General features: G+C 46.7%; 56 protein-coding genes and 1 pseudogene (2 of these 57 cut by a window edge). 23 read left to right on the plus strand and 34 right to left on the minus strand.

Going from position 1 to position 57,366, the window contains the following annotated elements; genetic code table 11:
• The 6 genes in view from TRQ7_RS07675 to TRQ7_RS07695 are tightly spaced (at most 9 nt apart) and all read right to left on the minus strand, a layout consistent with a single transcriptional unit that may run on beyond the window.
• On the minus strand, positions 1–1,133 hold the 5' portion of the coding sequence (locus TRQ7_RS07675; protein ID WP_041844363.1) for an ABC transporter ATP-binding protein. Its footprint begins 586 nt before the window's first position; the window shows 1,133 of its 1,719 coding nt (coding positions 1–1,133); the start codon lies at positions 1,131–1,133; its stop codon lies beyond the left edge, outside the window.
• 6 nt (positions 1,134–1,139) lie between these two features.
• Positions 1,140–1,856: an ATP-binding cassette domain-containing protein gene (locus tag TRQ7_RS07680; RefSeq protein WP_004083331.1), complete on the minus strand. Its 717-nt coding sequence runs from the start codon at positions 1,854–1,856 to the stop codon at positions 1,140–1,142.
• 9 nt (positions 1,857–1,865) lie between these two features.
• Positions 1,866–2,678 (minus strand): ABC transporter permease, encoded by an 813-nt coding sequence (locus TRQ7_RS07685; RefSeq protein WP_004083333.1) that lies wholly within the window; start codon positions 2,676–2,678, stop codon positions 1,866–1,868.
• A 7-nt stretch (positions 2,679–2,685) separates the two neighbouring features.
• Positions 2,686–2,871 (minus strand): hypothetical protein, encoded by a 186-nt coding sequence (locus TRQ7_RS09545; RefSeq protein WP_004083335.1) that lies wholly within the window; start codon positions 2,869–2,871, stop codon positions 2,686–2,688.
• Positions 2,840–4,183, minus strand: coding sequence for a radical SAM protein (locus TRQ7_RS07690; protein ID WP_236681695.1), 1,344 nt, complete (start codon positions 4,181–4,183; stop codon positions 2,840–2,842). Before TRQ7_RS07690 ends, TRQ7_RS09545 begins: the two co-directional genes overlap by 32 nt.
• A gap of 1 nt (position 4,184) precedes the next feature.
• Complete coding sequence (locus TRQ7_RS07695) at positions 4,185–5,513, minus strand: radical SAM protein (protein ID WP_011943909.1); 1,329 nt, start codon at positions 5,511–5,513, stop codon at positions 4,185–4,187.
• Positions 5,514–6,480: 967 nt separating this feature from the next.
• Between TRQ7_RS07695 and TRQ7_RS07705 the strand changes: the two genes are divergently transcribed.
• The 5 genes from TRQ7_RS07705 to TRQ7_RS09915 all read left to right on the plus strand — a co-directional run bounded on the left by TRQ7_RS07705 (position 6,481) and on the right by TRQ7_RS09915 (position 8,959).
• On the plus strand, positions 6,481–8,043 hold the full coding sequence (locus tag TRQ7_RS07705) for a hypothetical protein (protein ID WP_041844364.1): 1,563 nt from the start codon (positions 6,481–6,483) through the stop codon (positions 8,041–8,043).
• Positions 8,044–8,139: 96 nt separating this feature from the next.
• The gene (locus tag TRQ7_RS07710) at positions 8,140–8,358 is read left to right on the plus strand and encodes a type II toxin-antitoxin system HicB family antitoxin (RefSeq protein WP_004083352.1); all 219 of its coding nucleotides are present in this window, start codon (positions 8,140–8,142) and stop codon (positions 8,356–8,358) included.
• On the plus strand, positions 8,355–8,585 hold the full coding sequence (locus TRQ7_RS07715; protein WP_008195297.1) for a type II toxin-antitoxin system HicA family toxin: 231 nt from the start codon (positions 8,355–8,357) through the stop codon (positions 8,583–8,585). The genes TRQ7_RS07710 and TRQ7_RS07715 overlap by 4 nt, the downstream gene beginning before the upstream one ends.
• Before the next feature lie 22 nt (positions 8,586–8,607).
• A complete protein-coding gene (locus tag TRQ7_RS07720) occupies positions 8,608–8,820 on the plus strand; it encodes a hypothetical protein (RefSeq protein WP_004079908.1) in 213 nt (70 codons plus the stop codon).
• A complete protein-coding gene (locus tag TRQ7_RS09915) occupies positions 8,810–8,959 on the plus strand; it encodes a type II toxin-antitoxin system HicA family toxin (protein ID WP_081434644.1) in 150 nt (49 codons plus the stop codon). Before TRQ7_RS07720 ends, TRQ7_RS09915 begins: the two co-directional genes overlap by 11 nt.
• Positions 8,960–9,029: 70 nt before the next feature.
• Here the strand turns inward: TRQ7_RS09915 and TRQ7_RS07725 are convergent, their stop codons facing one another.
• The 8 genes from TRQ7_RS07725 to TRQ7_RS07760 form a co-directional block, all read right to left on the minus strand.
• Entirely contained in the window at positions 9,030–10,772 is a 1,743-nt protein-coding gene (locus TRQ7_RS07725) for an ABC transporter ATP-binding protein (RefSeq protein ID WP_004079909.1), read from the minus strand.
• A 280-nt stretch (positions 10,773–11,052) separates the two neighbouring features.
• Positions 11,053–11,424: a heme exporter protein CcmB gene (locus tag TRQ7_RS09800; RefSeq protein WP_236681763.1), complete on the minus strand. Its 372-nt coding sequence runs from the start codon at positions 11,422–11,424 to the stop codon at positions 11,053–11,055.
• Between the two features lie 183 nt (positions 11,425–11,607).
• A complete protein-coding gene (locus TRQ7_RS07735) occupies positions 11,608–12,042 on the minus strand; it encodes an ABC transporter permease (RefSeq protein WP_004079914.1) in 435 nt (144 codons plus the stop codon).
• A 217-nt stretch (positions 12,043–12,259) separates the two neighbouring features.
• On the minus strand, positions 12,260–13,066 hold the full coding sequence (locus tag TRQ7_RS07740) for an ABC transporter permease (RefSeq protein ID WP_004079915.1): 807 nt from the start codon (positions 13,064–13,066) through the stop codon (positions 12,260–12,262).
• Positions 13,060–13,821: an ABC transporter permease gene (locus tag TRQ7_RS07745; RefSeq protein WP_008195309.1), complete on the minus strand. Its 762-nt coding sequence runs from the start codon at positions 13,819–13,821 to the stop codon at positions 13,060–13,062. The genes TRQ7_RS07740 and TRQ7_RS07745 overlap by 7 nt, the downstream gene beginning before the upstream one ends.
• Positions 13,772–14,548 (minus strand): ABC transporter ATP-binding protein, encoded by a 777-nt coding sequence (locus tag TRQ7_RS07750; RefSeq protein WP_004079917.1) that lies wholly within the window; start codon positions 14,546–14,548, stop codon positions 13,772–13,774. Before TRQ7_RS07750 ends, TRQ7_RS07745 begins: the two co-directional genes overlap by 50 nt.
• Positions 14,545–15,873 carry a radical SAM protein gene (locus TRQ7_RS07755; protein ID WP_004079919.1) on the minus strand — a complete coding sequence of 443 codons (1,329 nt, stop codon included), beginning with the start codon at positions 15,871–15,873 and terminating at the stop codon, positions 14,545–14,547. The genes TRQ7_RS07750 and TRQ7_RS07755 overlap by 4 nt, the downstream gene beginning before the upstream one ends.
• Before the next feature lie 185 nt (positions 15,874–16,058).
• The gene (locus TRQ7_RS07760) at positions 16,059–16,298 is read right to left on the minus strand and encodes a hypothetical protein (RefSeq protein WP_004079921.1); all 240 of its coding nucleotides are present in this window, start codon (positions 16,296–16,298) and stop codon (positions 16,059–16,061) included.
• 367 nt (positions 16,299–16,665) lie between these two features.
• On the opposite strand from TRQ7_RS07760, the pseudogene TRQ7_RS07765 reads away from it, so the two are divergent.
• Positions 16,666–16,935, plus strand: a pseudogene (locus tag TRQ7_RS07765) (hypothetical protein); the annotation flags it as partial.
• Here the strand turns inward: TRQ7_RS07765 and TRQ7_RS07770 are convergent.
• Positions 16,926–17,783 (minus strand): aldo/keto reductase, encoded by an 858-nt coding sequence (locus TRQ7_RS07770; RefSeq protein WP_004079927.1) that lies wholly within the window; start codon positions 17,781–17,783, stop codon positions 16,926–16,928. The pseudogene TRQ7_RS07765 and the gene TRQ7_RS07770 overlap by 10 nt on opposite strands.
• Positions 17,784–17,895: 112 nt before the next feature.
• Here TRQ7_RS07770 and TRQ7_RS07775 point away from each other — a divergent pair, with 112 nt between their 5' ends.
• On the plus strand, positions 17,896–18,564 hold the full coding sequence (locus TRQ7_RS07775; protein ID WP_038053131.1) for a viroplasmin family protein: 669 nt from the start codon (positions 17,896–17,898) through the stop codon (positions 18,562–18,564).
• Entirely contained in the window at positions 18,561–18,716 is a 156-nt protein-coding gene (locus tag TRQ7_RS07780; protein WP_008195324.1) for a hypothetical protein, read from the plus strand. Before TRQ7_RS07775 ends, TRQ7_RS07780 begins: the two co-directional genes overlap by 4 nt.
• A 7-nt stretch (positions 18,717–18,723) precedes the next feature.
• On the opposite strand, the gene TRQ7_RS07785 is transcribed toward TRQ7_RS07780, so the two are convergent.
• Positions 18,724–19,455: an MBL fold metallo-hydrolase gene (locus TRQ7_RS07785; protein WP_008195326.1), complete on the minus strand. Its 732-nt coding sequence runs from the start codon at positions 19,453–19,455 to the stop codon at positions 18,724–18,726.
• The gene (locus TRQ7_RS07790; protein WP_041844365.1) at positions 19,452–21,536 is read right to left on the minus strand and encodes an RND family transporter; all 2,085 of its coding nucleotides are present in this window, start codon (positions 21,534–21,536) and stop codon (positions 19,452–19,454) included. Before TRQ7_RS07790 ends, TRQ7_RS07785 begins: the two co-directional genes overlap by 4 nt.
• A 51-nt stretch (positions 21,537–21,587) precedes the next feature.
• Between TRQ7_RS07790 and TRQ7_RS07795 the strand changes: the two genes are divergently transcribed.
• The gene (locus tag TRQ7_RS07795; RefSeq protein ID WP_041844366.1) at positions 21,588–22,211 is read left to right on the plus strand and encodes a class I SAM-dependent methyltransferase; all 624 of its coding nucleotides are present in this window, start codon (positions 21,588–21,590) and stop codon (positions 22,209–22,211) included.
• On the opposite strand, the gene TRQ7_RS07800 is transcribed toward TRQ7_RS07795, so the two are convergent.
• Positions 22,212–22,559, minus strand: a complete 348-nt coding sequence (locus TRQ7_RS07800) for a cupin domain-containing protein (RefSeq protein WP_041844367.1) — start codon at positions 22,557–22,559, stop codon at positions 22,212–22,214. It lies immediately after the preceding gene.
• A 171-nt stretch (positions 22,560–22,730) separates the two neighbouring features.
• On the opposite strand from TRQ7_RS07800, the gene metE reads away from it, so the two are divergent.
• Positions 22,731–24,938 carry a 5-methyltetrahydropteroyltriglutamate--homocysteine S-methyltransferase gene (metE, locus tag TRQ7_RS07805; RefSeq protein ID WP_041844368.1) on the plus strand — a complete coding sequence of 736 codons (2,208 nt, stop codon included), beginning with the start codon at positions 22,731–22,733 and terminating at the stop codon, positions 24,936–24,938.
• Positions 24,939–25,046: 108 nt separating this feature from the next.
• Here metE and TRQ7_RS07810 read toward each other — a convergent pair whose 3' ends face one another.
• Together TRQ7_RS07810 and TRQ7_RS07815 are read right to left on the minus strand one after the other, a co-directional pair.
• Positions 25,047–26,294 (minus strand): 6-phospho-beta-glucosidase, encoded by a 1,248-nt coding sequence (locus tag TRQ7_RS07810; RefSeq protein WP_041844369.1) that lies wholly within the window; start codon positions 26,292–26,294, stop codon positions 25,047–25,049.
• On the minus strand, positions 26,291–27,250 hold the full coding sequence (locus TRQ7_RS07815) for an N-acetylglucosamine kinase (protein WP_041844370.1): 960 nt from the start codon (positions 27,248–27,250) through the stop codon (positions 26,291–26,293). The genes TRQ7_RS07810 and TRQ7_RS07815 overlap by 4 nt, the downstream gene beginning before the upstream one ends.
• Before the next feature lie 44 nt (positions 27,251–27,294).
• On the opposite strand from TRQ7_RS07815, the gene TRQ7_RS07820 reads away from it, so the two are divergent.
• From TRQ7_RS07820 to TRQ7_RS07830, 3 genes are read left to right on the plus strand one after another with little or no spacing between them, the layout of a single operon-like run.
• Positions 27,295–27,669: a hypothetical protein gene (locus TRQ7_RS07820; RefSeq protein WP_041844371.1), complete on the plus strand. Its 375-nt coding sequence runs from the start codon at positions 27,295–27,297 to the stop codon at positions 27,667–27,669.
• A gap of 3 nt (positions 27,670–27,672) precedes the next feature.
• Positions 27,673–29,946, plus strand: coding sequence for an endonuclease MutS2 (mutS2, locus tag TRQ7_RS07825; RefSeq protein WP_041844372.1), 2,274 nt, complete (start codon positions 27,673–27,675; stop codon positions 29,944–29,946).
• Complete coding sequence (locus TRQ7_RS07830) at positions 29,943–31,934, plus strand: cell division protein FtsA (protein WP_015919770.1); 1,992 nt, start codon at positions 29,943–29,945, stop codon at positions 31,932–31,934. Before mutS2 ends, TRQ7_RS07830 begins: the two co-directional genes overlap by 4 nt.
• 14 nt (positions 31,935–31,948) lie before the next feature.
• On the opposite strand, the gene ugpC is transcribed toward TRQ7_RS07830, so the two are convergent.
• The 5 genes from ugpC to gatA form a co-directional block, all read right to left on the minus strand.
• The gene (gene ugpC / locus TRQ7_RS07835; protein WP_041844373.1) at positions 31,949–33,052 is read right to left on the minus strand and encodes a sn-glycerol-3-phosphate ABC transporter ATP-binding protein UgpC; all 1,104 of its coding nucleotides are present in this window, start codon (positions 33,050–33,052) and stop codon (positions 31,949–31,951) included.
• A gap of 2 nt (positions 33,053–33,054) precedes the next feature.
• Positions 33,055–33,318, minus strand: coding sequence for a type II toxin-antitoxin system Phd/YefM family antitoxin (locus tag TRQ7_RS07840; RefSeq protein ID WP_041844374.1), 264 nt, complete (start codon positions 33,316–33,318; stop codon positions 33,055–33,057).
• Positions 33,319–33,438: 120 nt separating this feature from the next.
• Entirely contained in the window at positions 33,439–34,173 is a 735-nt protein-coding gene (locus tag TRQ7_RS07845; protein ID WP_015919772.1) for a hypothetical protein, read from the minus strand.
• 4 nt (positions 34,174–34,177) lie between these two features.
• A complete protein-coding gene (gene gatB, locus TRQ7_RS07850; RefSeq protein ID WP_041844375.1) occupies positions 34,178–35,626 on the minus strand; it encodes an Asp-tRNA(Asn)/Glu-tRNA(Gln) amidotransferase subunit GatB in 1,449 nt (482 codons plus the stop codon).
• Complete coding sequence (gatA, locus tag TRQ7_RS07855; RefSeq protein WP_041844376.1) at positions 35,623–37,041, minus strand: Asp-tRNA(Asn)/Glu-tRNA(Gln) amidotransferase subunit GatA; 1,419 nt, start codon at positions 37,039–37,041, stop codon at positions 35,623–35,625. The genes gatB and gatA overlap by 4 nt, the downstream gene beginning before the upstream one ends.
• Before the next feature lie 214 nt (positions 37,042–37,255).
• On the opposite strand from gatA, the gene TRQ7_RS07860 reads away from it, so the two are divergent.
• Together TRQ7_RS07860 and TRQ7_RS07865 are read left to right on the plus strand one after the other, a co-directional pair.
• Complete coding sequence (locus tag TRQ7_RS07860) at positions 37,256–37,723, plus strand: type II secretion system protein (RefSeq protein ID WP_041844377.1); 468 nt, start codon at positions 37,256–37,258, stop codon at positions 37,721–37,723.
• A gap of 167 nt (positions 37,724–37,890) precedes the next feature.
• Positions 37,891–40,953, plus strand: a complete 3,063-nt coding sequence (locus tag TRQ7_RS07865; RefSeq protein WP_041844378.1) for an endo-1,4-beta-xylanase — start codon at positions 37,891–37,893, stop codon at positions 40,951–40,953.
• Between the two features lie 23 nt (positions 40,954–40,976).
• Here the strand turns inward: TRQ7_RS07865 and aar are convergent, their stop codons facing one another.
• The 6 genes from aar to TRQ7_RS07895 all read right to left on the minus strand — a co-directional run bounded on the left by aar (position 40,977) and on the right by TRQ7_RS07895 (position 46,427).
• On the minus strand, positions 40,977–42,152 hold the full coding sequence (aar, locus tag TRQ7_RS07870; RefSeq protein ID WP_236681697.1) for a bifunctional L-alanine/L-glutamate racemase: 1,176 nt from the start codon (positions 42,150–42,152) through the stop codon (positions 40,977–40,979).
• A 14-nt stretch (positions 42,153–42,166) separates the two neighbouring features.
• On the minus strand, positions 42,167–43,213 hold the full coding sequence (hydE, locus tag TRQ7_RS07875) for a [FeFe] hydrogenase H-cluster radical SAM maturase HydE (protein WP_041844380.1): 1,047 nt from the start codon (positions 43,211–43,213) through the stop codon (positions 42,167–42,169).
• A gap of 7 nt (positions 43,214–43,220) precedes the next feature.
• Positions 43,221–43,466: a hypothetical protein gene (locus TRQ7_RS07880; protein WP_041844381.1), complete on the minus strand. Its 246-nt coding sequence runs from the start codon at positions 43,464–43,466 to the stop codon at positions 43,221–43,223.
• Positions 43,453–44,868 (minus strand): [FeFe] hydrogenase H-cluster radical SAM maturase HydG, encoded by a 1,416-nt coding sequence (gene hydG, locus TRQ7_RS07885; RefSeq protein WP_038067757.1) that lies wholly within the window; start codon positions 44,866–44,868, stop codon positions 43,453–43,455. The genes TRQ7_RS07880 and hydG overlap by 14 nt, the downstream gene beginning before the upstream one ends.
• 5 nt (positions 44,869–44,873) lie before the next feature.
• The gene (locus tag TRQ7_RS07890; protein WP_038034365.1) at positions 44,874–45,122 is read right to left on the minus strand and encodes a TM1266 family iron-only hydrogenase system putative regulator; all 249 of its coding nucleotides are present in this window, start codon (positions 45,120–45,122) and stop codon (positions 44,874–44,876) included.
• 141 nt (positions 45,123–45,263) lie between these two features.
• Positions 45,264–46,427 (minus strand): ATP-binding protein, encoded by a 1,164-nt coding sequence (locus TRQ7_RS07895; RefSeq protein ID WP_012311188.1) that lies wholly within the window; start codon positions 46,425–46,427, stop codon positions 45,264–45,266.
• A 225-nt stretch (positions 46,428–46,652) separates the two neighbouring features.
• Here TRQ7_RS07895 and TRQ7_RS07900 point away from each other — a divergent pair, with 225 nt between their 5' ends.
• The 7 genes from TRQ7_RS07900 to TRQ7_RS07930 are packed head-to-tail and all read left to right on the plus strand — an operon-like array spanning position 46,653 to position 52,227.
• On the plus strand, positions 46,653–47,477 hold the full coding sequence (locus TRQ7_RS07900) for a phosphate ABC transporter substrate-binding protein PstS (protein WP_041844382.1): 825 nt from the start codon (positions 46,653–46,655) through the stop codon (positions 47,475–47,477).
• A 49-nt stretch (positions 47,478–47,526) separates the two neighbouring features.
• Positions 47,527–48,354 carry a phosphate ABC transporter permease subunit PstC gene (gene pstC / locus TRQ7_RS07905; RefSeq protein WP_041844383.1) on the plus strand — a complete coding sequence of 276 codons (828 nt, stop codon included), beginning with the start codon at positions 47,527–47,529 and terminating at the stop codon, positions 48,352–48,354.
• Positions 48,351–49,181, plus strand: coding sequence for a phosphate ABC transporter permease PstA (pstA, locus tag TRQ7_RS07910; protein WP_041844384.1), 831 nt, complete (start codon positions 48,351–48,353; stop codon positions 49,179–49,181). Before pstC ends, pstA begins: the two co-directional genes overlap by 4 nt.
• Entirely contained in the window at positions 49,165–49,920 is a 756-nt protein-coding gene (gene pstB / locus TRQ7_RS07915) for a phosphate ABC transporter ATP-binding protein PstB (protein WP_012311192.1), read from the plus strand. The genes pstA and pstB overlap by 17 nt, the downstream gene beginning before the upstream one ends.
• Before the next feature lie 13 nt (positions 49,921–49,933).
• The gene (gene phoU / locus TRQ7_RS07920) at positions 49,934–50,632 is read left to right on the plus strand and encodes a phosphate signaling complex protein PhoU (RefSeq protein ID WP_041844385.1); all 699 of its coding nucleotides are present in this window, start codon (positions 49,934–49,936) and stop codon (positions 50,630–50,632) included.
• On the plus strand, positions 50,607–51,287 hold the full coding sequence (locus TRQ7_RS07925; protein WP_015919784.1) for a response regulator transcription factor: 681 nt from the start codon (positions 50,607–50,609) through the stop codon (positions 51,285–51,287). The genes phoU and TRQ7_RS07925 overlap by 26 nt, the downstream gene beginning before the upstream one ends.
• Complete coding sequence (locus tag TRQ7_RS07930) at positions 51,268–52,227, plus strand: HAMP domain-containing sensor histidine kinase (RefSeq protein WP_015919785.1); 960 nt, start codon at positions 51,268–51,270, stop codon at positions 52,225–52,227. Before TRQ7_RS07925 ends, TRQ7_RS07930 begins: the two co-directional genes overlap by 20 nt.
• Here the strand turns inward: TRQ7_RS07930 and TRQ7_RS07935 are convergent.
• The 3 genes from TRQ7_RS07935 to aspC are packed head-to-tail and all read right to left on the minus strand — an operon-like array spanning position 52,220 to position 56,871.
• Complete coding sequence (locus TRQ7_RS07935; protein WP_038067760.1) at positions 52,220–54,028, minus strand: ATP-binding protein; 1,809 nt, start codon at positions 54,026–54,028, stop codon at positions 52,220–52,222. The two genes, TRQ7_RS07930 and TRQ7_RS07935, sit on opposite strands and share 8 nt — an antisense overlap.
• A gap of 1 nt (position 54,029) precedes the next feature.
• Positions 54,030–55,763 carry an ABC transporter ATP-binding protein gene (locus TRQ7_RS07940; protein ID WP_015919788.1) on the minus strand — a complete coding sequence of 578 codons (1,734 nt, stop codon included), beginning with the start codon at positions 55,761–55,763 and terminating at the stop codon, positions 54,030–54,032.
• Positions 55,738–56,871: an aspartate aminotransferase gene (aspC, locus tag TRQ7_RS07945; RefSeq protein ID WP_041844386.1), complete on the minus strand. Its 1,134-nt coding sequence runs from the start codon at positions 56,869–56,871 to the stop codon at positions 55,738–55,740. The genes TRQ7_RS07940 and aspC overlap by 26 nt, the downstream gene beginning before the upstream one ends.
• 96 nt (positions 56,872–56,967) lie before the next feature.
• Between aspC and TRQ7_RS07950 the strand changes: the two genes are divergently transcribed.
• On the plus strand, positions 56,968–57,366 hold the 5' portion of the coding sequence (locus tag TRQ7_RS07950) for an HAD family phosphatase (protein ID WP_038067763.1). Its footprint extends 252 nt past the window's final position; 399 of the gene's 651 nt are visible here — the first part of the coding sequence; its start codon is at positions 56,968–56,970; the stop codon falls past the right edge of the window.

The raw sequence follows: 57,366 nt of genomic DNA on the forward strand, positions 1-57,366 counted from the left end.
GTGCTCTTTCCTGCACCGGATCTTGCCACAATTGCGATCTTATCTCCAGAGTTTATCTCGAGGTTCAAACCAGTGAGAACAGGTGTTTCATCGTATTTGAAATGCACGTTTTTCAACTGCAATTTTTCGAACCTTTCAAGATCTATTCCGCCTGCTCTTTCAAAAGGCAGGGAAAACACTCTTGTGAAATTTTCCCAGTTAGGAAGTGTTGAGAAAAACATCGTCAGACCTGTGAGTGCCATTCTTACAATGTCGTACATCCAGTTCATGTAGGACTCAAAGGCCAGAAGGGTTCCAACACTTATCTCACTCTTCCAGAGAAGGTAAACACCGAAGGCAAGGACAATGGTACTCCCGGCCCATCTGTTCATCTCGATGTTCCTGTTCGAAAGTTCGTTTACCGTGCTGTGGATGATGCTTGCTCTGCTCCACTCTCTGGCACTTGAATCGAGGAAATCTCTGAGAAACAAAAGGCCAGAAAACTGTTTGAGAACCGGTGTTCCTTCCACCACTTCTCTGGATCTTTTCAAAAATCTCTGGTAGGCTTCCTGGTCTTTCTGAGATGTCCTGATGACTATCTTTTTCAGGATTGAAGTCGACACAAAAAACAAAGCGATGCTCACCAGAACCACAAGGGCAAGTTTCACGTTCAGGATGAACAGAAGCGAAAGAACAACAAGGAAAAATCCCAGATTAAAGAAAAACTGAAGCCTCGCAAGATAAATCCCCGAGGCCACCTTCGGAATATCCCTCATGAAGATCGAAAGATAATCACCGGTGTTCCTCGAGTTCAGAAAAGATAGTGGAAGTGTCAGGATTTTCGCATAAACCCCCTTTGATTCCTTAGCCCGTGATGCGTTCAGCAGGTGTTTCGCAACTGAGAAGTTCAGTCTGTACATGATGAAGGACTGAGACACAAGAACGACAAAATAAAGTATGGAAAACAGAGCGACTTCTTCTACAGAACCCCTGTAGAACGCACTGTCGATGGTCTTTTTTATGAGAAGTGGAGTGAGAACGTTGGTGGTTAAAAACAGGCTCTCCAGTAACAAGAAGATCGGATAGTACCTTTTGTATTTCCTCTCGAATTTTTTGATATCGTCTCTGACGTTACTTGCTGAGAAAAATTTCATAGCCTCTCAATCCCCCGGAAATGCCTGTATCTCTAAAATACCTCTCAACACTGCCGCCAAATCTTCCTTTTTTGGAGAAAATTCGAGAACTTTTTCGCCCTTTTTCAAAACGATCACCCTGTCTGCGATCTTTAGATCCTCCAGGTCATGACTTGCAAAGATGACGATTCTACCACTCTCTTTGAGTCTTTTCATGATCTCGTGTATCTTCAATCTCGTTCTGAGATCAACTCCACTGCACGGCTCATCGAAGATGTATATGCTCGCCTTTTTCATCAGGGCTCTTGCCACATCAACTCTTTTTTTGTACCCGGTGGAAAGTTCCATGTACCTCTTTTTCCTGCACTCCAGAAGACCCAGTTCCTTCATCACTCTTTCTGTTTCTCTCTTCAGCGTTTTTCCAAGAAGGTCGTTCAACATACCAAAAAACTTCAGATTCTCTTCCACACTCAACCTGTAGTAGAAGCTCCTCTCATACCCGGTTGATATGCTGACCTTTTCTACTGCAAAGGAAGGCTTTTCCACGATGTTCACACTGTCTATGAGAACCTTCCCTCTGTCAGGAATGAGAAAGGAGGCTATAACCTTCAAAAGCGTCGTCTTTCCAGAACCGTTCTCGCCGAAGACCGCCGTGATACTTCCTTCTTCCGCCTCAAAACTCACTTCCCTTAAAGCCTGTGTTTTCGGAGGGTATTTCTTCCAGACATCGATCACCTCTAGCACGTTTTCACCTCAGTACCAGCTCAGACTTCCTCTCAATCGGGCCTGATTGAAGGATCTTTTGAACGCAACGATTCCCGCTGATATCAATACTGTTCCTGTTGCTGCAAGAAGAACCAGTCCTTCCGACACACTGGAAAGGTGTTCGCCTCTCATGAGGACTCTTCGCAAAAGGTCTATGCCATAAGTGCTGGGAATGAGGTACGAAACAGGTCTTATCCAGTCTGGAAGAATTTCCACGGGAAAGTAGATACCAGAAAACAAGCCACTGAGTGTGGTGTAAAGCCACCCCACAGGATCTCCTCTTTTTGTGACGAGAACGATGGACGCAGAGAGAAGGCCAATACCCATGAGAGGAAGCATTACAGTGAAAAGAACAACCAGGGCTTCAAGAAAGTTCGGTGTGATATGAACCGAGAAGAGATAGACCAGTCCCAGAAAAATCAGTGTGATGTTCAGCGTGGTGAAAAAGAAGGAAGACACGAAACTGAAGAGAAAAAGCTGCCAGAGAGGTGTCTTTGAAAGAAGGATGTACTCGAGAGTTCCCATGCTCTGTTCTCTCTGTATGACACCTTTGAAGGTCATGAGGGCAAGATTCGTGTAAGACATGAAAACAGAACCAGTGATGAAGTACGCCAGGATGTCACCACCGTATCGCTCTATCAGGGGAAAGTAGTTCCCCTGTGCGATGAATTTTCCAATGAAACCGAACTGGACAATTCCCACAAAACCGGATAAGAGCCCGAGAACAAGCTGTGTTCTGTAAGAAAGCCAGATGAGGATATCTTTTCTAATGAAGTACAACGTTTTGATCAGAAGTTTCAAATGACCTTCACCACCAGAGGAAAATTCGCTTCCACCATGGAACATGATCACATTCGGTGTTGCAAAGGCCTACACAGTGACTGTTCGTACATTCATCACAGTTTCCCACTCTGTCTCCACATCGGTCTTTCAGACTATCGCAGAAACTCAGATAGACCTTTTCATCCACCACTGGATCGTTGAGAAATTCCATGAACGGCACTCCTCCTTTTGTAATCTGCAACTATCTTTATAAACTCATTTAAATTGTACCTCAACGGGATGCATGTGTGAGGCTTTTTTACCTTTGAGGATTTCAGGGTTCTATAAACCACCCTGTTGAAAGCACATCCACCCATACAGAAAGGAAGCACAAGGCATCTTCTGCATTCTTCGTCTTCAAGTGGGTCATACGTCAACCACTTCAAATACGATCCAGTGAATTCGACTCCGGTTTCTTTCAAAAAACCTGAACAGTTCTCCATACCAAGTTCTCCCCAACATTTGTACACTCTTCCATCCACATCGACCACGAAACTGTTCTTACACATGGCATCACATCTTGCAAAACGTGGTTTTTTGAAATATTCAAAAGGATACTCAGGAATTTTCTCCCTGATGTACCACCACAGCTTCGTTTCTATCTCCGCAAACTCTTCTGTGTTCAGTGCTGTGTCCTGAAAGCCTGTGGGATTTCCCTCAACGATCTCTATGGGCTGGAAATTGAACTCCACTCTCAACTTTTTCTCTGCTATCCTATCGATGAGTTTCTTCACATCTTCAATGTTCTCTCTAGACACGTTCACTCTGATCTGAACGAATAAGCCTTTGTTGACAGCACGAAAGATATTTTCGAAAATGGTGCTGAAAGTTGGAGCACCGTTTCTGGCTTTCCTGTACCGATCGTGGTACACCTCTGTACCGTCCAGTGTTATGTCCAGTGCCTTTATTCCTGCTTTCTGAAGATCATCTACCATCTTCTCCGTCAGAAGGTAGCCATTTGTCACGATGAAGGAATCGTACTTCACACCATATTTTTCGCAGAGTCTTTTCAGTTTGCTGCTCAGATTCACCACTGTTTCTTCCAGAAGCAAAGGTTCTCCCCCGTAGAAAGTAACGCTCAGCAGGTTTGGTTTTTGGTATTCTAATTTTCTTTCCACATCCAGGAGGAAGTTGCTTTGCACTTTTTCAGAAATGTAGGATCCTGAGGAAATATGAATTACCTTCTGATAACAGTAAACGCAATCGAAGTTGCAGGAGTGGGTTAAAACAATTGTGTATCTCAAAAATCTATCACTGTAGCGATACGTGTTGAAGCGAAATTTCAGAAACTCCAGTTCATCGAAGTTGTCATCAAGCAAAAACATTCCCCGTTTCAACTTTTCAACTTCCGCTTTCGAAAGTTCTGCCGAGGAAGGATCTTCCAGGGTCTTCAGTACCTTGTTGGTGTTTTTCCTATCTATCCACAGAAGGGCTTGAGAAAGCGTGTTGAACAAAAGTGTGCCATCGCTTTCATTTATTACCAAATTAAATCTCGAAGGCTTCATGTCTTTCGACCTGCCTTTCAAGGAGTTTTATCCTGTACCATTCCCTTGCGAATTTCTCCGGATCCTTTTTCTCTTCAGGGCATCCCGTTTTGCCATCGAACCTGGCACTTCTACATCCTCCCATGCACACAGGAAGGAGTTTGCACCTCATGCATTCTTCGCTTTCGAAAGCATCGAAAGAATGCCATCTGAGATATTTTTTCCTGTCGTATTCCAGTCCTCGGTTGGTCAATCTTCCTATCTCCATGCCTTTTCCCACTCTCACTGTGCATGGATACAACTCTCCCTGTGGACCTATCACAACAGAAGACACACAGTCGTACTCACAGTATCTGTTTTGCACAAGAACGGGAAGAAACACATTGAAGCCTCTTTTCGCAGCACTTTCGTAGAAATTGAGAATGTTCAGAGACTCCCGATCTCTGATCTCATAGACCTTCCTGAAAAAGAATTCCCTGCTGTTCGATCCAAAAATCCACCTGAAATATACCCTCGTTCTGTCTTTCGGAAATCGCTCCAGAACGTTCAGAAACTCTTCTACACGATGGAAGTTGTCAGGTCCCACATTCATTCTGAACGTGACCTGAAGTTTCTCCGTGACCCTGAAGAGATTCTCCAGATTTTCCACAATGGTGTCGAAAGTTCCCTTGCCACCTTTCAAAGGCCTGTATTTATTGTGAACATCTTCTGGGCCATCGATCGTTATTTGAACGTTTCTTATTTCGAGCCTGTCAAACCATTCCGCTTTTTCTTTGTCGAGAAGGTATCCATTCGTTGACATGGAGGAGTGAAAATCCACATTGTTTTCTCTGCATGCTTCTATCAGCGATGAGTTTACGAACTTCACCACGTCAAAACACAGGAGGGGTTCCCCGCCGAACCAGCCTACACTTATAGATCTTCTGGTTCGAATCAGCCTTTTCAGATATTCTACGATCCTTTCTGCCGTTTTCGCTGTCATCGAAGGTCCTGTTTTCGATTCATAGCAGTAGATACAATCAAAATTGCATGCCAGGGTGGGTATGATCGTGACCATAACCGAGGAAGAATCATAGCGGGTCATTCTGTTCATAAGTTTCAGATGCTCTATTTCGTCGAAGTCCTCATCAACGATATACCCACCGTAGATCAAATCTTTCTTTATGGAAAGCCATTCTTCAGGGATCTCTTCGTCTGGATCTTTGAGAATCTTCTCTGCAATTTCTGCTTTGCTTTTTTCCAGACGAGCGATCGCTCTGGTTAGAAAGTTCACAAACACAACGTAGTCGCCATCTCTGAAAATCACATTGTATCTTGAAGGTTTGAACACGAAAGATCCCCCTTAGTTTTTCGCCAAACAGCTGGTACAGTTCGCGTTTGGAGAACACACCAGACAACCAGCACACATGTCATCAAAACATCCAGAACAGTTCAAATCCCAGCAATCACAATTGGGATTTGTAGAACAGCAAAGAGGAGAAAGAGAGTTATCTGGGAAATTCAAAAATTCCATGTTATTACCCCCACGGTAAATATTTTTAGCACGCACAATCGTTGCATACTGTGTTTATGCAATCACAGTTACCGTTCTTATCACAACACATGATATCTCCAACTGGTTTAAAAACCTCTAATGGATCGTTCAGGAACTCCATAAGTTTTCACCCTCCTTCTTATGGCACAATACACAGTGTGCATAGAGCATTACAATCACATACCGCATTGCATGAAGGGTCACATATCCCATTACAATCCGGATTGAAACACTCAGAACAGTTCCCATTACTTTGACAACACTCCAGTCCAATCTTTCCTATAGTCGGATTATTTAAAAATTCCATGACTTACTCTCCTTTCCATTTTTTATTTTGCTTTAAATATCCTTTATTGATACTAATAATGCCCTTTAACTTCATTTAGTCAGATTGTAAGTAACAGCAAAAGGTTAAAAACTCTGATTTCCAGCAGTTGAACCTTTGAAAGTAACCTCACAAGTAGCTGCACTTTTGGGTGCAACCTGAACCTGTTCCGTAATCTCACTTTTCCAGGAATGCGTTTCGTTATCTGTCTTCACTTTGTCAGCGAAAATGATTGTAGACAGGAGAACGAGTATCAAAAAGATTATCATCAAAACCCTTCGCATTCTGATCACCTGTCATCACCTTATCAAACCTTATATGGTTTTCAAGTTTTGGCTGTTCCAAAATCCTCTTTAAAAGCACATTTTCAGCACCAGATTTCATGGGCTTTGAAACAATTTGGTTTTTTGAGGTATAACTATAACAGAGGGAGTAAAGATGAAAAGTATAGAAGGCCTGAAAGAGACATTCAAGTACGGTGCTTTTTCTCTTCCAGCAGTGAATTACATGCTACTCGAAGAAAACCTTCCAAAAGAGTGCAGAGAGGTTCTCTGTATACTGAAACTCGCTTGGAAAGGAAACTTCAAAGAAGCGATTCAGAAAACAGATAAAATTTTGAAAAGCTGCAAATCCGAAGCAGCGAAATATTTTCTTTTGGCGAACAAACTGGCATTTTTAAAATATACAGGCAAAGTAGATATGAATCTGTACAGGTACCTGAAAAGAAACCTTCCCAAGATGTCAAAATCAATAAGAGATACTGTGATCGTTACTTTAATAAACTTTGAAGCAAGCGGAATAAAGCCACTACGGAAGGTGAGGGTGTGGAAAAACGATTACAGAAAATCCACACTTTCCTTTTTATATCTTTCCCTGGCAAGAAGGGAAGCAGATTCTGGAAGACTCTCTGAGGCGGTACACGATTACATACAGGCCTACAGACTATCCAGGGAGGTTCCTCACCCAACCTGTATTGTTTCCTCCCTGAACGATCTTGCATGGGATATCAGGGAAAAACATCCAAAACTTGCCCATGCTCTTTCTCAAGGAGCCGTTTTCTGGCTAGGATACTACAGAGAGGAACCAGGAAATCTCTTTGGAGCCCTGGATACTCTGTTTGTTGTGGAAAAAGACATGGATTCACCGTCTATCCACAGCACTGCACATATCATCGTTTCGCTTCCCGTACCAGAAGATTATCTGTCTCTACTCAAAAAAGCGAAGAAATTTGTGTTGGACTACACAAGATCAACTTATCCGAACACAAGTCAGTTGAGAAGATATGTTGAAAAGGTCGCTTGGAAAGGAAAAACTCTCAGCTCCAAAGGTATCTCAGATATATTGAAAGGGAAAACAAAAATGATTCGTGCAGATACGATAAGAAAACTGTTGACATCTGGTGTTGATACAGGGGCACCTTTTCCTGTCTGGAACGAGTGGATAAAGATGGAGATTGAAAGAAAATACAGGGAGTCGTCAGAAAAGCTTAAAGAGCTCCCCTTTCATCAGAGACAAATCCTTTTTCTTACCACCTACATGGCTCTTCTTGATAGAGAGTTCCTTTCAAGGAAAGAAAAGCTCAAAAAGGCATATACACTCCTTGAAGATATTGAGTCGTTCGCTGATTTCATGGCAAAAGATCACCGGACCATGGAATTTGTTGTTTCAATGGTGAAGGCTCATCCTTTCATTGAAGGAAGAAAAGAAGCGCTGAAGAAAGCCCTTGAAAGGATGAAAAGAAAGAGACTGGAAAGATTCACGCTAAGGTACATCGAGATGAAAGAGCCTGACAGAAAACTCCTTGATAGATTTCTGAGGAATTATGGAAGGTACGATGGGGTGAGGTTTGGAATCAGGTTGAAAGGGCCGGATGTGGTGAGAGAGTTTGCAAGTAGGTACTCTCTCAAGGTTCAACCTCTGTTTGTTGCTTTCTGGTGCGAAGAGGACGGCAGAGCAAGAAGAAGACTGGAAAGAGTCTTGAAGCATATGGTCCTGAATTGAACCCGGAGTTCCAGCCTTAGAATCTCTTTCTCCTGCTATAATTTAATCGAAATTGCCATATCATTTGTCATGATGGAAAAATGAGGGGTGAAAAACGTGCGCAAAATTTTCACAGCTATCATTGAATACGATCCTGAAACAAAGCAATATGTTGGAATGGTTCCGGACGTTCCGGGTGTGCATACTGTAGGTAGTTCCTTAGAAGAAGTGAGAAGGAATTTAAAAGAGGTGCTTGAACTCGTATTGGAGGAAGCAGGAGATGAAATAAATCACCAGGAATTCGTGGCTCTTGAGATGATAGAGGTGGAAACTTGAGTTATCTTCCAATAGTTGATCCAAAAACTATGGAAAAGGTTTTACTGAAACTTGGATTTCAACGTGTTCGCCAAAAAGGAAGTCATGTGTTCTACAGGCACAGCAATGGCAGATATACGACCATCCCATTTCATGCAAGAGCCTTGCCCAAATCACTTATAAGAAAAATCATCCGTGAAGCGGGTATATCAGTGGAGGAATTCAAGAAAGTACTTGAGAATCTGTGATCTCCTCAGGGAGATTGGGAAGATGGAGACGCAAAAGGAGATAGTCTTCATCGCCGTGGAATCGGAGGACGGAGGATACATCGAAAAAACTGAGAGGTATTCGATATTCACGCAGGGAGATACCTGGGAAGAGCTCCTTGAGATGATAAAAGATGCGGTCAAATGCCATTTCGATGAGGGTGCTCCTAAGTACGTACATGCTCGCTTTGTGAAGGATGTGACGATTGCGGTATGAAACTACCGAGGGATGTATCTGCGGATCGTTTGATAAGTTAGAAGATCTAGAATATGAGGTTGTCAGACAACGAGGGAGTCACGTACGTCTCTCCTATAGAGGAAAACACTTCATAACCGTACCGGTTCACAAGATGTAGTTGCGTACCATGGAATCAGCATTGAACAACCCCCATCCCCCCTGGATTGGAAGGTTGTTGTAGATTGATTTCAGACATCTTTATCAGCGATCCTTTTCGATTCATTCACGTACGTTTCTATTATCCTTCTGAACGTTGTGTTGTTTTGCATCAACTCTTCGAACCCTCCGACAGACGAAACTTTTCCGTTTTCAAGGAAGATTATCTTACTCGCAACCCTTATGATATTCGGTTTGTGCGATATCATGATGGCTGTTTTTTCTTTCAAAAATTCAATCAATTTCTCCAGTAAGAATTTTTCTGTTATCGTGTCCAGGTTTGTGAGAGGTTCATCCAGAACAACAACTGGTTTGTCTGCATAGAAGAGTCTGGCAAGTTGTATCCTCTGTTTTTCTCCTCCTGAGACGAAACTTCCTCCTTCTCCAAGTTTTCTTCCTCTCAGATGTTCTATTCCAAGTTCTTTTATGATTCTTTCGAGTTTTTTCTCATCGTACTCTCTTCCAAGAACTATGTTGTTTTCCAGAGTGTCGTTGAATATACCGACGTTCTGAGAATAAAAAGCAACATGTTCGAAAACAGCCGAGGGCATTACCTGCTTCAGATCGTTTCCAAAGAGTTTCACCACACCTTCGTAGTTCTGTTCCAGGCCAAGCAGTATGTTCAGCAGAGTGGACTTTCCTTCTCCGGAAAGTCCCACTATGGCAGCAATTTCACGGGGTTGAATCGTGAAACTGACCTGCTTTAAAATGGGTTTTCCTGGCTCGAAGCCAAAAGTAACGTCTATCAGTTCATAAACAGGACTTCCGGGAACGGGTTTTATTTCACGTTTTTTGAAGGTCTCTTCAGCACGTTTTACCTCATCGAAGTAGTCAAGTACAGCATCGAGGTTCGCCGACACTCGTGTTATGACACGTGCCAGTTCTCTGAACATGTACAGAGGTGCCGTCACAAAAGAAAAGTATGTCCACAGTGCCCATATCGTTCCCACGGTCATCTTTCCGTCTATCACAAGGTATGCTCCGTAGGTGAGAATGAAGAGCCGTGTGAAATACTCCGGCAGGTTCACCATCAGTTTGTCGAATCTTGAGCGGGGAAGTTCTGCCTTCAAAACGGTGTCTGCCACCTGCTGATACATCGTCTCGCACTCTTTCTGACGTTTCTTTTGAGCTTCTCCGGCAAGTACTTCGTGGATGTTTTCAAACGTCTCGGTGATGAAACCTGTTACACGACGTAGAATTTCATACATCTGTGCGTACGGCCGTTCGGTTACTCTGCCGATGATGTTCAGATAAATACCGACTATCACAGCGTTTGCCACAAACAGGCCAAAAAAGGCTTTGTTCCATACGAAGACGGTTGCCAGTATGAATACACTACGTATTATCACCAGAACGTTCTGAAAAAATCCGTAATCCAGCAGGAAAAATGCGTCGTTGAGTTGATGGTTTATCAGAGTGGCATAGTAGGCAGAGCCCTGTTGTTTTAGCTTTTGCCAGGGAAAGAAAAACGACTGGCTGAAAATGCGACTGGACAGATCTGCTACGGCTCTGTACTTTGCTTTCAGGTAGATCTGGTCTCCAGCGTACGTAAGAACGAAAGACAGTGCATAGAGAAATCCAAGAAGGTAGATCGTGTTTAACCTCAGTTCCAGTCCGGCCAGCCCATCGATGACATCTCTCACAAGAAGAGGGATGAAGAAATCGAACACGACCGAAGACGTTGCAAGAAAGCCACCTATAACTATGAGCACCAGAAAACGCTTTCGAATCAGAGAGTAAAAGCGAAGAATTTTCTGGATACTCCTGAGATTCATGACTTTCCCTCCCTGGTGTTCTGGAAGATTTTTCAGAAAGGCCTTCCCATCACCAATGTTCGCTAATACATATCGATGTTTCCGTACTTTCTTGCTGCAAATTCAATCAACCGCAGTGTGAAATAGGCCAAAACGAGGTATGCAAGACCTACTGATGCTTCCCAGGCACTTGAAATCCAGGCCTTCATTTTAAATCCTTGCAGAGTGTATATTATGCTTTCGACCGAACGCGAAAGCGGCAAAAGCTGTGAAAGCCATCTGAAAAACACGGGCAGTCTTTCTACAGGAAAACTTGCACGCTTAAGATGAAAACCATCATCTCTGCAACACCAAGGAGCATGTTGATATCTCTCATCAGCAGTCCAAGAGCTGCCACCGTCATTCCGAAACTGCTCAGAGCCAGTACACCTATCGTCATATGGGCAAAAAGGCTCGCAGTAATGGAGGGATCGAGTTTTAAAAAGCAAAATGAAACAGCCAGTCCCAGAATCACCGTGGTCAGTGCATCGATTATGTGAAAAGGCATCTTTTTTAGCATTACTTTGAATTTCGATGAAGGCGAAACAACGAAGAAAATCAACGATCCCTGATCTCGCTCGGAGAAAAATATTATGCCGAGCCCTTTAAAAACGCTTATTGAAGACAGAGCCATGATATTTGCTATTATGAAAGCTCTCGCATCGTGCAGCGTTTTATATCCATATGCAAGAAGTGTTGAGTAAAAGAGCAGCCGAAAAATCGGATTGATGATCTTTTCAGCGGCATAGGCTTTCCAGTTCAGCCACAGGGAAACCCCTTTGTACGAAATCCAAAAATGTCTGAGCAGCCTCACTTCTCAAACCAGCTCCCCTTCCGCTCTGCTTTTTCTTTCTATCTTTTTGAAAAGAACATGTCCTAAAAGAAAGTAAAAAAGCGTGAGTAAAAGTGCGTTGAAAATCAAATCCTTTCCAGCACTGCCAACTTCAAAGGAATCTCTCATCAGCGTAACTGACCAGCTTATGGGAAGGAAACTGGAAATCACTCGAATCCATTTTGGAAGAATGTCTATCGGAAAGAGCATTCCCGAGATGAAATACACCGGATACTGGATCGTTGACATCCATGAAAAGGCGTTCTTTGAGAGTGTCAAAAGCGTTGCAAAAACGAAAGAGGTGGAAATGAAGGAAAGGACCAGTATCAGAAACGAACAGGCAAACATCACGGGATTCGAAATGGCAAACTCCAACTTCAAGACAAAATAAGAATAAGCCACAACCACGGCGGCTTCCATCTAATTCCCCCGCTTCAATCAATATCAGCGGATTCTGATAATGCAGAAATTTTTGCAAAGTAGCAGCCTCTGGCACTCTTTTCCAGAAAGATTGCGACCACCAACACTGCCACCAAACCACCCGCTTGCACGAGACCTATTTTCATTTGATAAATTCCCACGGTGATTGCTACTTATCCACTGTTGAACAATATAGCAATGGGACGTGAAAGAATCATCAAAAACCCTGCAACCCATTTTTCCTTCCTTTGGTTTGAAGTACCTTAAAAGAAATGGTGCCAAAAGCTAAGTACAGTAAAGATAAAACAATCAAGATGATGAATTCTTTTTTCAAGTCAAGCAATGTGTTTGTTTTCATGAGAAAATAGCGTGTGAGGTCCAACCCCCACGTAAATGGAAAAGCATATGCAAGATATTCCAGCACTTTTGGAAGAACATTCACAGGAAAAAACATACCACCAATCAGAGGAGCGGCATTACCAAGCAAACTCACCAGTTCGTCCCCTTCTTTGAATCTCAACGTGATGCCAAAAAACAGAAAGACAAGACCGAAAGAAGCGATTATGGAAAGAATAACAACACCCGCTGCAAGGGCAAACTCAACCAGGTTGAAGGTCATCAGATTCAGCAGCACTGCCAGGACGATTATCGGAACAGACTCCACGGTAACTTTCACAAGACCAAAAACCGACCACGAGAGGATGTACCCTATGGAACTCACGGGCATGATGAACAGTTCTTCCAGCTGTCCTATTCTCATGTAGTACCTCAAAGCAAAGACAGATCCCCAGAGTACCTCAACGTAGTTCCAGTAAGCTGCCCCTAGCAGGAGGTATCCGATGATGTTCTTCGTGTTCGTCGCACCGTAGAAAAACCGTACAAGGCCTGATTCTGTGCCAAAGTAATAGAGCAGGACAACGGGCATTATCGTCAGAAGGGGTGTGAGGAAAGCTCCATACCAGTCTATTCTGTATCTTTTCGCACTCAGGAAACTGGCTTTTGCAAGATACAGACTTCTCACCATGATTCCCATTCTCCTTTTTTTCGAATCTCGTTTTCTGCCTTTTTAAGCAACCATACTCCGAGGATCAGATAGGCAAAACTCAAACCTGTCAGTATCAGGAGTTGGGGAACAAAGCCACTCATGTTTCCGTTTTTTATTATGCTTCTTCCTATGGAGATGAGGTAGGTGAGCGGTATCATGTACGAGATGAGTCGAACGTAAGAAGGGAAATTCTCAACAGGATTGACCATCCCTGAGAGGACGCCAAAAAAGAATTGGGCAGTGGAATTTATGCTTCTGATTCTCTTCTTCCACAACGACAACGCTGCGAAAAATATCGAAAAGAATGTTATGTAAACACCGCTCACCGCCAGCAAAAGAAGAAAGTAAAGATGGATCTCAAGATTTATACCGGAAAAGTAGAAGAAAAGCAATGTGAAGAATGTTATGTACAGGTTCATTAGAAACGTGTCAACGGCTTTTGAGAACAAAAAAGCCAAAAGACTGATTGGAGCAAGTACCACGGAGATGAGGGCGCCTTCTTCTCTTTCTTCTGTGAATCCGTCTCCCACCCCAAAGAAGTACTGGTTCAGCCAGTACCAGAGCAGGGCTCCTATCAACACGTTCTCTGCAAGCGAGTTCACATCAGCGATTCTGGAAGAAAACACATAAGGCCCTATGATGAAAAATGGTGTCAGAGCCATGTTCACCCACACGAACCTGTATTTAAGCCTTATCTTCATCTCCTTCAGAACCAGATGGAGTATCTTCCTCATCCATATTTCGCCCCCTGATGAGGTTTTCGAACACCTCATATACTTCGCTTCTTTCGCTGCGGATATCCTTGTATCTCACTTCCATCTGTACACGACCGTTTCTAAGAAGAACAACGCAGGCATTCTCGGGAAGAACGTGAAGTACATGACTTATCATTACGATAGTCAATCCCCTCCTGTTCCGTTCATCCAAAAAACCGACCATTTCACGCACCGACGGTGGATCCAGACCGTTGAGTATCTCGTCGATGAACAGTACCTCTGGATCGTGAATTAGCGCTTTACAAATCATCAACTTTTTCCTCATGCCCGTTGAAAACTCTTCGACGGGTTTGTCTTTGTATTCGAACAGACCGAATCTTTTGAGAAGCTCTTCCATTCGTTCTCTTCTGACTTTTTTCGGTACGCCGTATACACCCCCAAAGATATCGAGGTTTTCCCAGGCAGTGAGTTTCCAGTACAGACTTCTCTCGTTTGCAAGAACCACCCCTATTCTCGCAGATAGTTTCTTCCAGTGCTTTTTCACATCAACGCCGAGAACCTTCACTTCCCCATCGTCAGGAAGCAAGAGACCTATCATGATTTTCAGCAGTGTGCTTTTTCCCGAACCGTTCTCGCCGACGATTACCTTGAAGTCTCCCTCTTCTGCGTAAAAATCAACTTTATCGAGAACTCGAAGTTCTCCGAAGGATTTCCTGACACCGGACACTTCTACGACTTTTCTCATACCAACTTCACCCTTTCACGGAACTTTGAAAATAATCTCAAAAGTTCTGGATAAGAATTTTGATGAAAAACTTTCCAGCAATCTTTCTTTGTTTTCAAAATATAGGCGTTAAACCTACAGCCACCATTACATATAGGTAAATAGATACAGTCCTTACACTCGTTGTCAGTATTATCGTTTTCCATGAATTGAGAGTAACGCCTCAAAAAGTCTATTGGAGAATTAAGAAATTCACTGTAGGAACATATCCTAAACTCCTCTCTTCCCACTCCCGAAATACAATTGTACAAATCTCCGTTAGGAGCAACAACTAGATCTGTTTCCTTATGGTAGGTACATGGCCAGATGTTGAGAAAATCCAATAGGAAAATGTCCCGTTCTAGAGCAACTTTTATAGTATTTACATAAATATTTGCATACTCTGCAATATCAGGTATATTCTCGATCGTATAGGCACAAGAACTATTTGGATGACTTAGTAATCCAATGTTGAATAAAAATCTCTCTTTTATCGTATTTTTACCGAAGATGTCTATGAGCTCATCTATCATCATACCGTATTTTTCCTCTGAATTCATTCTGTCTAAAACAGTATGGATAACTATTGTTAAATTTGTTTTATTAAGTAATTTGTTTATGTTATCTATTATTACTTCCCAAGTCCCGTCGTAGTTTTGCGAGATCCTTCTTTTATCATGAATGTTTTTTGGCCCATCTATGGTTATTTGAATAAACCTGAATTTGGAATTACTTAGTACTTCAAACATATGATTAGAAAAACTCACACCATTTGTTATTATATTGTACTGCTTGATCGGCACTTGCTCTTTTTCAGCAATTCTAATAATTTCACTCAACTTTTCAGGATAGAGAGAAGGCTCTCCACCAAAAAATGTCACAGCAATGGTCTTCGTGTCAAACAGATCCATCAAGGCTAGCCATAAATTTACTCTATCTTGAGGAGAAAGTGAACCATTTCTTTCTTTATTATGTGGTTTGATACCTTGCTGCATACAATAAATGCAGTTTAAATTACAGTTCAATGTTATGACATCTGTTATTGATAAAACAGAGCGGTCATACTTGATTTTATTCGAAATATACTTGAACAATGCATACTCATTAATATGATTCTCCAATACAATACCTCTATCTACAAAAGTTGACAAGAGAAACTCCTCATTAGCACCGTTGAGTGCAGCTTGTAATCTTCTCAGCTCATCCACATTGGTTTCCGCATAACTTCTTAACAACACGTTATAAAGAAGGATCCGGTTCTTTTCTTGTACTTTAATGAGAAAATCCGAGAATTTGTACCCTGACATACAACCACCCCATTTTTGTAGAGTACTTAATAATCAAATATTCCTAGATATTCCTAATAGAGAAGGCGGCCGCCTTCTTTAAAAATTTCTAACCTCAGTCTAAGGAGTTACTACTGCACATCTTTGACTTCTGTTAGTGCATCCACCTAAAGGAATAGAATGGTTCGCGATTCGCTTAAGTACATTCATCCTTTGTCCCCCCTTTCATTCGATATTAGAAGCCTCGCGAGGCTTTTATTAAACCGTAAAATTTGATTTCCAGCCGTTAAATCTTCCGAGTGTGACTTCTCTAGCAGGAGGGTGTGAACAACAGTTTTTTTCCTCACTGTCGTTTGATAATCATCAGAAGGACTGGGAAACACAAGCGTGTATAGGAGAGAGAGCAGAATAACTATTGTGAGAATGATCCTTCTCACGATTTTCATCCCCCTTCCTCATTAGAACAGATCTTTTGTGACCTTTCAAATCTTCCTGGTTTTGAAAAGCCCTTTTTAAAGCGTTCTGCGATAAAGGATTTTCATTGAGATTTCATGTTTTGTGCAATTTCACTCCTAACGTTACACAGCAGTGTGATAAAATAGCGTAAAAATAATAGTTTTGGAGGGAAAGGATTGAAAAGTCATCAACTTTTGAAAGCACCATTTCAGCATGGATTTCTTTTCTCACGACCACTTGTTACATACTGCTTCAAAACATGCCATGATGCATCCTGGAAACATTACATAAGATTTCTGAAATACCGTCATGAAAAGCTTTATGAGGAGGCTCTCTCAGAAATAGATAGCGCAATAGATGAAAAGAAAGAAACTAGAAAGATTCACTTTGAAATACATCGAGATGAAAGAGCCTGACAGAAAATTCCTTGATAGATTTCTGAGGAACTACGGAAGGTACGATGGAGTGAGGTTTGGGATCAGGCTAAGGAAGCCGGATGTGGTGAGAGAGTTTGCAAAGAGGCACTCTCTCAAGGTTCAGCCCCTGTTTGTTGCCTTCTGGTGTGAAGAGGACGGCAGGGCAAGAAGAAGACTGGTGAGGATATTACACTGGATGACTCAAGAGTGATCGAGTGGGAAAACGGGTGTCAGTTTCTGTGCTTTTTCTTTCAGTATCTGCAGTTCTTCTTCGCTGATTTTTGTTCCCTGATTTTCAACGATTTGACACATCCACCAGAGAAATTCCTGGTGACTTGGACTCACAGCTGCGGTGACGGGCAGTGATAGTGTGAAGCGAAGTGCCATGGATGCTTCTTCGAAATCATCCACAGGATGATACCAGCATTTTTCCCAGCGTTTTTCTTCTCCTTCCTCCAGACGTCTTTTTGCCAGAGCCTTTATTGCCAGAATTCCCATGTTTTTCTCCCGGGCTTTGCTGTAAAGTCTTTTGCCAAATCCTTTTCCCAGCCAGCTTGCCCAGTTCAGTGGAAAAAGTACCGTATCGAAATCGAACCTTTCCAGCATCGAAAGTGCAGCTTCCTCACTGTGAGCAGAAAAACCGATGTACCTTATCAGTCCTTCTTCTTTTGCCTTCAAAAAGGCCTCTATAGCTCCATTCGGTGAAAAGATGGCCTCCACCTCATCGAGCGTGGTCACAGCATGGAACTGATAAAGGTCAAAGTGATCCGTCTGGAGTCTCTTCAGAGATTCGTTCAATTCTTTCCAGGCACCTTCTTTTGTTCTCTCCATCGTTTTACAGGCCAGAAACACCTGGTCTCTGTAAGGCTTCAGCGCTGGGCCAAGTTTTTCCTCGGCGTCTCCGTAGGAAGGAGCAACGTCGAAGTAGTTTATGCCCCTCTCGATCGCTCTGGCAACTATCTTTTTTGCAGATTCCACGGACTCGTTCATCACAACGATTCCGCCGAATCCGACCACAGAGAGCTTTTCACCTGTTTTCCCCAGAACTCTTTTTTCCACGGAAAATCCCCCCTTCAACGACTGGGTCTATTATACATCCAGGACCTTAATTTCTCCAAATTGTATCGATTTTAAATGGACATGGTATAAATGGGTTTGAGAGGTGATGAAGTTGGCAAAAAAATACTACGCTGTGAGGAAAGGAAGGGTACCAGGAATCTATGAGTCCTGGGAAGAGGCAGAAAAACAGGTAAAGGGCTTTCCGGGAGCAGAGTACAAAAGTTTTGAGAAGATAGAGGATGCAAAGGCATATCTTGAGGGAAAAGATGAATGCACCTGCCCGGAACTTGACGAAGAGACGATGATCGCCTATGTGGATGGGAGTTATGATGTGGTCTGTGGTTCTGGAGTGGTTCTGTGCTATAGGGGAAAGAAGGAAGAGTACTACTTCTGGACGGACATCGATGAGTTCAAAGACTCAAGGAACATAGCCGGAGAGATCATGGCTGCACTTTTTGCCATGGACTGTGCTTTGAAGAAAGGAGCAAAAAGACTCATTCTCAGGCACGATCTTGAAGGGCTTGAAAAGTGGGCAACGGAAGAGTACAGAACAAAAGAGCCGGTGACGCGTGTTTACAAGTACCTTTACGAGCAGTTTTGCAGGAGCGGTCTTGAAGTGGTCTTTGAGAAGGTGAAGAGTCACTCTGGAGACTTTTGCAACGATGAGGCTGACAGGCTGGCAAAAGAAGCAGCGAAAAAAAGATCAAACGTTGAGTGGACTTTGAAGGATTTTGAGAGTACAATGAAGATACTGGATCAAAAGAGGAGATGGGCAGAATGAAAAAGATGAGTATCACGGGTGGAACGGCCCTGATAGGGCTTGGAGTTGGTTTTATTCTTTTCAAACATTCCGTGTTCTATTTCATTGCGTCTCTTTTCATAGGAATCGGTGTGGGTTTACTGATCGAGTATCTCACGAAAAGAGAAAAATAGAAATCGTTCAGACTTTCTCTGGATTGTACACCAGAACTGCCGTGCCGCATGTTGCATAGAGACCCTTGAAGTTTCCATAGGGATACGGCTCGCCCTTCAGTGACCCATCGATAACACCTTCCACAGCCTTTATGAGGTCTTCCAGATAATCTGGTCCAAAAGGTTTCAACTGTGTGCCACTCAGATGCCCATGGTAGATCTTCTCGAAACCGTCGATCTCTCTGAGTTTTTTCAGGCTTTTAAGGTACTCTCTCAGTGGAAGACATCCCGGAAGATGCATCCAGGTGTGTCCTGCCCCCACCGAATCCCCGCTGAAAAGCAGCCTGTTTTCTCTGTCCAGAAGAGCGATCGACCCTGGTGTGTGTCCCGGGACTTCGATCACCTCGAGCGTTCTTCCACCAAGATCGAAACTGTCTCCCTCTCTCACGTCCAGAAAGTTTTTGTAATCCACCTGTATTTTGAACAGTTCTATGATCTGAAGGTCCCTGTGGTTGAGATACACCTTTTCGAACTGGTTTGCCTGCATGATGTGATCCCAGTGGGCGTGGGTGAGAACAACTTCGATGGGTTTTTCCGTGATGGATCTTATGAAACCTTTCAGGTCACCTTCTCCCATACCGGTGTCTATGAGGAGGGCTTTCTCTTCTCCCACTACCAGGTACATACTGTCTCCCCTGTAGTCGGCGATGTGCCATACACCGGGCTCGAGCAAGGTGCAGGTGTACTCGTTTTTCCTCATCTTTTCACCTCCAGAAGTTTTGGCAAAACCACAAGACTCATGAAAGAGCTCACGGTCATCGTGACCCACATGATTGCGACAAGATAAGTGTGGAACGTGAAGGGTGACAGAATCAGAGCGGAAAGCCCCACAGAAAGACCAAAGGCGTTTGCCAAAACGGGTGTGGATGCGATCTTTACCGTCTTTTCCAGATCCCTGTAATATCTGAACAGCTCCGTCACATGTATGGCGTAATCTATTCCAACCCCGATCACTATTCCGGCCATGTTTGCCGTGATCAGGTTCAGAGGAATCCCAGAAAGCCCCATGAAACCAAAAAGAGACACAAGCGAGATCAGAACAGGAACGATCGCCTTTGCTGGAATGACAAAACTTCTCTGAAACAGAACAAGAAGGAGAAAGACCATGCTGACAGCAAGCACCACCGAAAGTACCTGCTGATGAACGATCGAGTCGTTCATCTCTTTTATGATGTAGGGAAGCCCCGTCACCTGAAAGCCGCTTTCTTTCACTATGTGTTCCACTTCCTCGAGAGTGTTTCTGTCGAGGTTATCCAGAAAGATGAAAGCCCTTCCTGTGCTTTCGGATAGAAAGTTGTTCGTGTACTCCTCTGGAAGAAGTCTTTTGAGTATCAGCGCCCTTGCAAGGATTTTCGGGTAACCTTCTTCTTTGAAGAGATGTTCGTTCATCTTCACAAGGATATCGTAGACGGAAAAGGCATCGTATCCTTTGCTCTTCAGTTTTTCTTCCATCGAAAGGACCTTCCGGGCAAAGTCTGGAGAGAGCAGATTCTCTGACTCGAAAACGGCATAAACGGGCAGAGCCCTTCCGAAGATCTCTTCTATCTTCTCCACGTTCTTTCTGACCTTTGTGTAACTTTTGTAGAGTTTCAGGATGTTGAGGTCTGCCTTCAGAAGGAATGTGCCTGGAAGGAAGGCGAAAAGAACCACCAGTGTGATGATCCACGCTCGCTTTGAAAGTCTTTGAAAAAGCCGGGCCAGGCTGCTTTCCTTCTTTTTGATCTCAACATCTTCCATTCCTGACAGTATTACGGGAAGTACGATCCACGTTGAAACTCCCGCAAGACCGATTCCAGCAGCAGCGAGGAGTCCCATCTGTTTCATGGACTGAGAGTTCAAAGTGAGAAAAGAGAGAAATCCTGCCATCGTGGTGAGTGTGGTGAGGATCATCGCCCTTCCAACACTCTCGAGAGTATCTTTGATGGCGTTGAACGTACTCTCTCCATCTTTCTTTCGTTCCAAAAAGTGCGAAACGAAGTGAAGCCCATCGGCACTTCCCATGACGATGGTGAATATGGGAACCAGAACCGTGATGATGGAAAGGTTCTGGCCCATCCATCCCATCACGTAGCCAAGCGTCCAGAGGGCGGCGAATCCCGCCGGTATCAAAGATAAAATGGCGTATCTGAACCTTCCAAGTTGTACTCTGAAGACGTTCAGAAGAAGAACAACGGCGAGTGGGGGAAGTGTGAATATCATGAACAGAAGATAGCGAAATATCTGGTCTTCCAGATACTGTGTTCCAGAGAGGTAATGTTCATATCCTGAAAGAGTACTTTCGATTTCATTGGGATTTACACTGTTTCTGGGAAGTATCATGAATAGGGAGTAGTATCCATCTTCCATTTTCCTCACGTTGAGGAAGTCTTTCATGTTTTCAACATAGCTCAGAAAGTCTCTGTACTGCTCTTCGGACATGTTCTTTGTCTCCACCAGTCTGAAGCCAGCGGGAAACTTCTCCGGAATGGGTGGTATGACAGTCTTTACACCTTCAACGGAGGAGAGTTTTTCCTTTATTTCAAAGATCTCATCTATTCCCTCTCTGCTCAGGGGATCGACGTTCGTCTTCACCATCACCACAAGCTGTTCTCCTGTTTTGAAGACGCCGTTCATCTTCTCGTATATCTCTTTCTGACGGGATTTCTGAGGCATCAGAATGGAAAACTCAGTTGTGAAGTGAAGTCCGAAAAGCCCAAAGAGTGCTAAAATGTTCAGTACCAGCACCACCGCGAAGATCTTCTTTCTGTTTTTGAAAACAAAAGAGGTGTACTCTTCGAACAAAGGTGTCACCTCCCGTGGACTTTATTTTATCAGGAAGGACGGTGAAAAAGCATGTGGGATGTCTTTGAACACTTCGTGAACGAGTACGAGGAGTGGTTCTTAAAGCATAAATTCGCCTATCTTTCTGAACTCAAAGCGGTGAAGACTCTTCTTCCAGAGGGAAGGGGAGTGGAGATAGGGGTTGGTACAGGAAGGTTCGCTGTTCCTTTGAAGATAAAGATCAGGGTGGAACCTTCAAAACGCATGGGAAAGATAGCAAGAAGAAGGGGAATACTGGTGATAGAAGGAACAGCGGAGAATCTGCCACTGAAGGATGAAAGCTTCGACTTTGCACTGATGGTCACCACGATCTGCTTTGTGGATGATCCACTGAAGGCCTTGCAGGAAGCGAAAAGAGTGATCAGAAAAAGAGGACACATTATCGTTGGTATTGTGGACAGAGAAAGTTTTCTGGGAAGAGAGTACGAAGAAAAGAAGGAAAAGAGCCTCTTCTACAAACGTGCAAGATTCTTCTCGACCGAAGAGATAGTGCACCTAATGAAAATGGTGGGTTTTGGGGACTTCAAAGTGGTTCAGACACTCTTCAACCATCCCTCAAAACTCACCGATGTTGAGCCTGTCTTAAAAGGATACGGCGAAGGGGCTTTTGTGGTGATCGCGGGGCGAAAAAGTTAATCAGAGCAAAACGATTATCGCCAGAAACTCAAGGTCTTTCTCTCCTGTGTTCTCTATGGAATGTGACTCTCCAGAATCTGTGAAACACACGTCTCCTGCCTTTATGGGAACGTCCTTTCCGTTGTCGTGGAAGATGCCTTCTCCGGAGAGGATGTAGTATATCTCGAACTCTCCATCGTGCCTGTGCAGTCCTACAGAAGACCCCGGTGGAAGTTTCATCTTCGCAAAGAGCCTTGCTCTGTTTTTCATGACTTCTTTTGAGAGAAGGTGAGTCATCTCCACTTCTCCTTTTCCACCGCGCATGTTCGAAATCTTTTCAGGGGTGAGTTCAGAAGATCTCACGACCATACCCGTTCCCTCCTTCGTCGATTCTTCTTTGAGTATATCACACATCACCACTTGAAAGGGCCTGTTTTTCCCTCAAAAAACGTTTATGCGAATTTTCCTTCCGTTAACCACGTTACACACAACATGTGGTATCATGATTTCAAATCATACAACAGATGGAGGTGAAAGAAGTTGAAGGTGTACGCGTTCGGCTTTCCGAAGATAGGAGAAAAAAGAGAGTTCAAGAGAGCACTGGAAGATTTCTGGAAAGGAAAGATCACAAAAAACCAGTTCAAAGAGGAAATGAACAGACTCAGGATTTACATGGTGGAGAACTACAGAACGAGCGTGGACGTTGTTCCTTCGAACGAACTCTCTTACTACGATTTCGTTCTCGACACAGCCGTAATGGTGGGGGCGATTCCGAAGCGGTTTGGAAAGTATGAGGGTCTTTCGACTTATTTTGAGATGGCACGTGGAAGAAAGGCCCTTGAGATGACGAAGTACTTCAACACGAACTACCACTACCTTGTTCCCGAGATAGAGAGTGGAAACTTTGAACTCCTTGAAAACATTCCCCTTGAAGATTTTCTCTTCTTTAAATCGATGGGAATTGAGACCGCACCAAGAATACTGGGACCGTTCACCTTCCTCTATCTTTCCAAAAAAGACGGGATGTGGATCAGAGAACCCGGTGAAATGGAAAAACTTTTCACCAGACTCGTTCCTGTCTACAGGAAAGTTTTTGAAGAACTCGTAGAAAACGGTTGCGGAGAAATCCTTGTGGATGAGCCTGCCTTCGTGTGTGATCTTCAGAAAGACCACTGGAGTTTGATAAAAGATGTGTACAGCGAGTTTTCAGGGTTTCCTCTGACGATTTTTACCTATTACGACAGCGTTTCTGATTACGAGTTCTACGTGTCCCTTCCTGTGAAGGGCCTTCACCTGGATTTTGTTTCAAACACAGAAAATCTCAAAAACTTCGAAAAATACGGTTTTCCATCGGACAAGACTCTCATAGCCGGTGTCATAAACGGCCGTCAGCCCTGGAGAGCAAATCTCAAGAAAGTGGCAGAACTTGTGGACAAACTCGGTGCGAGTGCCATCTCGAACTCCTGTCCGCTATTTCACCTTCCCATAACTGCGCAATGGGAAAACAGCCTTCCTGATGGTCTGAGGGAAAAACTTGCCTTCGCAAAGGAAAAACTTGAAGAGCTGAAAGTACTGAAAGAGTTCTTTGAAGGGAAAAAAGTAAATCTTCCAGAGGTTAGTTTCGAAGACTTCGCCGTCGATGAATCAGTTTCTAAAAAGATAAAACAGCTCACACCTGACTCTTTCAGAAGAGAGAAGGAGTATCAGGAGCGTGACAGGATTCAAAGAGAAGAACTGAAACTTCCTCTTTTTCCGACCACAACAATCGGATCTTTCCCTCAGACCAGCGATGTGAGAAAGATGAGGGCAAGGTACAGAAGGGGAGAAATCTCGGAAGAAGAATACGAGTCCTTCATAAAAGAACAGATAAAAAAGGTAGTAAGGATCCAGGAAGAGATAGGGCTCGATGTTCTGGTACACGGTGAGTTCGAAAGAAGCGATATGGTGGAGTTCTTCGCGGAGAGACTGAACGGAATCGCCACCACACAGAACGGCTGGGTTCTTTCTTACGGTTCAAGATGCTACCGCCCACCCATCATATACGGCACGGTTTCAAGGACAGGGCCCATGACGTTGAAAGAAATCACCTACGCACAGTCTCTGACAGAAAAACCCGTCAAGGGAATGCTCACAGGTCCCATCACCATCATGGGCTGGAGTTACTACAGGGAAGACATTCCAGAAGAGGAGATCGCCTACCAGATCGCCCTTGCAATAAACGAGGAGGTGAAAGACCTGGAAAAAGCCGGAATAAAGATCATCCAGATCGATGAACCTGCGTTCAGAGAGAAGGCACCCATCAAAAAGAGCAGATGGCCGGAGTACTTCGAGTGGGCAATAAACGCCTTCAATCTGGCTGCGAATGCAAAGGCTGAGACGCAGATCCATGCCCACATGTGTTACTCTGATTTCAACGAGATAATAGAGTACATCCACAGGCTGGAGTTCGATGTGATAAGCATCGAGGCTTCAAGGAGCAAGGGAGAGATCATCTCAGCCTTTGAAAACTTCAAGGGCTGGAAGAAACAGATTGGTGTTGGTGTCTGGGACATTCACTCTCCCGCTGTTCCCTCCGTTGATGAAATGAAGAGTATAATAGAAAGAGTCCTCAGGATACTTCCGAAGGAACTGATATGGGTGAACCCCGACTGTGGCCTTAAAACAAGAAACTGGGAAGAGGTCGTACCCTCTTTGAAAAACATGGTGGACCTTGCAAAGAAGTTGAGGAAGGAGTATAATAATACTTGAACGGACAGAAGATGAAAATACCTGCTTGACAGATTGGAGTAAAATGTGGTATAATACACATTGGTCGACCAAAAACAGGAGGGGGAATTTCCCCCTCCTTTGTTTTTTTCACACCAGTTTCACGTGTTCGCTGTTTGCCTTCAGTATCTCTTCGAGAAGATCTTTCGCGTCCTCCACATCCGGCCCCAGAGGATGAGAAAGAAGGGCTTTCAGTGCCAGTTTTTTTGATCTCTTAAGATACGCTTCTATCGTAAGGCGCTCGTACATTTTCACAGCATGGATGAACGAGAGGGCAAAGAGATCTCCCTTTCCCTGAGAGATCGAAAGTGCCCTGCCAGACCTCACGTAGCATGGAATCTCGAGAACATAATCGTTGGGGAGATTTTCGATCGATCCGTTGTTCCTCGTGTTCACTATGTGGATCTTTCCTTCGTCCTTTTCAAGGTCTCTTATCAAATGGGCCGCCGCTGTGGAGTACATGCTTCCTCCACGCTTTGAGAGTTCCTCAGGAATTTCAGTAGCGGTTCTGTACTTTTCGAAGAGTTGTTCCTCTATTTTCATGACCTCCCTTGATCTGAGTTCGTGCGAGGTGATTTTTTTGAACATCTTCTTTTCCATCAGGTAATATCTCAAATACGGATTCACGAGGAGCCTTACAGAGTCGTAGAACCACTCTGGAAAATCTTCATCGGGTATGTTGGAAAGTTTCAGTTTCAGGTTCTCAAAGACCTTTTCTGTGACATCCTGGCCTTTCACGAAGACCCTCTCAACGAAACTCAGGTGGTTGAGCCCGTAGTACTTGAGAAACACGTCTTCAAGGTTTACTGAGAACATCTCCGAAATCTCCCGGATGAAATTTATCGGAACGTTGCAGAGTCCTATGAACTTTTCATAATCAAGGTAGTTTCTGACAAACTCGGTGATGTGCCCGGAAGGATTGGTGAAGTTTATTATCGTTGCGTTCGAGACCTTTCTCACTGTTTCGACGTACTCTTCCACGACGGGGAAGGCCCTCAGGGCCGCCGAAAATCCCCCCACCCCCGTTGTTTCCTGTCCGATGAGGCCGTACTTCAGCGGTATGCCCTCGTCTTTTTCCCTTCCCTTCAACCCTCCTGGTCTGAATTGAAAGATCACGTACTTTGCATCCATCACCGCGTCTTTGAAACTCTCGGCGATCAGTACCCTGAACCTGTCCTTCACGAGCCTTCTCACAAAATCGACCACGATCTTCTGTTTTTCTTCGTTTATGTCGTAGAAGATCACCTCATCGATCTGAACGTCACCGGAGATGTCCAGGAGCCCCTTTATCAGCTCCGGGGTGTAACTGCTTCCACCACCTATCACCGCAATTCTCATCTCTTCACCTCCTTCAGGTAGTTCTTCACCAGCCTGTTGTAGAGTTTTTCCGTCACCTCGATTCCAGAACGCTCCATGGCAAACAGTACCGCACCGATCACTGGATCGTGCTCCGGGATTGTGACTTCGTATTCCTTTCCGACGGCACTTTCTATCATCTTTATGAGAAGGGAAGGAGCGTTCTTGAAGAAGCTTCCCTCCAGGATCAGCCTGATGGGTGGTGTGAAGTTAAGGATTTTTCTGTGTGCGTCCACTATCTTTTTCACCTCGATCACGATTTCGTTGAATATTCTGAGAGAGACCGTGTCTCCATTTTCGGCACACCTGAAGAGGACCTGGTTCACTTTCCTGACGATTTCACCGGTGTCTCCACCTTCGTAATCGTATCTCAGAAGGGTTTCGACCGGTCCGATCTCTTTTTCAATCTCGTCAACAAGGACCGTCCAGTCGTCCCTTCCGTCTTTTGCCCTCACAACAGCGGATGTCACAAGGGAAGCGATGTAGTGAGAGCCAAGCCTTTCACCGAGGGAAAAGGAAAGTCCTCCTATTCTGTTCACTCTCTTCCCATCGGAGGCGTACGAGATACTACCGGTCCCGCAACTCACCATGATCCCCGTGTCGTCGAAAGAGCCGGACCTGAGGGCGATTCTTCCGTCGTTGTCGAAGTCGAATCTTTTGAGGCCGATTTCTCCCAAAATCTCCCTCACGATCTTCATCTCGTACTCAAAATCCGCTCCGGCATATCCGAAGAAGGCAAAATCCACGTCTTCGAGAGTCTTCTTTGACCTTTCCAGAACGCTGTTTATCACATCTTTCAGATTTTTCAGGGCGTTCTCTTTCCCAACGACCTGGTAGTTCGCCCCGCGACCTCTGTGAACGGCAAGGATGTTCCCCTCTTCATCGCTCAGGACCGCCAGTGTTTTCGTTCCACCAACGTCGCATCCAAGAAAAATCAAATTTCTCACCCCCATCATAGTATAATCGTTTCAGGGTGGGAAACGTGAAAGGATCACTCTTCGTTTTGCTTTTTGCTCTTTCTACGTGTGTGATGAGTGGAGCCTTTGTGGGCTTTTCGATCGACTTTTCCGGAACGACCTCGATGGCCTTTGGTGTGGACAACGGAAGGTTCACAGCGGGAGTGGAACTGTGGGATGTTTCAAATTTCTCTTTCTTTGTCGGTGCTCTGAGGAATGTAGATTTGAAGGACTTCATGCTCACTCTGGAAACGAGGGTGGGACTTTCCATGAAACCTTATTTTGGCCTTATCACGTTCTTCTGGAAAAAGTACGGCAAGGTGAGGTGGGGATTTGGTTACAGAGTACTTCTGAAGGATTCTCAGATCAGTTTGCCTGTGTTCATCAGATTGGGGTGGTAGAAAGTGGATTACCTTGAGGTTCTCGATTTTCCAAAGGTTGTGGGTCTGGTGAAGAGACACACCTTTTCCGATCTCGGGAAAAGACACCTCGACACGTTAAAGCCAACCGTGAACCCGTGGAACGAGCTGGAACTGTTAGAAGAACTTTTAAACTACCTCACAAGATGGGGAGAGCCACCCATAAAAGGCTTGAGCGACATCACGCCAGAACTGGAAAAGTTGAAAGCGGGATCCTCTCTGGAGCCGTGGGAACTTCTGCGCGTTTCCAGCTTTCTTGAAGGTTGCGACATCCTGAAAAATGATCTCACAAGACGGGAGTACCAGAAACTGAAGGAGACGTTCTCTCAGCTTGTGTCGTTTGAAGAATTCGTGAAGGAAGTGAACAGGTGCATAGAACAGGATGGAGAAGTCTCCAACAGGGCAAGTCCGAGATTGAAGGAGATAAGGAACGAAAAGAGGAGCCTTTCGTCGGAGATCAGAAAAAAAGCAGACGACTTCGTGAAGAATCACTCTCAAATCCTCCAAGAGCAGATGTACGTCTACAGGGATGGAAGGTACCTCTTTCCCGTGAAGGCCTCCATGAAGAGATCGGTGAGGGGTATTGTGCATCATCTGTCCTCTTCTGGTGCCACCGTTTTCATGGAACCCGAAGAGTTCGTCGAACTGAACAACAGGATGCGCCTTCTGGAAGAAGAAGAGAGACTGGAAATCAGTCGCATTCTTCGCCATCTCACGAACATGCTCCTTTCAAACCTGAAGGACCTTGAAAAGAACATAGATCTGATCGCTCACTACGATTCTCTCTACGCGCGGGCAAAGTTCGCAAAGGAAAACAACGGCATCGTTGTGAAACCATCCTCGAGAATAAGACTGGTGAACGCAAGACACCCGCTGATACCGAAAGACAGGGTCGTTCCGATAAACCTGGAACTTCCACCGAACAAAAAGGGTGTTATCATCACGGGGCCGAACATGGGAGGAAAAACCGTCACCGTGAAAACGGTGGGACTCTTCACCGCCCTCATGATGAGTGGCTTTCCGCTCCTCTGCGATGAGGGAACGGAGTTGAAGATCTTTCCGAAGATAATGGCGGATATCGGTGAGGAGCAGAGCATAGAGCAGAGTCTGAGCACGTTCTCTTCTCACATGAAGCGAATCGTTGAGATCGTCAGAAACGCCGACAGCGACTCTCTTGTCATTCTCGATGAACTGGGATCTGGAACAGACCCGGTGGAGGGGGCTGCCCTCGCCATCGCGATAATAGAAGACCTTCTGGAGAAAGGAGCAACCCTTTTCGTGACGACCCATCTCACACCCGTGAAGGTCTTTGCGATGAACCATCCTCTTCTTCTGAACGCCTCGATGGAGTTCGATCCGGAGACGCTCTCACCAACCTACAGGGTCCTCGTTGGTGTTCCGGGAGGGTCCCATGCGTTCCAGATAGCAGAGAAACTGGGACTCGAGAAGCGCATAATAGAAAACGCAAGATCCAGGCTTTCGCAGGAGGAGATGGAACTTGAGGGCCTCATAAGATCGCTCCACGAAAAGATCTCCCTGCTCGAGGAGGAAAAGAGAAAACTCCAGAAGGAAAAAGAAGAGTACATGAAACTCAGAGCAAAATACGAAGAGGACTACAAAAAACTCAGAAGAATGAAGATAGAAGAGTTCGACAAAGAACTGAAGGAACTCAACGACTACATCAGGAAGGTCAAAAAAGAACTCGATCAGGCAATACACGTGGCAAAGTCCGGCAGCGTTGAAGAAATGCGAAAGACCGTGAAGACACTGGAGAAGGAAAGGGAAGACCTGAAGAAGAAGGCCATCGAAGAGGAGGCAGAGGAAGAGATCAACGTGGGAGACCACGTGAGGATGGAGGGAGGAACCTCCGTTGGAAAGGTCGTGGAGGTGAAGGGAAACACCGCCCTTGTTGACTTTGGCTTTCTGAGGGTGAAGGTACCACTTGGAAAGCTCAAAAAGGCAAAGAAAAAAGAAGAGGAAGACAGGGAAAAGGGCACTCACTTTGTTTCCTCTTTCAGAACGGAGATAGATATACGTGGCATGACCGTTGAAGAGGCAGAACCCGTCGTGAAGAAGTTCATAGATGATCTGGTGATGAACGGCATCAAAAAAGGCTATATAATCCATGGAAAAGGAACGGGAAAACTGGCAACGGGTGTCTGGGAAATTCTCAGGAAAGACAGGAGGGTGGTTTCCTTCAGGTTCGGCACTCCATCGGAAGGGGGAACGGGTGTTACGGTCGTGGAGGTGGAAGTGTGATCTTTGCCCTGGACGTTGGGACACGCAAGATAGCGGGGCTGCTTGCAATCGAGGAAAAAGGCGTGATCAGAATCGTCGACTCTGAACTCATAGAGCACAGAAGCCGCACGATGTTCGATGGACAGGTGCACGACGTGATGGGTGTTGCAGAGACCGTCGAGGAAGTGAAGCGAAGGCTTGAGGAGAGAAACGAGTTGAAACTCGAGGAAGTGGCGGTCGCACTTGCAGGAAGGTTCCTGAAGACAAAAATCGGTGAAGCAGAGAGAGACCTTTCGAAGTTGGGGCACATCACAAGGGAAGACGTGATGAAACTGGAGATAGAGGCTGTCAGCAACGCACAGAGCGATGTGGAAGAGGACTTCTTCTGCGTCGGATACTCTGTTGTGGAGTACAGGCTGGACGACATGTGGATGAAGAAACTGGAGGGCCACAGGGGTGGAAGGGCTTACGTGAAGGTTGTTTCTGCGTTTCTTCCCGTGCACGTTGTGGACTCTTTGATGAGAGTTCTGGAGACGGTGGGACTCACACCGATGCACGTGACATTGGAGCCCATAGCTGCCATGGACCTTGCCGTACCGGAGGATCTGAGATATCTGAACATCGCCCTCATCGATGTTGGGGCAGGAACAAGCGATATCGCCATATCCAGGGAAGGTACTGTTGTGGCATACGGAATGATTCCACTCGCAGGTGACGAGATCACAGAGGCAATAGGAAAAAGTTTCCTGCTGGACTTCCAGACGGCAGAACACGTCAAGCGAAGTGTTTTCACTACAGGGAAGATGAAGGTGAAAAACGTTCTCGACAGAGAGATCGATCTCACAAGAGAAGAGGTCGAGTCCGCCATAAAACCCGTTGTCGATCAGATCACGTCTGAGATTTCTTCTACTGTGATGGAACTCAACGGAGAACCACCCTCTGTTGTGATGGTGGTTGGAGGTGGAGCGAAGGTTCCGGGGTTTGTGGAGGCGCTGGCCGAAAAACTGAACCTTCCGTCTGACAGGGTTTCTCTGAAGAGTGTGGAAAGCACGGGTGTTGTGGAGGACATCACTGGGAAGGTCAGAGGAAGCGAATACATCACACCCGCCGGGATAGCGTACAGCGCCATGAGAAACAGGGGGTCTGTCTTTTCTCAGGTCGTCGTAAATGGAATTCCCGTGAGACTCATAGGGGCCGCCGGAAAGTACTCCGTGATGCAGGTTCTCATACAGGCAGGCTACAGGTTCTCTTCGCTCGTCGGGGGAGATACGATCTCTGTCGTTGTGAACGGAAAAACTATCCTGAGGCCAAGAAGAAGAACCTCCGTGAGGATACTGGTGAACGGCCAGGAGGCAAGCCTATCTTCGAAAGTGAAGCACGGAGACAGGATCGATGTTCACATCGAGGAAAAGACCGTCACTCTCAGGGTAAAGGACGTTGCAAAACCCGTGAGGGTGAAACTTCCATCCGGAGAGATCGAAGAAATTTACCCGGAGATCCTGAAAAACAACTCCCCGGCATCTCCTGAAGAACCACTTGGCGAAGAAGACGTTATCAGTTTTCCAGAGAAGATGAAGGTAAATGAGATCAGAAAGAAACTATCCTACGGCAAGGTGACGGTCGTCGTCAACGGAGAAGAAAAGAGAGTCTGCGTTGTGGATTTCGATCTTTTGAGAGAAGGCCAGGTTTTGAAGGATGACGAAGAAGTTTCCCTCGGAAGTGAACTCGTTGTGGTGGAGAAGGGAAAAAAGTCCCTGGAAGAGGCACTGGAGGTTCCCCACATCACAGTCAGTTTCAACGGTGTTTTGAAAAGGATTCCTCTGAAGATCATCCACAGAACCGGTGAGACTGTGGAGATGAAGGACTTCAAACCGATGGTGATAGATCTTCTGAAAGATGTGAAACTGGATGGTTTGAAGGATTACGAACTTCTCAGAAACGGGAAAAAAGCGATGTTCACCGATCCCCTCGAAGACGGAGATGTGATCGAGTTCAGAATAAAAAAGTGAGGGGGCCGGCCCCCTCAGATGATAGCCTTCTCCGTTTCTTTATCGAAGGCATGCATTCGCGTCATGTCGAACACAAGATCGATCTTCTGTTCCTCTTTTGCCTGTGTCCTCGGGTTGACGGATGCCGTGATGATGTCATCCCCCACCCTCACATGAAGGATCGTTTCGCTTCCAAGAGGCTCGACCACATCGACGATTCCCGTTACCGTGTTCTCCGGGGTTGGGGCAATCGCAAACAGTTTGTCGTAGATGTCTTCAGGCCTGATACCGAAAATGATCTCTTTGTCTATGTAGTTTGCGAGTTTATCTTCGAACTCCTTCGGCACCTTCACCTTGAAGCCGGACGCCTGTATCCAGAGACCACCTTCTCCTCTCACAACCCTTGCGTTGACGAAGTTCATCGGAGGACTTCCGATGAAGCCGGCAACGAAGACGTTCGCGGGGTTGTTGTATATCTCATGGGGGGTGCCGATCTGCTGGATCTCTCCGTCTTTCATGACAACTATCTTGTCTGCCATCGTCATCGCTTCCACCTGGTCGTGTGTCACGTAAACGATCGTTGCCTGGAGCCTGTGGTGGAGTTTTTTGAGCTCACTTCTCATCTGAACCCTCAGCTTTGCGTCGAGGTTGGAAAGAGGCTCGTCGAAGAGGAAAACCTTCGGGTTTCTCACGATCGCTCTTCCAACGGCAACCCTTTGCCTTTGACCACCGGAGAGCTGTCTTGGTTTTCTGTCGAGCAGGTTCTCAATTCCGAGTATCTTTGCGGCTTCTCTGACCCTTCTGTCGATCTCATCTTTGGGGTATTTTCTCAGTTTCAAACCGAAGGCCATGTTCTCGTAGACGGTCATGTGCGGATACAGAGCGTAGTTCTGGAACACCATGGCGATGTCCCTGTCTTTTGGTTCGACGTCGTTCACAACCTTGCCGTCGATGTAGATCTTTCCCTCGGTGATCTCTTCGAGCCCGGCGATCATTCTAAGGGTAGTTGTCTTTCCACAGCCGGAGGGTCCCAGAAGGACCACGAACTCCTTGTCTTCGACGACCAGGTTCGCGTTCTTCACCGCAACAACCTTGTTGTCGTAGATCTTGGTGACGTTTTCAAGCACAACCTGAGCCATCCTCACACCTCCTGAGAATCGTTGAATTCAAAGTATTTCTTGAGTTCAAGGTACTTCTCCACGTTGCCGATGTCCAGAAGGTAGGTGTCCAGTATCTCTTCGAGGAACTCCATCAACTTCCTGTACTTCTCATAATCGATCACCGCAACGGCCGGAATCCCGTTCTTTGTAACGACCACATCTTTTCCCTTTGCTTCTTCTACGACCTGTGAGAACTTTGCCTTTGCCTCTGCCAGACTGTAGAAGGACACGCCGCTCAGATTCATCTTCCCACTCCTTGACCAAAATTATAGTCAAGTTTACAAAAAATTACAAGTGCCGTTTCAGATGAAAAAACGGGGATATCCAGGATTATCCCCGTTTATGAAGAAATATGAGGTTTTTTCTTAAAATTTCACGCTGAAGTAGAACCTGCCCGTGTTGAAGACGAAGGTTAGATCGGTGGTTCCTTTTCTGACACGGCCCATGAAACCAAGGGCAACCTCATCTCTGGAGGCCGCAACGAGGAGTTTCAGGTCGACTCCGTTGATGGGCCTGAGGTTGAAACCCGCTCCACCGGACAGTTTCCAGTTGAGACCACCCACTCCCATGAAGACCACGTTGTCTGGATCCGACACACCGAAGAGAAAGGTGTTGTTCAGAGCCCTGTAGGCAAAGGAGGTGCTTCCCATGGAGAGGTGTCCACTGCAGAACATGACGGTGTCCTCGGACATGTACGAGAAGTTGTCGAGAGAGAGCCTGTAACCACCGAGTTTCATGTTGTAGTTCTGTTCAAGAAGGGCGTATCCTCCGAATCTTCCCAGGAAGAATTCGTAGTGGAGACTTCCGGGAAATGGAACAAGATCCCTCTGGTCGATGAAGAAAGAGACGTTCCAGGTGTTTCCGAAAGAGATGCCTACCTTCAGTACCGCCTCCGAGGTTTTCACCTTCAAAAAGCCGAGTTTCTGAAAGTTTGCCTCACTCTTTGTTACAGACGCTCCAATGCCCCATCCATCCTTGAAAGCCTCGAAAAAGAGCGTATCTCCGAATCTGACATGGTACCCACTGGAAGTCCACATGAAGGAGGCAGAAAGTAAAACTCCCCCCACGGTTAAAAGGAAAAGAAGAAGATATTTTCTCAAGATATCACTCCCCTTCCAGGAGTTTCTGAACGATTTTGTTTGTGAGTTCTGGATTTGCCTTTCCCTTTGTCTCCCTCATCACAAAGCCAACGAAGAAGCCAGCCGCTTTCTTCTTGCCTGCTTTGTAGTCCTCAACTGCTTTTGGATTCTGTTCCATCGCCTTTCTGACGAGTTCTTCTATGAGCCTTTCATCGTTTATCTGAACAAGACCCCTTTCTTCCACGATCTGAGAGGGCATCTTCCCCGTTTCGAAGACCTCCGGGAATATTTCCTTTGCGATCTTTATGGAGATCTTTCCCTCGTCCATCAGTCTGAAGAGGTCTGCAAAGTGTTGTGGTGTCAGTTTTGACTCTGTGATTTCGATGTTTCTCTCGTTGAGTTCTCTCAGAACTTCCGTCATGATCCAGTTGCTGAGATCCTTCGGTTTTCCAACAACCTTCACGCATTCTTCGAAAAACTCTGCAAGTTCTTTGCTTGCCGTGAGAACCCTGGCATCGTACTCCGGGAGGTTGTATTCTCTCACGAAACGGGCCGCCTTTTCGTCTGGAAGTTCGGGAATTTCCCTTTTTACCTCTTCGAGATATTCATCGCTCAGGACAACGGGTGAAATATCGGGCTCCGGGAAGTACCTGTAGTCGCTCTCTTCTTCCTTTCCCCTCATGGAGACAGTAGTCTTTGTTGCCATGTCCCAACCTCTTGTTTCTCTTTCCACGTCCTCTCCTCTTTCCATGGCCCTGACAATCCTTTCGAATTCGTACTCCAGGGCCCTTTCCACGAATCTGAAGGAGTTCATGTTCTTCACTTCCACCCTGTTGCTCTGTCTTCCTGTTTCTGTGTCCACAACGGAGATGTTCGCATCGCATCTGAGTGCACCCTTTTCCATGTCGCCCGTGCTCACACCCAGGTATCTCACGATCGATCTCAGTTTTTCCATGAAGATGCGTGCTTCCTTTGGAGAGGAAATATCAGGTTCTGTAACGATCTCGATGAGAGGCACACCGCACCTGTTCATGTCAACGAGGGAGTAACTCGCACGTGTGATGGAATCTCCTTCGTGCACGAGTTTTCCTGCGTCCTCTTCTATGTGAAGTCTTCTTATTCTGACCTTCTTTCTTCCTTCGTCTCCGTCTATTTCTAGGTAGCCTTCCGTTGCGATCGGGTAGAAGTACTGGCTGATCTGATATCCCTTCGGAAGGTCCGGATAGAAGTAGTTCTTCCTGTCGAATCTGGAATATTTGTGTATCTTGCAGTTCAGAGCAAGGGCCGTCTTCACGGCAAACCTGATCATCTCTTCACTGGGAACGGGGAGCGCTCCCGGCTGGCCCGTGCAGACAGGGCAGATCGCCGTGTTCGGTGGAAGGTCGAAGACATCCGCCGGGCAGGAACAGAACGCCTTGGTCTTCGTTGAGAGTTGAACGTGTATTTCAAGTCCTATGACCGGTCTGTATCTCATGATTTCACCTCCGGAAGGGGGAACATACCGTTTTCGTTGTAGGGGGAGTTCTTCTCTATGGCTCTCGCTATTCTGAAGACTTTCCCGTCCGCGAACCTTCTGCCAATTACCTGAACACCAACGGGGAGGTTGTTTGAGAATCCAAACGGCACACTGATCGCCGGAAGACCCGCAAGGTTCGCCGGTATGGTGAATATGTCCATCAGGTAGTAGGTGAGCGGGTCCTTTATCTCCCCGATTTTGAACGCGGTGACGGGAGAGGTGGGAGTGAGGATCGCATCGTATCGGGAGAGAACCTCGTTGAGTTCGTCTGAGATCTTTCTTCTCACCTTCATCGCTTTGTTGAAGTAGGCCTCGTAGTAGGCAGCGCTGAGTGTGAAGGTTCCGATCATGATCCTTCTTCTCACTTCCTCACCGAAGCCCACGTTTCTTGTCTTCATGTACATCTCCCTGAGGCCTTTCTCTTTTATCCTGAGGCCGTACTTCACACCGTCGAATCTGGCAAGGTTTGAACTCGCCTCGGCTGGAGCGATGACGTAGTAGGTGGCAACAGAGTACTTGATGTGGGGTATCTTCACTCTCTCCACCTTTGCACCGAGTCTCTCGAGAAGTTTCAGGGCCTCTTCGAATCTCTCTGCCACACCGTCTTCTATCTTGTGCTCGTAGATCTCCTGCGGAACGGCGAATCTCATACCTGCGACGCCGTTTTCGATCTCCGAAAGGAAATCAACTTTCCTATCCATCGTTGTGGCGTCGTTCTCGTCTTTTCCGGAGATGATTTCCATGAGGATGGCGGCGTCCCTCACCGTCTTCGTGATGGGACCTATCTGGTCGAGAGAGCTTGCAAATGCCACAAGGCCGTACCTGGAGACGAGTCCGTAGGTGGGTTTGTACCCGACCACCCCGCAAAGCGACGCGGGCTGTCTCACAGAACCTCCTGTGTCGCTTCCGAGCGCCGCAACGACCATTCCCGAAGCGACCGCAGCGGCAGATCCTCCACTGCTGCCACCGGGAACTCGCTCGAGATCCCAGGGGTTTCTCGTGGGAAAGAACGCGGATCTTTCGGTGCTGGATCCCATCGCGAACTCGTCGAGGTTCGCTTTTCCGACGATAACAAAGCCCGCTTCTTTCAGTTTTTTCACAACGGTGGCATCGAAGACGGATTCGTAGTTCTCGAGGATTTTAGAAGCACAGGTCGTTCTCATTCCGAGGGTCAGAATGTTGTCCTTGATGGCGATGGGAATTCCCCAGAACTTTCCATTCTTTTCCACGGAGACGTCTTCTTTGACGGAGATGAACGCCTTCACGTGGGGGTCGAACTTCTTTATCGCCTCTAAGGAAAGACGGGGGAGATTTTCCCTTTCTTCGTCAGGGAGTTTCAAGGAGTCTTCTATTGTGAGTTTTCTGAAGTCCAAACCGATCACCTCCTCTTGAGAATTATATCAGAGACGTGTTAGAATTATTCAGAAGAGCGATGAAATTTCTTCTGAAATGGAAAATGAACATATTTCAGAATAAACAAGGACCTTATTGGAAACTTTTCAGCACTTGACACAAACCGACAACAGGTTGTATAATTCATAAGAGTAAAATCTATATTTAACAAATTTTAACTTGGGAGGTGTTTTTATGAGGAGAAGAGCGGGTTTCACGTTAATTGAGCTTTTGATCGTCATGGCTATCATCGCAGCTTTGATGGCGGTGCTCGTTCCGACCGCAACAGGTGCGATGAAGAAGGCGAGGGCGACAAGGCTTGCGGTTCAGCTCAGAAACTACGTAACAGGTCTTCAGCAGTGGATCACAGCAACATTACCGACATCAGATGATGTTGCCGATTTGGACGTTGACAATGCAGTTTCCATGGGATTTGTTGGCCAGGCAGAAAGAGATCTGTTTGCAAATGGCACAGACTTTAACGCCGACGCTGCTAACAGCCGCATAGTGATCACCGTTGATTACGACACAAATGATTCAAACATAGCCAACCTGGTCTACAACAGTTTGAAAGACGTATTTGCTGGAGGTACTGGGAGTGCAACTGTGACGAATGACACTGAAATTGGAATAACCGCTTATGTCCAGGCCTTCTGGTGGTAACACTCCCGCCTGAAAGAGAGAAAGCCCCCGTCCGGGGGCTTTTGGTTTTTTTATAGATCATCCCTGTCTGGTGTTTTTTAAAATTTGAAAATTGATTTCCATATATGATACAATATCTTTCAAAGAAGTTTTTTCCTTTCTGAAAATAACAAGAGGGGGGTGTTTCCATGAGGTCTCTTCTGAGACTGTGTCTTTTCCTTGTTCTTGTGAGCACTCTTGTCACTGGAGGTGAAATCATAAACTTTGAAAAGGAAGAAGATGGGGTTTCACCCTTTGGAGGGGCAGTTGTTACACTCTCACAGGACGTTTCCTTCAGGGGAGTTTACTCCCTGAAAGTGGATAGCAGAACTTCGCCCTGGGATGGGGTGGAGTTTGACCTCACTGGAAAGGTCTCACCGGGAAAAGAGTACAGGATTTCCTTTTATGTGTACCAGACGTCGAACACGCCTCAACTCTTCAGCGTTCTTTCCAGAGTTGTGGATGAAAGTGGAGAAAAGTACGAGATACTCCTTGATAAAGTCGTCACACCGGATGTCTGGAAGAAGATGGAACTGATCTTCACGCCTCCTCAGAAAGCAGAAAAGTTCTCGTTGATCGTTGCCTCACCTGAAAGAACGAACTTTCCGTTCTACATCGATGAACTTCAACTCTCCAGTCCGGATGAAGTTCAGGAACCTCCGCCGGTTCTTCACTGCTCCTTCGAGAGTGAAACAGCCGAAGGCTGGATACCCCGGGGAAATGCAAAACTTCAGGTCACTTCCAGGGTTTCTCACACCGGTAGAAACGCCCTTTTCATCTCTGAAAGGTCTGCCAGCTGGGAGGGAACACAGTTCGATCTGAAAAGCATCGTAAAACCAGGAAAGACCTACACCTTTGAGATGTGGGTGTATCAGGATTCTGGAAGCCCTGTCGGTATCCTCATGAGGATGACACGAAAGTTCGAGAACGAAATCACAACGAAGCATCCTATCTGGCTGTACGGGAGAACGGTTCCGTCAGGAAAGTGGGTGAAGCTGTTTGGTATCTTTGGACTCCCAGAAGGAATAGACGTGGATCAACTTGTTCTTTACGTCTACACGGATGGCTCGAACACAGACTTCTACGTCGACGATGTGAAGATCTACGACAAACCGCTTGTATCGTTCGAAGAGGATGTACCTTCCCTGAAAGAGATCTTCAAGGATCAATTCAAAATCGGTGCCGGGATCTCCGAAAAATCCATCCTCACTCCCTTTGACCTTGAGTTTCTCAAAAAGCACTTCAACAGTGTCACGGAGAGGAACAACATGAAACCGGTGAATCTGCTCGCCGGTGTTGAAAATGGCAGGCTGAAGTTTGACTTTTCACTCGCTGATCTGTTCGTTGACACAGCGCTTAAGAACGGGATCTCCGTGAGGGGCCACACACTGGTATGGCACAATCAGACACCCGAGTGGTTCTTCAAAGACGAAAATGGAAACCTTCTGAGCAAAGAAGAGATGACAGAAAGGCTCAGAGAATACATACACACCGTTGTTGGACACTTCAAGGGGAAGGTCTACGCATGGGACGTTGTGAACGAAGCGGTCGATCCGAACCAGCCGGATGGGCTGAGAAGATCGACGTGGTATCAGATCATGGGGCCTGACTACATAGAACTTGCGTTCAGGTTTGCAAGGGAAGCAGATCCCAATGCGAAACTCTTCTACAACGACTACAACACCTTCGAACCCAAAAAGAGAGACATCATCTACAACCTTGTGAAGAGTCTCAAGGAGAAAGGACTCATCGATGGAATAGGCATGCAGTGTCACATCAGTCTTGCAACGGACATCAGGCAGATCGAAGAGGCCATCAAAAAGTTCAGCACCATCCCCGGTATAGAAATTCACATAACCGAACTGGACATCAGTGTTTACAAAAGCTCCAGAGGTTACTACGAGAGGCTTCCAAGAAACGTGGAGGTGGAACTTGCACACAAATACGCCCAACTGTTCAGCGTCTTCAGAAAGTACAGCAACGTGATCACCAGCGTGACGATGTTCGGCCTGAACGACGGAGACGCTTGGAGTGGAAGAAACAACTGGCCATTCTTGTTCGATGAGTACTACCAGACAAAACTTGCCTTCTGGGGAGTTGTGGATCCTGAACTCTTTCCGCCACTACCAAAGACCTCTACCATTTCAGAGGGTGAGGCCGTGGTGGTTGGAAAGATGGACGACTCCTATCTGATGTCGAAGCCGATAGAGATCTACGATGAAGAAGGGAACGTGAAGGCAACGATCAGGGCGATATGGAAAGGCAGCACGATCTACGTATACGGAGAGGTTCAGGATGCGACGAAGAAGCCGGCAGAGGATGGAGTAGCGATCTTCATCAACCCGAACAACGAAAGAACACCATACCTGCAGCCGGATGACACCTACGTTGTGCTGTGGACGAACTGGAAGACGGAGGTCAACAGGGAAGACGTAGAGGTGAAGAAATTCGTTGGGCCTGGATTCAGAAGGTACAGTTTTGAGATGTCGATCACGATACCTGGTGTGGAGTTCAAGAAAGACAGTTACATAGGGTTCGATGTAGCGGTGATAGACGACGGGAAATGGTACAGCTGGAGCGACACGACGAACAGCCAGAAGACGAACACGATGAACTACGGAACGCTGAAACTTGAGGGAGTGATGGTGGCGACGGCGAAATACGGAACACCGGTCATCGATGGAGAGATCGACGATATCTGGAACACGACGGAGGAGATAGAGACGAAATCGGTTGCGATGGGATCACTGGAGAAGAACGCAACGGCTAAGGTGAGGGTGCTGTGGGACGAGGAGAATCTGTACGTTCTTGCGATAGTGAAGGATCCGGTTTTGAACAAAGACAACAGCAATCCGTGGGAGCAAGATTCGGTGGAGATCTTCATAGACGAGAACAACCACAAGACAAGCTACTACGAAGACGATGATGCGCAGTTCAGGGTGAACTACATGAACGAGCAGTCGTTTGGGACGGGAGCGAGTGCGGCGAGGTTCAAGACGGCGGTGAAGTTGATCGAGGGAGGCTACATAGTAGAGGCGGCCATCAAGTGGAAGACGATCAAGCCGAGTTCGAACACGGTGATAGGTTTCAACGTTCAGGTGAACGATGCGAACGAGAAGGGTCAGAGGGTTGGTATCATCTCCTGGAGTGATCCAACGAACAACAGCTGGAGAGATCCTTCAAAGTTCGGAAACCTGAAACTCCTGAAATGAAAAGAAGCCCCCGTCCGGGGGCTTCATATTTTTTTGAGTGCCTGATCGAGGTCTTCCACGAGTCTTTCAGGGCTTCCGATGCCAACGTGTATCCTGATGAGGTTCACGTCCTCTTTCGGACAGTCACCGTACGCCACTCTTGGTACAACGAGATTTTCATGACTTCCCCAGCTCACCGCCATTCTGAAGATCTTCAAACTCTCAACGAACTCTTTCACCTTCTCCACACTCTCTGTTTTCAGTCGAAAACTCATCAGACCAGACCCACCGCTCATCTGTGACGAGGCAAGTTCGTACTGGGGCGACCTTGGATTCATCGGATAGTTCACTTCAAGAATTTTCGGATGATCCATGAGAAAGTCAGACACCACGAGAGCGTTCTCGTAGTGCTTTTTCATTCGGATCTCCAGTGTTCTGAGTCCTCTCAGAATGAGCCACGACTCTATTGGGGAAAGAACAGGCCCGATGTTTTTGAACTCCTCCTGGAAAATTCCGATCATGTCCTCTTTGTCTCCTGCGATCACACCCGCCATCACGTCGCCATGGCCTGAGATGTACTTCGTTGCAGAGTGAACCACCACGTCCACTCCGAGGATCTTCGGGTTCTGGAAAATGGGAGAAGCCCACGTGTTGTCTATTATGGTTTTTATCCCAAGTTCTTTTGCTACTTTTGTGACCTTTCTGATATCGATGACCCTCATTCTCATGCTCGTGGGGCTTTCAAGGTAGATGAGTTTTGTCTTTTTCGTGATCGCCTCAAGGACTTTATCCGCATTGGGGGGAACAAAACTGACCTCGATGTCGAATTTCCTGGAAAGATATCTGAAGAACCTCTTTGCCCAGGAGTACGCCTCGTCCACGCACACCACGTGGTCTTCCGAGTTCAGAAAATGAAGGATGGAAAGGGAGATGGCACTCATTCCAGATGAGACAAGGCGGGCATCCTCACACCTTTCCAGGGTGGCAAGTTTTCTCTCAACCAGCCTCGTCGTTGGGTTGCTTCCCCTGTTGTATACGTACTCGTAGTCTCCGTTTCTGAGGGCCTTCGACATCTCGTCGAAACTGTCAAAATAAAAATTCGTGGTCTCGAAGATGGGAAAAGACAGCGCTTTGAAAGGGACATCTTCTTCCCCGTACGAGAACAGGATGTCGTCTATGTTCATGAGAAAGCCTCCTGTTGAGATTGTGTACCGAACCATATTTTAACTCATGTTCAGACCGTTTCAAAGACCCTTTTTCTACTGCCCCAGTCCCTTCCCGGTCTTCTTCCAAGGTGTTCTATCATCTTCATAACACAGGGAATGCACGCGGTGTCTCTTTCGAAGACACAGATCTTTCCAGGGTAGAGCTGGTAGAGCTGTCTGTACGGTGAAGGGGTCCAGTTGGGCATGATGACGTTTGCTCCACACCTGAGCGTGATCTCTCTACCACCTGGAACGATCGTTCCCATGGCGGTGGTCGCCGGGATGTTCGAGTCTGGAAGAAGGATCCTTGTGAGTGCCACCATCTTCAGTGTGAGGATAAAATCTCCCTTCTTTTCGTTCGCAAGTGGTGTATCCGGGTGAGGGATGAAAGGACCTATTCCCACCATGTCGAAATCGTATTTTTTCAGAAACAGAAGGTCATCCACAAGGTCATCTATCGTCTGCCCCGGAAGGCCCACCATCGATCCGGCTCCCGTTTCATAGCCGAGTTCTTTAAGGGTGAGAAGACACCTCACTCTGTTTTCGAAGGATGTGTCTGGTCTCAGTTTTCTGTGAAGAGCAGGATTTGCCGTTTCGTGCCTCAGAAGGTACCTGTCTGCTCCTGCTTCCTTCCACTTTTCGTAAAATTCTCTTGGCCACTCTCCAAGACTCAGCGTGACAGCAACTCCCATCTTTTTTATCTCTCTCACTATGTCTGAGATCACATCCGGCATGTAGTAAGGGTCTTCTCCGGATTGAAGAACGATCGTTTTTGCTCCAAACTGAACGGCAAGTTTTGCTCTTTCAACGATCTCTTCCGGTGTCATCCGATATCTCTTCAAATTCTTGTTGTCTCTTCTCAGACCGCAGTAGAGACAGTTCTTTCTGCACACGTTGGAAAACTCTATGATTGCCCTGATATGAACCTCGTCTCCAACGTATTTCTTTCTCACCTCGTCGGCGAGTTTGAAGAGCGCATCGTTGAACTCCTTGTCGTTTCTGGAGAGTGCCTCCTTCAAAACTTCTCTTGTGAACTCTCTTCTTTCGAGTTTTTCCAGAATTTCCTGTCCTGTCATGGTTTCATCACTCCAGTTCTTCCAGAATCTTCTTTAGAAGGGGAATCACTTCGTCCTTTCTGTCCTCGGGAAAGTCTTCTGCGAAGACACCGAATCTTCCGTTCTCGACGAGAAGCTGGGCGGGGAGAAACTTTTCCCTCCCCGCTTTCAGGTCTTTGTAGAAGGACCATCTTCTTCCGATTTTCTCGGAGATCCAGATCTTGCAGTCGTATTTCTCTGCAATCTTCTCGAGAATCTTTTTAAAATCTAACATCCCTCTCACCGCGCTTTATTCTTTCAAGGCCCTCTTTCACTCTCTCTCTTATCTTTGGATTCATCTTCTGGAGTTCTTTTTCTATGACCTCTTCTCCTATTCTTCTTGTTTCTTCTGTTGCGTAGTCACAGAGGTACTCCTGGAGCGTGAAGAGGGCGTTCGGTGTGCAGAAGTTCTTCACAAAACCGGGAATTGCAAACTCCATGAAGTGTTCTCCCGTTCTTCCTGCCCTGTAACATGCGGTGCAGAAGGATGGGACAAAACCTTCTTTCAGAAGACTTCTCATCACCTGGTCGAGAGGTCTTGGATCTTCGAGTGTGAACTGCCTTTTCCTGTCCTCGTCGTCTTCTCTGTGAGAGTACGCTCCGATCCCTATTCTCGAGCCGGCGTCTATCTGTGAGACACCGAGTTTTATGACCTCATCCCTGAGTTTTGCGGGCTCTCTTGCCGTGAGGATCATTCCTGTGTATGGAACAGAAAGTCGTATGATGGCAACGAGTTTTTTGAAGTCCTCATCGCTCACGATGTGTTCCGGCCTCTGTGAATATGGGGTGTTTATGGCAGGTTTTATCCTTGGGAAGGAGATGGTGTGTGGTCCCACTCCGAACCTCTCCTCGAGGTGGATCGTGTGGTAGAGAAGTCCCATCACCTCGAATTTCCAGTCGTAAAGGCCAAAGAGGGCGCCTATTCCTACGTCGTCGATACCGGCCATCATCGCTCTGTCCAGACCGTAAAGTCTCCAGTTGTAGTTCGATTTGGGACCCCTGGGATGGAGTTTCAGGTACGTCTTTTTGTGGTACGTTTCCTGAAAGATCTGGAAAGTACCGATTCCCACGGACTTTATGATCCTGTAGCCCTCTATCGTCTGGGGTGCAGCGTTGACGTTCACCCTTCTGATCTCACCGTTGCCGTACTTCGTGTTGTACACGATGTCGATCGTTCTTGCGATGAACTCCGGAGAGTACTTTGGATGCTCTCCGTAGACCACTATGAGCCTTTTGTGGCCCTGGGAGACGAGGGCTTTGACTTCTTCTTTCAACTGTTCTTCCGTGAGCGTTTTTCTTTCCACCACTTTGTTGGAGACTCTGAAACCGCAGTAGACACAGTCGTTGACGCAGTCGTTTCCTATGTAGAGCGGTGCAAAGAGAACGATCCTGTTTCCGTATATTCTCTCCTTCAGAGTGCGGGCCGCCTCGAATATCTCCTGAAGAAGTTGAGGATCTTCCACGTTCAAAAGTGTTGCGGTCTCTTCTGGCTCTAGTCTGTTCTTATCCAGTGATTTCTGGATGATCTCCCTGACTCTTGCAGGATCGGGATTTTTTGTCTTTTCTAGAAGTTCGAAGATCTTTTCTTCTGGTATGAAGGATTTGCTCTCCACACGCTCTCTTGTGAACACGTACATGCACATCACCTCTTCAGTGGGACCGTCTTCACACGGACCCCGGGAATCTGGCCGAGTTTTCCGGAGAGGGCCCCCATCGTGTCGTTGTCTGTCTTCAAAACGAGGAATATGATCGCCATGTTCTCTTCTTTGACGGGGTATCCAACCCTGAGGAGTATGTCTTCAGAGAAGTTGTGAAGAAGTTCGTTCACATGTCGGTAGGCTCTTTCTCTGTCTTCCACGACGATAGTGAGTATGTAGAATCTCTTCTCCAAAACGAAATCCCCCTCTCCGCTCACCGGGAGAGGGGGTATACTTCCATCTATCCCCTCCCCCGGTGTCAGGATTTTTCCCTCCACCTCAGGAGGTTTGTGATTTTTCTCACTTTCTGTTTATATTATACCACCTTTTGAGAATCACCACAACATTCCAAGCACCCACATGGGAATGGAATTTCTGACGGGAAGATCGATGTCGTCTCTGATCACGAAATCACTGGATTTTCTCTTTTTCCTTTTTCCTCCAACCTCGAGTTTCATCCCCTCGAAAATGAAATCGGCCTCTTCTTCGTTTTTCGAAGCGTATATTTTCCCTTTCTCTTTCAGGGCGAAAACAACGAACGCTTCTCTGAAATTTCCCGTTTCTCCTTCGAAGACGTGGTACATGGAGGGATCTGCCAGGAATATCTTCGAGCCTTTCGAAAACGGTTTTTCTGCTCTCTCTTTCCGGACGATGTTCACAAGTTCTATCTCCTCCATCACATGAAGGAGTTGGTACAGTTTCTGCTTTCCCACACCCCATTCTCTGCTCATGGACTCGATGTTTATTGTGGGGATTCTGGAATAGAGAAGATGCCCAACGATTGCCTTCATGACCCCGATGTGATTCTCAGTTACGGTACCGATGAGGTGCGGTATATCGTAGTATATGGTTTTGTCCAAAATGTTCATCATTCTCTCCCTGAAGTTCCCCTCCCTGTAAAAGGGTCTTGTTCCTTTCTCACGATAATCCCTGAATAAACTCATCACATCGACCTGTTTCATTAAACTGGCTGCATAATCCGAGAGCGGTACGAATGGGGAGTTCAATTTCTCCAGAACTTTTCCGGTCTCAAAATGAATGAACTCTCTGAAGGACATGAGGGGAAGCTTCATCAGGACGAATCTTCTTGAAAGATCTGAGGTTCCCTTTTTCATCACTATAGAACTGCTGTCGCTCACCCATATCGTTTTGCCCGGGAAGGTATCGTACAGGACCTTGAGGATAACACTCCAGTTTTTCAGGAAATGGACTTCGTCGATCACAATTCCCGGGTAATTCTTTAAAATCTCCTGTGCAAGTTCGTGGAAGGAAACGTTCAGCAGTGATAAATCATCACCTGAGACGTAGAGGAAACCGTTCTTTTTTGCCATGGACAGAAGAAACGTGGTTTTTCCTGTGCCGCGTGGACCATAGAGAAGAATCGCCCTGGGCGTAAACCTCTCCTCCAGATCCTGAAAAAACAATCTTCTCTTCTCAGGTAAGTAACTGATCATTCTGTTCATTTGAATCTCCAATCTCTCTATGATCTGATCGTACATGTTCCTCCCTCCTTCGGAACGAATTTTATCATATTTCGTTCTGTGATAGAACTATTATTCAAAATATTCCAAAAATCGTTTCGATATAGAACGATTTTCGCCAAAAAACGTTCTACCACAGAACGCTCTCTGGAACTTAACATTTCTTAACAAACAACGGATAATGGCATAAAGAAAGTCTGGAAACTACAAAATGGTGAAACCCATTCTGAGGAGGTGTCCTTTATGAAGAGGCTCTTTGTTTTGCTCTTTGCGATGGTATCGGTTTTCCTTGTAGCAAAAACGCTCGTCATCAAGGGCTCCAACACGGTCTTTCCCATCGCACAGCTGTGGATCGAGGAGTTCAAGAAGGTTCATCCCGATGTTCAGGTGACGCTCGAAGGTGCAGGATCTTCCACGGGGATAGCCGCCCTCTTCAACGGAACCGCAGACATCGCCAACTCCAGCAGATGGCTCAAACCTGAAGAGATCGAACGAATGAACAAAGAAGGAAAGTACTTCATACCGTTCCTCGTTGGATTCGACGGGATAGCCATCGTCGTGAACAAAAAACTTGGAATCGACGACATCTCCATAGAGACGTTGAAGAAGATCTACACCGGTGAGATCCAGTACTGGTCTCAGGTGAACCCGAATCTTCCAAGAAAAAGGATCGCCGTCTACTCGAGAAACACCGCCTCTGGAACCTACGAAACCTTTGAAAACAAGGTCCTCGGTGGTGCGAGGATGGCACCCTACGTGAGAATGGTCGAGAGCACCCAAATCGAGATAGAAAACGTGGCACGAAATCCTTACGCCATCGCCTACGTCGGTGTTGGATACGTCACTGACGACGTGAAAGTTCTGAAGGTGAACGGCATCTACCCGACGAAGGAAAACATCCTGAAGGGAAAGTATCCGCTAGCAAGACCGCTCTTCATGTTCGTCGATGCAACGAACGGCTTTCCCGAGATGGGAAGTCTTGTCTTCGAGTACATCATGTTCGCATTCTCGAAGAAAGGACAGGAACTGTTAGAAAAAGCCGGTTACGTGGCTGCTTACGGTTGGTAAGGAGGGATTCACTCTGAACAGAGAGGTAGCGAATTTCTTCAGAAAATCTGTGATATTCGTCTTTTCCATCATTGGTATCCTCGCTCTTTTTCTTCTTGTGTTCTTTCTTGTGAAGGAGGCCTGGCCCGCCCTCGTGAAAGTCGGGGGCGAGCTTTTCACGAGTGTCTACTGGTACCCAACGGCAGATCCACCGGAGTATGGAATGCTCGCCATGATCGCGGGAACGCTTCTTTTGACGGCATTCTCTTCTGCCATTCTTCTTCCCCTCGGTTATCTGGTAGCGTTCTTTCTCCACACGTACGCCAGAGATCTCGAAAAAAGCCTTGTAAGGACCACGGTGGAGTTCCTTGCTGGAACTCCTTCTGTGATCATAGGGCTTTTTGTTCTGTTCTACATCGCACCCATTCTGCTACACTTCGACATCTGGTCCACAGAGAATTTCCTTCTGGCCTCCATCGGTCTTGTTCTCACAGCACTTCCCTACACGGTTTCACTCTCGCTGGAAGCGCTCGACTCTGTTGACATAGCCCTCGAAGAAAGCGCACTCGCTCTCGGTGCCACCCGTTTTACAACAACATTCAGGGTGACCACAAGGGCTGCCCTTCCCGGGATTCTCAACGCTTTCGTTCTCACCGTGAACAGAGTGGTCGGTGAAACCATGATAGTCCTCATGGTGGGAGGGGGGGCCGCCATAATTCCACGTTCACTCTTCGATCCTGTAAAACCACTTACGGCAGCGATCGCAAGCGAAATCGGTGAGGTTGCCGTCGGAAGCATGCATTATCATGTGCTCTTTGCGGCAGGTTTCATCCTTCTTGTACTCTCTCTCGTTCTGACGGGACTTTCCAGATACATATCGAGGAGGCAGACAGGATGAAGAAGGACCTGATCATCTCTTACGTGTTTCGTGTAGTTAGTTACGTGGTCTTTGCCGTTGTTTTGTTTCTTTTCGTTTCCATTGTTGCAGGAGGAGCGAAGTATTTCTCTCCCTCCTTCTTCCTGGACTATCCAAGAAGCGGTATGACAGAGGGAGGCATCTTTCCTGCCATCCTCGGAAGTTTCTATCTCATGGCTCTGACTTTCCTGATCTCGATTCCTCTTGGTATCTTCACAGGGGTGTTCCTTTCCGAATACGGAGAAAACGTTGTTGCAAGGTGGATAGATATCTCTCTGACGGCCCTGAGCGGAATTCCCTCGGTGGTTTACGGACTTTTTGGACTGGCGTTCTTCTGTGTGGCCCTTCAGTTTGGAACGTCCATGATCGCCGCTGCACTGACTCTTTCACTCATGACACTTCCTGTCATCGCATCTTCAACGAAGGAAACCCTCAAGGCCATACCCGTTGAGATAAGGGAAGCCGCACTGGCCCTCGGGGCAAAGAAAGAGGAGGTCATCTTCAAAGTACTCCTTCCAGCGGCGAGGAGAGGTATCATCACGGCCGTTCTCGTTGGAGGTGGGAGAGCCCTGGGAGAAACCGCTCCCGTTCTGCTCACGGGTGCAGTGTTCTACTCAACGGAACTTCCGAAAGGACTTTTTTCTCCTGTCATGACCCTTCCAACTCACATCTACTACATCACGGCAGCGTACGGTGAGTCCGCTCAGTGGATGGCAAAGGGAACGGCGGCTTTTCTGATGATAATAGTTGCTCTGATATACGGTGCAGCTTTCTTTTTGAGGAGGAGAGAGAATGGAACCCATCATTGAGATCGAAAACTTCAGCGCTTACTACGGTGATAAAGTAGCCGTCAAGAACGTGACGATGAAGATCTTCAAAAATCAGATAACCGCCATAATAGGACCATCCGGGTGTGGAAAGACCACGCTCCTCAGGAGTATAAACAGAATGAACGACCATATACCCGGTTTCAGGGTGGAAGGGAAGATATACTTTAAAGGGCAGGACATATACGATCCGAAACTCGATGTGACGGAGTACAGAAAAAAGGTGGGAATGGTCTTTCAGAAACCCACTCCCTTTCCAATGTCGATCTACGACAACGTGGCGTTCGGTCCGAGGATCCATGGGACAAAAAGCAAGCACGTACTCGACAGAATCGTTGAAGAATCTTTGAAGAAGGCTGCCCTCTGGGATGAAGTAAAATCGGAGTTGAACAAACCCGGAACGAAACTTTCTGGTGGCCAGCAGCAAAGGCTCTGTATAGCGAGGGCACTTGCAGTGGAACCCGAGGTGATCCTCCTCGACGAACCAACATCGGCCCTCGATCCGATTGCGACTCAAAGGATCGAAAAGCTTCTGGAAGAACTCTCTGAGAACTACACGATCGTGATCGTCACCCACAACATAGGACAGGCCATAAGGATCGCCGATTACATAGCCTTCATGTACCGGGGCGAACTCGTAGAGTACGGCCCCACGAGGGAAATTGTAGAAAGACCGAAGAGCAAACTCACCGAAGAGTATCTGACAGGAAAAATAGGATGATGGAGGCGAAAGGATGGTGGACCACGTTCATTTCGAAAGGGAACTGACCCTTCTGAAATCGGACGTTTCAAAGATGCTCTTTCTTGTTTCAGAATCTCTGAACGATGCGATAGAAAGCCTCGAAACCATGAACGAGACCCTTGCAAGAAGAGTGCTCGAGTCAGATGATATGATAGACGAACTGAACAGGGAGATAGAGGAAAAGGCCTATCAGATCATAGCAAGGTACAACCCCATCCTCAAACAGCTCAGATACATCATCACTATCCTGAAGTTTTCCAACGACCTGGAAAGGATCGGAGACCTTTCCTGCAACATCGCTGAGAAATGTCTGTTTCTCTCCGAAAGGAAGATCCGGTTTGAGATGCTGAAGGAAATAAAGGACATGTTCGGAAGTACACTGAGGGTGGTTCAGGACTCTTTCAAGGCCTTTGTCGAAGAAGACGTGGACTCTGCCTACAGGCTCTGGAAGTTCGACGACGTGATCGATGAGATGGAAAGAAGGATCAGAAGGCTTGTCGTGGAGAAGATAAAAGAGGACGGAATACCGGCTGAACTTGCCCTGGTGTACATCCTCATAGCACGGGACCTGGAGAGGATAGGAGACCATGCGAACAATCTCTGCGAGGAAGTCATATACATTGAGACGGGAAAAAACATGAGGGAATTTTTGCGGGGTGTAAAGGATGGCAGTGAGGGTTCTGATAGCTGAGGACGATGAGGACATAAGAGGTGTTTTGAAGAGGTACCTTGAGGCTGAAGGATACGAATGTGACGAAGCGGGTTCACTCTTTGATCTCAAAAAGAAACTCTCAGAGGGCGCCTACAACGTTCTCATTCTGGATCTTATGTTTCCAGACGGTGTTGCCATGGAAGAGATCCCGGAAATGAAGGTGTCTCACCCGGAAATGGCCATCATCATCGTTTCTGCAAGGGACAGAGACATGGATCGCATCTTTGGAATAGAACTCGGAGCGGATGATTACGTGACAAAACCGTTCAACCCCAGGGAAGTGATCGCCCGGGTGAAGGCTGTTCTGAGAAGAATGGGCAAAGATCAGAAGGTGTTAAGATTCGGAAAACTCGAGATCTTTCCCGAAGATTACGTTGTGAGATACGACGGTAGAAACGTTGAAATGACAGCGAAGGAATTCGAACTGTTGAAACTTCTTGCCTCCGCTCCTAACAAGATCTTTTCGAGGGAAGAGATCCTGAACAGAATCTGGGGGGATGACTATGTCTCCGACAGGGTGGTAGACGTTCACATCAGTGCCATTCGTTCCAAGATAGGAAAGAACTGGATAAAGACCGTAAGGGGCCTTGGATACAAATTCTCAACCCGGGGTGATGAGGGTGATCGATCTTGAAGATCTCGACACCATCAAAGAGGCGGTAGTGGTTTTGAACGAGTTGAAGGTGGTTTCGGCGAACAGATCCGGGGAAAGGTATGGTTTCAGAACGGGAAAGAGTCTGATATCTGTTTTCACCTGCAAAGAGATGGACAGAATCGTCAGCAGTATTCAGGAAAAGAAGGATTTCTCCATGGAAACCGATGCCTACTTTTTCGAACTTCAATCAAAAAGATTCGTTTCTTTCCATTTCCTTCCTCGAAAGAGCCTTCTTGTTGTGAACGATCTCACCGAGGAGAAAAAACTCAACGAAGCAAAACTAGACTTCGTTATGGCGGTGTCCCATGAACTCTTCACACCTCTTTCCGCTTCGAAGGCAAATCTGTTTCTTCTGAAGGATCTGGAGAAAGATCCTGAAAAACTCAAAATACTCGACAGGATAGACCGCTCCCTGGAGAGGATGGAGACGATCATCAGACAGCTGAAACTTCTCACTATGATACAGCTGGGCCTCTACGAACTCAAAGTGGAACAGGTACATGTGAAGGAAGTGTTCGAGAAATCCGTTGAGGATCTTCGCGAGAAAATAGAATCCAGAAAGATCAGAGTGAAGTTTTCTTCGGAAGTGGAGTCGATCAAAACCGATCGCTTCGTCTTTTACACGATCCTGAAGAACCTTCTCTCCAACGCCGTGAAATACTCGTACCCAGAGTCGGAGGTGGAAGTTTCCATATCGGAAAAGAAGATGACTGTGAAGGATCAGGGAATCGGGATAAAAGAGGAAGAGAAGGAAAGGATATTCGAGCGTTTCTACAGGGGATCGGAAGCTCCAAAGATGGCTCCTGGATCGGGCCTTGGACTTTCCATCGTGAAACACCTGTGCGACATGATGGGGTACAGGCTGGAATTCAAATCCCAGTGGCTTGTGGGATCAGAATTCACCGTCTGGTTCAGATGATGTATTCGTCATCTTCGTCTTCACCTTCTAGAACGTAGCCATCCTCTCTTGTGCACCAGGCCGGAAGTGGAAACTTCACCGTGAGAGGCAGGTTCAGAAACGGCTGATCCACTATCACTTCACCCTGCTTCAAAAGAGATGCTTTTCGTTTGTAGTGATCTGCAAGGTGCGAGTACTCCGGTTTCAGAAGTTCTGCTCCTTTTTGTCTTCCAACCACAACCGTGGCGGCCTGTGTGATCACCCTGTAGTCGACCTCGGAGGCGGTCTGTTCTGCTCCAATGAGGATCACCCTGAAAGACCTGCCGCGCTCTGCCACGTCTCTGAAGATGTTCGCAAGCGCACCACCACCGTGTCTTGGTGCGTACTTGTTGAGTTCATCGAGGAAGATGAAAACGGGCTGGGTGAAACCGTTGTTTGTCTCCTTTTCTCTCATCACTTCGGAAAGGATCGCACCGACAACGAACGCCTGGGCACGAGTTCTGAGTTTTGAGATGTCCACGACGGTCACCCTTCCGGGCACGTTCCAGTTGATCCTGTACTCCACCCCACCGATGGGATTCAGAGGAGGTTTTATCCACAGTCTGTCGAAGTCCATCTTCTGGGCGGTCTTCAGCCTTCGAATCAGCATGCTGATGGTCTGACGCTGGACGTTTTCTTTTTCCAGGTACTCTCTTGCCTTTCCTTCCTTCAGCTGGGTTATCAGATCATCGAGGTCAAGGGGAATGTCCACGATCTCTCCTTTAGAGGCAACGATTTCCCTCAACGCCTGAGAGGGAAGTTTCTGTTTGTCTTTGATGTAGCCCTTCCTCAGGAATTCCTGGTAGATCTCTTCCATTCTCTGGGTGAGATATTCCTGAAGTGACCACACCGCCAGCTGGAAGTTCTGGTTTTTGGCCATCTCGTCCGGATCGAACATGAGTTCCAGAAGATTCATTTCAACTATGTCGAAGACGTCCCAGCCGTAAACCTTCACTCCACTCATACGCTTGTTCACGGCAGGAACGTAGGTGCCCTTCTGTCTGCTTGGAGCGTAAAAGACCGCGTTTTCAAACGGTTTTGGCTCTATTCCGAGCACCCTGTACATCTCTTCCCACTTTTCCTTCTCCGCTGCCCATTCCTTTGAAGGGCGATCGAGAAACATCAAACTTTCTCCCTTAACGTTGAAGATGATGTACCTTGCTTCCCTCAGAAGTTCCATCAGTTCTCCCTGTGTTTTTCTGGACGTTTCCATCATCGACTTCACCAGGAACGTGGTGTAGGAGGTCTTCGCAGCCACACCGGACTGTCCCGAAACGTTGATGTGTGCCCCGTTGTCTCCCAGTATGTACCTCAGATCCAGGTAGGCAGGTTTGCCGTTCTTGAGGATGCCCACGGGGAGCGCCACGTTCTTGCTTTTCAGCTCGTCGAACCCAAGGGCTATGTCTATTTCTTCACCTTCCGCAAGGAACACGGGAGAACCAATGGCAGGAGGAATCTCCGGGGCCGTCTCGGAGAGTTTCCCATCTTTTTTCAGAAAGGACCTCGTCACCTTCACCCGTGCGATGTATATTGGGTAGGCTGGCTTCAGTCCTTCGAGTGCCACGTCCTCTTCGTAACCGTTTCTCAGTTCACCATCCCATCTGTTCTGTATGTCAACAACCACACCGTAGGTTACCACATCTCCGTAGCCCGATCTGTACTCCACCCTCACGATGTCCTCTATCTGGGCATGAGCCTGATGATCGCCTTCAGATACCATTCTCACGAAGAACTCGTAGGGATTGGATTCGAAGATACCCGTTACAACACCAACTCGTTTCATCTCATCCCCCCTCGATGAGCTGTTTCCTGTACATTCTGCTGTAGATCCCATCTCTGCTCAAAAGTTCTTCGTGCCTTCCTTCTTCTTTGATGAAACCATCGTCGAGAACGTATATCCTGTCGGCATCCTTCAGGACCTTCAGTCTGTGCGTTATCACGATGATCGTTTTTCCCTTCATGCTGTTCCTTATAGAGCTTATTATCTTTTCTTCTGTTTCTGGATCCACGGCGGAGAGACAGTCATCGAAGATGTAAACCTCGAAATCTCTGATCAGTGCTCGGGCTATCGTGATCCTCTGCCTCTGTCCACCCGAAAGGGTCACTCCGCGTTCACCAACGACGGTGTCGAATTTCTCTGGAAAACTCATGATGTCTTCATAGACAGCCGCGAGTTTCGTCACCCTCTCGATCTCTTTCTCGTCCACGTTTTTCATACCAACGGTTATGTTGTTTCGTATCGTGTCGGAAAACAGAAACGTTTCCTGAGGGACCAGGGTGAAGATTCTTCTCAGATCCTCAGAGGAAATGTCGTTTATATCCACTCCGTTTATGAATATCTTTCCCCTTTCCACAGGATACAGTTTCATGAGAAGCTTTGCGATCGTTGTCTTTCCGCTTCCCACACTTCCAACGATGCCGATCATCTCTCCTCTCTTCACCTTCATGTTGATGTTCTTCAGGACGGGTCGATCGGTTCCGGGGTACCTGTAGGTCAGATCTCTTATGATCACACTTTTGAAGTGATCTATTTTAACTGGTCTTTCCGGCTCTTTCACTTCCGGCTGGGCGGTGAAGATCGTGTCCATGCGACGCATGGCTGCCCTTCCTCTCTGGAACAGGTCCACCATGAAGCCGTAGGCCATCATGGGCCATATCAACATTCCCAGGTAGGAGTTGAAGGCGATGAAATCTCCAAGCGTGATCTTCTCGTTTATGACTGCTCTTCCTCCATAGAGAAGCGCAAGAAAGAACGAGGAAGAGGCAATCAGGGTGATGAGAGGACGAAACACACTGGAAACCTTTACCGCCCGGAGGGTATCCCTGAAGTTGACGTTTGCCTTTTCTTCGAATATCCCGAACGATACGTCCTCCGAGGAAAAGCTCTTCACGATTCGAATACCGTTTATCGTCTCTTCGGTGAAGCCCGAGAGTTCCGAAAACGAACGCTGGACGTCTGCCACCCTCCTGTGTATCAACCTTCCAAAACTCATGGAAGTTGGAACGAGAAGAAGGAGAGGGGCGAAACTGATCCATGCGAGCTTCCATCCGACGTTTCCTATCATGAAAATGAACACCATCAGGACCATGATGAAGGAGTCGAAAAGCAGAATGGCCCCCTGTCCGAGTACTCTCCTCAGAAGGCTCAGATCGTTGGTGAATCTTGCCATCAACTCTCCGCTTCTCATCCTGTCGAAGAAACCGGGAGTGAGGCTGAGCATCTTGGAGAACATCCTGTTCATGGTCTCAAGGAGGAAATACCTGGAAGCGCCACCGAGGAAATACCTCCAGAGAAACCTTCCAAGGAACATTCCGGATGCGGCCGCCATGATCCAGCCGATCATTATCTTCAGTTCTGCAAAGTTCATGGTCTCGGTGTTCAGACTGTCGACGATCTTTCCAACGATACGCGGAACGTAGACCTGCAGAAGGTCTACCATCACCAGTGCCAGAAATCCCAGAAGGTACTTGTACCAGTTCCTCTTCAGAAAATCAATGAGAATTGAGGAAGTCTTCAATTCTGTCCAGCGCCTCCGCAAGCCTTTCTGTGGAAATGGCAAAGGATAGTCTCACAAAACCAGGCTTCAGGAAAGAAGAACCCGGAACCAGCGCCACCTTTTTTTCTTCAAGAAGCCTCTCACAGAATTTCACATCGTCACCCGGCACCTTGAAGAAGAGATAGAACGCTCCCTGTGGCTCCACGAACTTCACGCCCATCTTTTTCAAGCGTTCCACCACGAGGTCCCTTCTCTCTTTGAAGACCTGAACCATATGGGAGTTGTCTACTTCTATCGCTTTGAGAGCGGCATACTGGGCAACCGTGTTGATGCAGGAGGTGGTGTGGGATTGAATCTTTGAAACAGCCGAAGCCAGTTCTCTGTTTGAGATCAGATATCCCACTCTCCAGCCGGTCATGGAGTGAGACTTTGAAAAGCCGTTTATGTACACCACCCGTTCGAAGTCTTTCGCTATGTCCAGTATCGACGTGTAGTTGTCTGTGTACACCAGAGAGTCGTAAACCTCATCGCTCACGATGTAAAAATGCATCTCCTCAGAAAGTCTCAGAAGCCCCTCCAGAAAGGATCTGCTGTAGACGACACCGGTGGGATTGTTCGGCGAGTTGATGAGAACGGCCTTCGTTTTTCCAACAAGAAGCCCTTCTACCTCTTCAAGACTGGGATGGAAATCGTTCTTCATGAACGTTTCCACGACCTTCACGGTGCCACCAGCAAGAAGTATCTGTGGAATGTAACTCACCCAGACAGGAGAGAACACGATCACTTCGTCACCGGGATCAAGCAGTGCCATGAACGTGTTGAAGAGTGCCTGCTTTGCTCCGTTCGTCACAACCACCTGATCCGGTAAGATTTCCTTTCCGTACCTTTCTCCTACCTTTTTCGCAATGGCCTCTCTCAGTTCGTAGATACCCCGAGGGTCCGTGTACTTTATCTGTCCCTTTTCCAGGAAGTTCTTTGCCGCTTCGAGGACGGGTTCTGGAGTGGGAAAGTCGGGCTCTCCTGCTGTGAGGTTTATGACGTCCTCTCCTTTTTTGATCAGTGCCTTGGCTTTTGCATCCAGTTCCATGGTTTTTGAAATGGGTATCTCTGAAATTCTCCTTGCTATCATCCGGAACCCTCCTGGTCATGTTTTCATAATTAATACTACCACAAAAAGACGATTTAAACTGTTTATGTTATCTTTGAAGTGAAAGGAGGCGGTCAGATGGAAGCGGTGATTTTCGACATGGATGGAGTTTTGATGGACACAGAACCGCTCTACTTCGAAGCCTACAGGAGAGTCGCTGAAAGTTACGGAAAACCCTACACCGAGGAGATTCATAGAAAGATAATGGGAGTTCCGGAGAGGGAAGGTCTTCCCATTCTGATGGAACTTCTTGATATAGATGACTCTCTGGAAAACTTCAGAAAAAAGGTTCATGAGGAGAAAAGACGGGTCTTTTCCGAACTTTTGAAGGAAAACCCGGGAGTGAGGAAAGCCCTGGAGTTTGTGAAGAAAAAGGGCCTGAAACTCGCCCTTGCAACTTCCACTCCGCAGAAAGAGGCAATCGAAAGGTTGGAAAAGCTCAAACTGAAAGATTTCTTCGATGTGATGGTGTTCGGC

This window comes from Thermotoga sp. RQ7 (genome assembly GCF_000832145.1).
GTDB classification, from domain to species: domain Bacteria; phylum Thermotogota; class Thermotogae; order Thermotogales; family Thermotogaceae; genus Thermotoga; species Thermotoga neapolitana.

What these genes read in the sequence shown, in the direction of transcription:
- TRQ7_RS07935 (WP_038067760.1), bottom strand. Translation starts at nt 54,028, where the DNA reads ATGAAACGAGTTGGTGTTGTAACGGGTATCTTCGAATCCAATCCCTAC.
- hydE (WP_041844380.1), bottom strand. Translation starts at nt 43,213, where the DNA reads ATGACAGGACAGGAAATTCTGGAAAAACTCGAAAGAAGAGAGTTCACA.
- TRQ7_RS09800 (WP_236681763.1), bottom strand. Translation starts at nt 11,424, where the DNA reads ATGGCTCTGTCTTCAATAAGCGTTTTTAAAGGGCTCGGCATAATATTT.
- TRQ7_RS07880 (WP_041844381.1), bottom strand. Translation starts at nt 43,466, where the DNA reads ATGTTAGATTTTAAAAAGATTCTCGAGAAGATTGCAGAGAAATACGAC.
- aspC (WP_041844386.1), bottom strand. Translation starts at nt 56,871, where the DNA reads ATGATAGCAAGGAGAATTTCAGAGATACCCATTTCAAAAACCATGGAA.
- TRQ7_RS07925 (WP_015919784.1), top strand. Translation starts at nt 50,607, where the DNA reads ATGGCAGTGAGGGTTCTGATAGCTGAGGACGATGAGGACATAAGAGGT.
- TRQ7_RS07810 (WP_041844369.1), bottom strand. Translation starts at nt 26,294, where the DNA reads ATGAGAATTGCGGTGATAGGTGGTGGAAGCAGTTACACCCCGGAGCTG.
- TRQ7_RS07705 (WP_041844364.1), top strand. Translation starts at nt 6,481, where the DNA reads ATGAAAAGTATAGAAGGCCTGAAAGAGACATTCAAGTACGGTGCTTTT.
- gatB (WP_041844375.1), bottom strand. Translation starts at nt 35,626, where the DNA reads ATGAGATACAGACCGGTCATAGGACTTGAAATACACGTTCAACTCTCA.
- ugpC (WP_041844373.1), bottom strand. Translation starts at nt 33,052, where the DNA reads ATGGCTCAGGTTGTGCTTGAAAACGTCACCAAGATCTACGACAACAAG.
- aar (WP_236681697.1), bottom strand. Translation starts at nt 42,152, where the DNA reads ATGGTTCGGTACACAATCTCAACAGGAGGCTTTCTCATGAACATAGAC.
- TRQ7_RS07735 (WP_004079914.1), bottom strand. Translation starts at nt 12,042, where the DNA reads ATGGAAGCCGCCGTGGTTGTGGCTTATTCTTATTTTGTCTTGAAGTTG.
- TRQ7_RS07725 (WP_004079909.1), bottom strand. Translation starts at nt 10,772, where the DNA reads ATGAATCTCAGGAGTATCCAGAAAATTCTTCGCTTTTACTCTCTGATT.
- TRQ7_RS09545 (WP_004083335.1), bottom strand. Translation starts at nt 2,871, where the DNA reads ATGGAATTTCTCAACGATCCAGTGGTGGATGAAAAGGTCTATCTGAGT.
- TRQ7_RS07780 (WP_008195324.1), top strand. Translation starts at nt 18,561, where the DNA reads ATGAAAAAGATGAGTATCACGGGTGGAACGGCCCTGATAGGGCTTGGA.
- TRQ7_RS07930 (WP_015919785.1), top strand. Translation starts at nt 51,268, where the DNA reads ATGAGGGTGATCGATCTTGAAGATCTCGACACCATCAAAGAGGCGGTA.
- TRQ7_RS07860 (WP_041844377.1), top strand. Translation starts at nt 37,256, where the DNA reads ATGAGGAGAAGAGCGGGTTTCACGTTAATTGAGCTTTTGATCGTCATG.
- TRQ7_RS07895 (WP_012311188.1), bottom strand. Translation starts at nt 46,427, where the DNA reads ATGTACGATCAGATCATAGAGAGATTGGAGATTCAAATGAACAGAATG.
- TRQ7_RS07900 (WP_041844382.1), top strand. Translation starts at nt 46,653, where the DNA reads ATGAAGAGGCTCTTTGTTTTGCTCTTTGCGATGGTATCGGTTTTCCTT.
- TRQ7_RS07740 (WP_004079915.1), bottom strand. Translation starts at nt 13,066, where the DNA reads ATGGTGAGAAGTCTGTATCTTGCAAAAGCCAGTTTCCTGAGTGCGAAA.
- TRQ7_RS07800 (WP_041844367.1), bottom strand. Translation starts at nt 22,559, where the DNA reads ATGGTCGTGAGATCTTCTGAACTCACCCCTGAAAAGATTTCGAACATG.
- TRQ7_RS07750 (WP_004079917.1), bottom strand. Translation starts at nt 14,548, where the DNA reads ATGAGAAAAGTCGTAGAAGTGTCCGGTGTCAGGAAATCCTTCGGAGAA.
- phoU (WP_041844385.1), top strand. Translation starts at nt 49,934, where the DNA reads ATGGTGGACCACGTTCATTTCGAAAGGGAACTGACCCTTCTGAAATCG.
- TRQ7_RS07840 (WP_041844374.1), bottom strand. Translation starts at nt 33,318, where the DNA reads ATGAATCTGAGCGGCGTGTCCTTCTACAGTCTGGCAGAGGCAAAGGCA.
- TRQ7_RS07785 (WP_008195326.1), bottom strand. Translation starts at nt 19,455, where the DNA reads ATGAGGAAAAACGAGTACACCTGCACCTTGCTCGAGCCCGGTGTATGG.
- TRQ7_RS07760 (WP_004079921.1), bottom strand. Translation starts at nt 16,298, where the DNA reads ATGAAAATCGTGAGAAGGATCATTCTCACAATAGTTATTCTGCTCTCT.
- TRQ7_RS07755 (WP_004079919.1), bottom strand. Translation starts at nt 15,873, where the DNA reads ATGTCAGGGTACAAATTCTCGGATTTTCTCATTAAAGTACAAGAAAAG.
- TRQ7_RS07865 (WP_041844378.1), top strand. Translation starts at nt 37,891, where the DNA reads ATGAGGTCTCTTCTGAGACTGTGTCTTTTCCTTGTTCTTGTGAGCACT.
- TRQ7_RS07720 (WP_004079908.1), top strand. Translation starts at nt 8,608, where the DNA reads ATGGAGACGCAAAAGGAGATAGTCTTCATCGCCGTGGAATCGGAGGAC.
- pstA (WP_041844384.1), top strand. Translation starts at nt 48,351, where the DNA reads ATGAAGAAGGACCTGATCATCTCTTACGTGTTTCGTGTAGTTAGTTAC.
- TRQ7_RS07795 (WP_041844366.1), top strand. Translation starts at nt 21,588, where the DNA reads ATGTGGGATGTCTTTGAACACTTCGTGAACGAGTACGAGGAGTGGTTC.
- TRQ7_RS07745 (WP_008195309.1), bottom strand. Translation starts at nt 13,821, where the DNA reads ATGAGGAAGATACTCCATCTGGTTCTGAAGGAGATGAAGATAAGGCTT.
- pstB (WP_012311192.1), top strand. Translation starts at nt 49,165, where the DNA reads ATGGAACCCATCATTGAGATCGAAAACTTCAGCGCTTACTACGGTGAT.
- hydG (WP_038067757.1), bottom strand. Translation starts at nt 44,868, where the DNA reads ATGTACGTGTTCACAAGAGAGCGTGTGGAGAGCAAATCCTTCATACCA.